Source organism: Myxococcus sp. MISCRS1, from assembly GCF_026626605.1.
GTDB lineage: Bacteria > Myxococcota > Myxococcia > Myxococcales > Myxococcaceae > Myxococcus > Myxococcus fulvus.
Window position 1 is genome coordinate 575,899 of sequence record NZ_JAPNKB010000001.1, and the last position, 57,671, is coordinate 633,569.

Annotated in this window: 36 protein-coding genes (2 of these 36 only partly in view); 18 read left to right on the forward strand and 18 right to left on the reverse strand. The window is 70.7% G+C overall.

Translation table 11 applies throughout. The features are described from left to right. Window positions 1–9,880, forward strand: partial view of a non-ribosomal peptide synthase/polyketide synthase gene (locus OWM54_RS01995; RefSeq protein ID WP_267696488.1) — the 3' end only. 35,570 nt of this gene lie to the left of the window's left edge; 9,880 of the gene's 45,450 nt are visible here — the last part of the coding sequence; its start codon lies beyond the left edge, outside the window; the stop codon is at window positions 9,878–9,880. Window positions 9,881–10,063: 183 nt separating this feature from the next. Further along, window positions 10,064–10,285 carry an MbtH family protein gene (locus OWM54_RS02000; RefSeq protein WP_046713356.1) on the forward strand — a complete coding sequence of 74 codons (222 nt, stop codon included), beginning with the start codon at window positions 10,064–10,066 and terminating at the stop codon, window positions 10,283–10,285. 66 nt (window positions 10,286–10,351) lie between these two features. Here OWM54_RS02000 and fruA read toward each other — a convergent pair whose 3' ends face one another. After that, a complete protein-coding gene (fruA, locus tag OWM54_RS02005) occupies window positions 10,352–11,041 on the reverse strand; it encodes a response regulator transcription factor FruA (protein WP_141327502.1) in 690 nt (229 codons plus the stop codon). A gap of 518 nt (window positions 11,042–11,559) precedes the next feature. Here fruA and OWM54_RS02010 point away from each other — a divergent pair. Next, window positions 11,560–12,324 carry an RDD family protein gene (locus OWM54_RS02010; protein WP_223751594.1) on the forward strand — a complete coding sequence of 255 codons (765 nt, stop codon included), beginning with the start codon at window positions 11,560–11,562 and terminating at the stop codon, window positions 12,322–12,324. 2 nt (window positions 12,325–12,326) lie between these two features. After that, window positions 12,327–13,319, forward strand: a complete 993-nt coding sequence (locus OWM54_RS02015) for a stage II sporulation protein M (protein ID WP_267696489.1) — start codon at window positions 12,327–12,329, stop codon at window positions 13,317–13,319. Here OWM54_RS02015 and OWM54_RS02020 read toward each other — a convergent pair. Then, entirely contained in the window at window positions 13,253–13,762 is a 510-nt protein-coding gene (locus OWM54_RS02020; RefSeq protein ID WP_223751592.1) for a J domain-containing protein, read from the reverse strand. The genes OWM54_RS02015 and OWM54_RS02020 overlap by 67 nt on opposite strands. Before the next feature lie 123 nt (window positions 13,763–13,885). On the opposite strand from OWM54_RS02020, the gene OWM54_RS02025 reads away from it, so the two are divergent. The 5 genes from OWM54_RS02025 to OWM54_RS02045 all read left to right on the forward strand — a co-directional run bounded on the left by OWM54_RS02025 (window position 13,886) and on the right by OWM54_RS02045 (window position 17,300). Next, window positions 13,886–14,434 carry a HEAT repeat domain-containing protein gene (locus OWM54_RS02025; RefSeq protein WP_267696490.1) on the forward strand — a complete coding sequence of 183 codons (549 nt, stop codon included), beginning with the start codon at window positions 13,886–13,888 and terminating at the stop codon, window positions 14,432–14,434. Window positions 14,435–14,509: 75 nt separating this feature from the next. Continuing rightward, complete coding sequence (locus OWM54_RS02030) at window positions 14,510–15,037, forward strand: DivIVA domain-containing protein (protein WP_046713350.1); 528 nt, start codon at window positions 14,510–14,512, stop codon at window positions 15,035–15,037. Window positions 15,038–15,041: 4 nt separating this feature from the next. After that, window positions 15,042–15,338 carry a DUF167 domain-containing protein gene (locus tag OWM54_RS02035; protein WP_083560884.1) on the forward strand — a complete coding sequence of 99 codons (297 nt, stop codon included), beginning with the start codon at window positions 15,042–15,044 and terminating at the stop codon, window positions 15,336–15,338. A gap of 12 nt (window positions 15,339–15,350) precedes the next feature. Then, entirely contained in the window at window positions 15,351–16,592 is a 1,242-nt protein-coding gene (locus OWM54_RS02040) for a peptidase MA family metallohydrolase (RefSeq protein ID WP_223751589.1), read from the forward strand. Between the two features lie 165 nt (window positions 16,593–16,757). Next, window positions 16,758–17,300: a hypothetical protein gene (locus OWM54_RS02045; protein ID WP_223785763.1), complete on the forward strand. Its 543-nt coding sequence runs from the start codon at window positions 16,758–16,760 to the stop codon at window positions 17,298–17,300. Between the two features lie 312 nt (window positions 17,301–17,612). On the opposite strand, the gene polA is transcribed toward OWM54_RS02045, so the two are convergent. The 11 genes from polA to OWM54_RS02100 form a co-directional block, all read right to left on the reverse strand. Further along, window positions 17,613–20,345 carry a DNA polymerase I gene (gene polA, locus OWM54_RS02050; protein ID WP_267696491.1) on the reverse strand — a complete coding sequence of 911 codons (2,733 nt, stop codon included), beginning with the start codon at window positions 20,343–20,345 and terminating at the stop codon, window positions 17,613–17,615. A 45-nt stretch (window positions 20,346–20,390) separates the two neighbouring features. Continuing rightward, window positions 20,391–22,616, reverse strand: a complete 2,226-nt coding sequence (locus tag OWM54_RS02055; protein ID WP_267696492.1) for an FHA domain-containing protein — start codon at window positions 22,614–22,616, stop codon at window positions 20,391–20,393. Window positions 22,617–22,622: 6 nt separating this feature from the next. After that, window positions 22,623–24,407, reverse strand: a complete 1,785-nt coding sequence (locus OWM54_RS02060) for an ATPase, T2SS/T4P/T4SS family (RefSeq protein ID WP_223751585.1) — start codon at window positions 24,405–24,407, stop codon at window positions 22,623–22,625. A gap of 174 nt (window positions 24,408–24,581) precedes the next feature. Then, complete coding sequence (locus tag OWM54_RS02065) at window positions 24,582–26,030, reverse strand: type II and III secretion system protein family protein (RefSeq protein ID WP_141332561.1); 1,449 nt, start codon at window positions 26,028–26,030, stop codon at window positions 24,582–24,584. 46 nt (window positions 26,031–26,076) lie between these two features. After that, a complete protein-coding gene (locus OWM54_RS02070; RefSeq protein ID WP_223751584.1) occupies window positions 26,077–26,613 on the reverse strand; it encodes an A24 family peptidase in 537 nt (178 codons plus the stop codon). 112 nt (window positions 26,614–26,725) lie between these two features. Next, entirely contained in the window at window positions 26,726–27,592 is an 867-nt protein-coding gene (locus OWM54_RS02075) for an FHA domain-containing protein (RefSeq protein WP_223785765.1), read from the reverse strand. A 63-nt stretch (window positions 27,593–27,655) separates the two neighbouring features. After that, window positions 27,656–29,821 carry a hypothetical protein gene (locus OWM54_RS02080; RefSeq protein ID WP_267696493.1) on the reverse strand — a complete coding sequence of 722 codons (2,166 nt, stop codon included), beginning with the start codon at window positions 29,819–29,821 and terminating at the stop codon, window positions 27,656–27,658. Further along, window positions 29,818–31,290, reverse strand: a complete 1,473-nt coding sequence (locus tag OWM54_RS02085) for a YncE family protein (protein WP_223751581.1) — start codon at window positions 31,288–31,290, stop codon at window positions 29,818–29,820. Before OWM54_RS02085 ends, OWM54_RS02080 begins: the two co-directional genes overlap by 4 nt. A 144-nt stretch (window positions 31,291–31,434) precedes the next feature. After that, a complete protein-coding gene (glyS, locus tag OWM54_RS02090; RefSeq protein WP_267696494.1) occupies window positions 31,435–33,540 on the reverse strand; it encodes a glycine--tRNA ligase subunit beta in 2,106 nt (701 codons plus the stop codon). Continuing rightward, on the reverse strand, window positions 33,530–34,522 hold the full coding sequence (glyQ, locus tag OWM54_RS02095; protein WP_046713338.1) for a glycine--tRNA ligase subunit alpha: 993 nt from the start codon (window positions 34,520–34,522) through the stop codon (window positions 33,530–33,532). Before glyQ ends, glyS begins: the two co-directional genes overlap by 11 nt. A gap of 86 nt (window positions 34,523–34,608) precedes the next feature. Further along, window positions 34,609–36,909 carry a serine/threonine-protein kinase gene (locus tag OWM54_RS02100; protein ID WP_267701080.1) on the reverse strand — a complete coding sequence of 767 codons (2,301 nt, stop codon included), beginning with the start codon at window positions 36,907–36,909 and terminating at the stop codon, window positions 34,609–34,611. A gap of 184 nt (window positions 36,910–37,093) precedes the next feature. On the opposite strand from OWM54_RS02100, the gene OWM54_RS02105 reads away from it, so the two are divergent. Next, complete coding sequence (locus OWM54_RS02105; RefSeq protein ID WP_267696495.1) at window positions 37,094–37,483, forward strand: hypothetical protein; 390 nt, start codon at window positions 37,094–37,096, stop codon at window positions 37,481–37,483. Window positions 37,484–37,492: 9 nt separating this feature from the next. On the opposite strand, the gene OWM54_RS02110 is transcribed toward OWM54_RS02105, so the two are convergent. Then, window positions 37,493–38,692 (reverse strand): cyclic nucleotide-binding domain-containing protein, encoded by a 1,200-nt coding sequence (locus tag OWM54_RS02110; protein ID WP_370640437.1) that lies wholly within the window; start codon window positions 38,690–38,692, stop codon window positions 37,493–37,495. Window positions 38,693–38,834: 142 nt separating this feature from the next. On the opposite strand from OWM54_RS02110, the gene OWM54_RS02115 reads away from it, so the two are divergent. Continuing rightward, entirely contained in the window at window positions 38,835–39,074 is a 240-nt protein-coding gene (locus OWM54_RS02115; protein ID WP_141331602.1) for a hypothetical protein, read from the forward strand. 6 nt (window positions 39,075–39,080) lie between these two features. On the opposite strand, the gene OWM54_RS02120 is transcribed toward OWM54_RS02115, so the two are convergent. Then, window positions 39,081–39,815: a TetR/AcrR family transcriptional regulator gene (locus OWM54_RS02120; RefSeq protein ID WP_267696496.1), complete on the reverse strand. Its 735-nt coding sequence runs from the start codon at window positions 39,813–39,815 to the stop codon at window positions 39,081–39,083. 139 nt (window positions 39,816–39,954) lie between these two features. Between OWM54_RS02120 and OWM54_RS02125 the strand changes: the two genes are divergently transcribed. The 4 genes from OWM54_RS02125 to OWM54_RS02140 all read left to right on the forward strand — a co-directional run bounded on the left by OWM54_RS02125 (window position 39,955) and on the right by OWM54_RS02140 (window position 48,447). Further along, entirely contained in the window at window positions 39,955–40,587 is a 633-nt protein-coding gene (locus tag OWM54_RS02125; protein ID WP_267696497.1) for a hypothetical protein, read from the forward strand. 166 nt (window positions 40,588–40,753) lie between these two features. Continuing rightward, window positions 40,754–41,881 carry an efflux RND transporter periplasmic adaptor subunit gene (locus OWM54_RS02130; RefSeq protein ID WP_267696498.1) on the forward strand — a complete coding sequence of 376 codons (1,128 nt, stop codon included), beginning with the start codon at window positions 40,754–40,756 and terminating at the stop codon, window positions 41,879–41,881. Further along, the gene (locus OWM54_RS02135; protein WP_267696499.1) at window positions 41,878–45,471 is read left to right on the forward strand and encodes an efflux RND transporter permease subunit; all 3,594 of its coding nucleotides are present in this window, start codon (window positions 41,878–41,880) and stop codon (window positions 45,469–45,471) included. Before OWM54_RS02130 ends, OWM54_RS02135 begins: the two co-directional genes overlap by 4 nt. A 96-nt stretch (window positions 45,472–45,567) precedes the next feature. Beyond that, window positions 45,568–48,447 (forward strand): PAS domain S-box protein, encoded by a 2,880-nt coding sequence (locus OWM54_RS02140; protein WP_223785772.1) that lies wholly within the window; start codon window positions 45,568–45,570, stop codon window positions 48,445–48,447. An 8-nt stretch (window positions 48,448–48,455) separates the two neighbouring features. Here OWM54_RS02140 and OWM54_RS02145 read toward each other — a convergent pair whose 3' ends face one another. After that, window positions 48,456–51,260 carry an aminotransferase class I/II-fold pyridoxal phosphate-dependent enzyme gene (locus OWM54_RS02145; RefSeq protein WP_267696500.1) on the reverse strand — a complete coding sequence of 935 codons (2,805 nt, stop codon included), beginning with the start codon at window positions 51,258–51,260 and terminating at the stop codon, window positions 48,456–48,458. A 259-nt stretch (window positions 51,261–51,519) separates the two neighbouring features. Between OWM54_RS02145 and glsA the strand changes: the two genes are divergently transcribed. The 3 genes from glsA (at window position 51,520) to OWM54_RS02160 (ending at window position 55,978) form a co-directional block, all read left to right on the forward strand. After that, complete coding sequence (gene glsA, locus OWM54_RS02150; RefSeq protein ID WP_223751570.1) at window positions 51,520–52,683, forward strand: glutaminase A; 1,164 nt, start codon at window positions 51,520–51,522, stop codon at window positions 52,681–52,683. Window positions 52,684–52,939: 256 nt separating this feature from the next. Beyond that, window positions 52,940–54,136, forward strand: coding sequence for a porin (locus OWM54_RS02155; protein ID WP_223785774.1), 1,197 nt, complete (start codon window positions 52,940–52,942; stop codon window positions 54,134–54,136). A gap of 423 nt (window positions 54,137–54,559) precedes the next feature. Then, window positions 54,560–55,978, forward strand: coding sequence for a sigma 54-interacting transcriptional regulator (locus OWM54_RS02160; protein WP_223751568.1), 1,419 nt, complete (start codon window positions 54,560–54,562; stop codon window positions 55,976–55,978). Between the two features lie 3 nt (window positions 55,979–55,981). On the opposite strand, the gene OWM54_RS02165 is transcribed toward OWM54_RS02160, so the two are convergent. After that, window positions 55,982–57,382 (reverse strand): serine/threonine-protein kinase, encoded by a 1,401-nt coding sequence (locus OWM54_RS02165; RefSeq protein WP_267696501.1) that lies wholly within the window; start codon window positions 57,380–57,382, stop codon window positions 55,982–55,984. A 3-nt stretch (window positions 57,383–57,385) separates the two neighbouring features. Beyond that, window positions 57,386–57,671: the final stretch of a hypothetical protein gene (locus OWM54_RS02170; RefSeq protein ID WP_223751566.1), read on the reverse strand. 1,205 nt of this gene lie beyond the right edge of the window; the window shows 286 of its 1,491 coding nt (coding positions 1,206–1,491); its start codon lies beyond the right edge, outside the window; its stop codon occupies window positions 57,386–57,388.

The following is a 57,671-nucleotide window of genomic DNA, read 5'->3' on the forward strand; positions in this document are numbered from 1 at the left end:
CGCGGACTACGCGGCCTGGCAGCGCGGCTGGCTGCGTGACGAGACGCTCGCCGCCCAGGTGGGCTGGTGGAGCCAGAACCTCTCGGGCGTGCCCCATGCCCTGGAGCTGCCCACGGACCGGCCTCGACCTCCCGTGCAGACCTCGCACGGCGCCAGCTTCCCCGTGAAGCTCGGGGCCGAGCTGTCCGCCGCGCTCCACGCCCTGTGCAAGCAGGAGGGCATCACGCCGTTCATGGCGCTGCTCACCGGCCTGCACGTCCTGCTCGCCCGTTACTCGGGACAGGACGACATCGTCGTCGGCTCGCCCATCGCGAACCGCCGCCAGGCGGAGCTGGAGAACATCGTCGGCTTCTTCGTCAACACGCTGGCCCTGCGCGCGCGGCTCACGTCCGGCATCACCTTCCGCGCCTTGCTGGCGCAGGTGAAGGAGACCACGCTCGGCGCCTACGCCCACCAGGACGTGCCCTTCGAGAAGCTGGTGGAGGAGCTGAAGCTGGAGCGCGACCTGAGCCGCTCGCCGCTGTTCCAGGTCATGCTCGCCCTCCAGAACACGCCTCGCGGCGAGCGTGTCACCCAGGCGCGCGGCGCCGATGCGCTCCGCTCGGTGGACGTCGACAGCGGGACGGCGAAGTACGACCTGTCGCTGCTGCTGGGTGACTCGGGCCAGGAGATCGAGGGCCTCGTCGAGTTCAACACCGACCTGTTCGACGCGAGCACCGCGCGGCGCATGGGCGCGCACTGGGTGCGGCTGCTCCAGTCCGCCGTCGAGAACCCGGACCAGTCGCCGTGGAGCCTGTCGCTCTTGAGCCGCGAGGAGGAGCGCCAGCTCCTCGTCGAGTGGAACGACACGTCGCGCGAGGCCCACACCGCCACGACGATGCACGGCCCGGTGGAGGCCCAGGTCGCGCGCACGCCGGACGCCATCGCCATCACGGATGGAGAGCGCTCGCTGACGTACGCGGCGATGGACCAGCGCGCCAACCAGCTCGCGCATCACCTGGTCCAGCACGGCGTGACGCCTGGGAGCGCCGTGGGAATCTGCGTGGACAAGAGCCTGGACATGGCCATCGCCGTGCTCGCGACGCTCAAGGTCGGCGCGTACTACGTGGCGCTGGACCCCACGTACCCCGCGGACCGGCTCGCGTTCATGCTCGAGGACACGCGCGCTCCGGTGGTCCTCACGCAGTCGCACCTGGGCGGGAGCCTGCCGTCCAAGAGCCTGGCCCGCCGCATCGCGCTCGATACCGAAGCGGTGCTCATCGCGCGGCAGCCGACGGATGCCCTCGCGCGTGACGTATCGCCCGAGGCGAACGCGTACGTCATCTACACGTCCGGAAGCACGGGCATCCCCAAGGGCATCGTCATGCCCCACCGGGCGCTCAGCTACATGCTGGCGTGGCAGATCCGCCAGTCGCCGCGTCCGCGGGCCACCACGCTCCAGTTCGCGTCGCTCAACTTCGACGTGTCCATCCAGGAGCTGTTCGCGTCCTGGTGGGTCGGCGCCCGGGTGGTGCTGCCCACGGACACGCTGCGACGGGACATCCCCGCGCTGCTCGACTTCATGGACCGCCAGGGCGTGGAGCGGCTGTTCCTGCCGTTCGTCGCCCTGCAGGCCATGGCCGACTCCGTGGCCCACGGCGCCACGCTGCCGCGCGCGCTGTGCGAGGTCATCACGGCCGGCGAGCAGCTCCAGGTGAACGCCACCCTCGCCGCGATGTTCGAGAAGCTGCCGGGCTGCACGCTCGAGAACCAGTACGGCCCGTCGGAGGCGCACGTCGTCTCCGCGTACCGGATGCGCGGCCCGCCGACCTCGTGGCCCCGGCTGCCTCCCGTCGGCAGCCCGCTGGGTCACACGCAGCTCTACATCCTCGACCCGCTCGGCCAGCCCGCGCCCATCGGCGTCGCCGGTGAGGTCTTCGTTGGCGGCAGCCACCTGGCCCACGGCTACCTGGCCCGGCCGGACATCACCGCCGCCGCCTTCGTGCCGAACCCGTTCAGCGGCATCCCCGGCGACCGGCTCTACCGCACCGGTGACTCCGCGCGGTGGACGGCGGACGGCAACCTGGAGTTCCTCGGCCGCATCGACTTCCAGGTGAAGGTGCGCGGCTTCCGCGTGGAGCTGGGCGAGGTCGAGTCCGTCCTGCGCACCGCTCCGGGTGTTCGCGACGCGGCCGCCGCCGTGCGCGAGGACGTGCCGGGCGACAAGCGACTCGTGGCCTACGTCGTCCCCGTCCCCGCGGACGAGGCCCCTGCCTCCGCGACGACGGCGGAGACGCTCCGGACGTTCCTGCTCAAGCGCCTGCCCGAGTACATGGTGCCCTCCGCGTTCGTCACGCTGGAGGCCCTGCCGCTGACGCCCAGCGGGAAGCTGGCCCGCAAGCTCCTGCCCGCGCCGGACGCGGAGAGCCTGCGCACGGACGCGTCCTTCGTCGCCCCGCGCACGCCGGTGGAGGAGAAGCTGGCGCAGCTGTTCGCGACGGTGCTGAAGCTGGCGCGTGTCAGCGTCATGGAGAACTTCTTCGAGCTGGGTGGCCACTCCCTGCTGGCCACGCAGGTCACCTCGCGCATCCGCTCCACCTTCGCGGTGGAGTTGCCCGTGCGCGAGCTGTTCGAGGCGCCCACCGTGGCCGCGCTGGCCCAGCGCGTGGACACCGCCCTGCGCACCGGCGCGACGACGGCCGCTCCGCCCATCCAGCGCGTGGCCCGCGACGGCAAGCTGCCCCTGTCCTTCTCGCAGCAGCGCGTGTGGTTCCTGGATCAGCTGGAGCCGGGCAGCCCCGCGTTCAACATCCCCGCCGCGCTGGTACTCTCCGGAGCGCTCGACGTGGAGGTGCTGCGCCGGACACTCGAGGCCGTCGTGCACCGTCACGAGGCCCTGCGCACCACGTTCCGCGCGGAGTCGGACGGCCCCGTGCAGGTCATCCACGCGCCCGCGCCGTTCGTGCTGCCGCTGACCGACCTGCGCGCCCTGGCGCCCGAGCAGCGTGAGGCCGAGGCCCGCCGCCGCGCGGGCGAGCATGCGCTCCAGTCGTTCGACCTGAGCACCGGGCCGCTGCTTCGCGCCGAGCTGTTGGTGCTCGCGGAGCGTGAGCACCTGCTGCTGCTCAATCTGCATCACATCGTGTCGGACGGCTGGTCCATCAGCGTCATCGTGCGCGAGATGTCCACGCTGTATGGCGACCTCCAGGCCGGCCGGACGCCGAGCCTCCCCGAGCTCCCGCTCCAGTACGCGGACTTCGCCGCGTGGCAGCGCGGGTGGCTGGAGGGCGCGGAGCTGGACCGCCAGCTCGCGTGGTGGCAGCGGCAGTTGGACGGCGCGCCGCAGGACCTGGAGCTGCCCACCGACAGGCCGCGCACGCACCTGTCGCGGCCTCGGGGTGGCGTGGTGTCCCTGGCCATTGCGCCCGCGAAGGCGGAGGCCATCGAGGCCTTCTGCCACCGCGAGGGCCTGACGCCGTTCATGTTCTTCCTGGGTGCGTTCCAGCTCCTGCTGTCGCGCTACTCGGGCCAGGACGACATCTCCGTCGGCTCGCCCGTGGCGGGACGCAACCGCGCGGAGCTGGAGGGCCTGGTCGGCTTCTTCCTCAACACGCTCGTCCTGCGCACGAAGCTGGACGGTGACCCGACGGTGCGCGAGCTGCTGGCCCGCGTGCGCGAGACGGCGCTCGGGGCCTATGCGCACCAGCACCTGCCCTTCGAGCAGCTCCAGCCGCTGCGCGACCTGCAGCAGTCACCGCTGTTCCGGGTGATGTTCATCCTCCAGAACACCCCGGACGCGGACGTGTCCCTGCCCGGCCTGGAGCTGCGTCCCGGTCCCGACGAGGGCCATGTCGCCAAGTTCGACATGACGCTCTCGATGGGCCGAAACAGCGCGGGCTTCACGGGTGAGCTCGACTACCAGGTGGACCTGTACGACGCGTCGACCATCGAGCGGATGACGCGGCACTTCCTCGCGCTCGTGGACGTGCTGCTCGCCTCGCCGGAGCGCCGCCTGTCCACGGTGACGCTGCTCTCCGACGAGGAGCGCTCGCGTCAGCTCGTGGCCTGGAACGACACGCGCGCGGACTTCCCGGACACGTGCGTGCACAGCCTCTTCGAGGCCCAGGTCCGCCGCGCCCCCGACGCGCTCGCGGCCAGCTTCGAGGGCTCGCGGCTCACGTACGCCCAGCTCGACGCGCGCGCCAACCAGCTCGCCCACGCGCTGCGCCGCCGCGGCGTCGGCCCCGAGGTGCGGGTCGCCCTGAGCGTGGAGCGTTCGCTGGACGTCGTCGTCGGCCTGCTCGGAATCCTCAAGGCCGGTGGCGCGTGGGTGCCGGTGGATCCGCTGCTCCCGCGTGAGCGACTGGCCTTCCTGCTGGAGGACAGCGACGCGGCGATGCTGCTCACCCAGGCGCCCCTGCTGGAGCGCTACCCCGAGGCCCACCGTGCCCGCGCGCTGTGCCTGGACACGGAGCTGGAGGCGCTATCGCGCGAGAGCACCGAGGCGCCCGTCTCCGGTGTGCACTCGGGCAACCTGGCCTACGTGCTCTACACGTCCGGAAGCACGGGCCAGCCCAAGGGCACGGCGGTGGAGCACCGCTCCGTGGCCAACCTCGTCACCCACGAGGCCCGGGCCTACGGCATCGGCCCCGGCGAGCGCGTGCTCCAGTTCGCGAACCTCTCCTTCGACCTGTCCGTCGAGGAGATCTTCACCACGCTGACCTCCGGCGCCGCCCTGGTGCTCGCGCCGCTGGAGAAGGTGATGCCGGGCGCGCCCCTGCACACGCTGCTGCGTGACGAGGCGCTCACGGTCATCAGCCTCACGCCCGCGGCCCTGGCGGCCACGCCCGCGGAGGGGCTGCCCTCGCTCAAGACGGTCATCTCCGGCGGCGAGGCGCTGCCCTCGGACGTCGTCGCGCGCTGGGCGCCGGGTCGACGGTTCCTCAACACGTATGGTCCGACGGAGGCCACGGTGGTGGCCACGCTCGCGGAGGTCGTGGCGGAGGAAGGCCGCGTGCCCTCCATCGGACGTCCGCTGGCCAACGTGCGCGTCCACGTGCTGGATGCGCGCGGAGAGCCGGTACCCGTGGGCGTCAAGGGTGAGCTGTACCTGGGAGGCGTCGGCGTGGCCCGGGGCTACGTGGGCCGTGCGTCGCTCACCGCCGAGCGGTTCATCCCGGATTCGTTCTCCGGAGTGCCGGGCGAGAGGCTGTACCGCACGGGCGACGTGGTGCGCTGGCGCGAGGATGGTTCGCTGGAGTTCGTGGGCCGCGTGGACGCGCAGGTGAAGGTGCGCGGCTTCCGCATCGAGCTGGGTGAGGTCGAGGCCGCGCTGGCCCGGCACCCCGCCGTGCGCGAGGCCGTGGTCATCGCTCGCGAGGACGGCCCCGGTGGCAAGCGACTGGTCGGCTACGCGGTGGCGCGCGAGGGCGTGCCCACCGACGGCGCGACGCTGCGTGCGGCGCTGAAGGACGTGCTGCCCGAGTACATGGTGCCCGCCGCAGTGCTGGTGTTGGACGCGCTGCCGCTGACGGCGAACGGCAAGGTGGACCGCAAGGCCCTGCCCGCGCCCGACATGAGCACGGTCAGCGGACGCCCGGACTTCGTCGGTCCCCGCACGCCCACCGAGGCGCGGCTGGGTGCCATCTGGTGCGCGGTGCTCGAGGTGGAGCGCGTGGGCATCCACGACAACTTCTTCGAGCTGGGTGGCCACTCGCTGATGGCGACGCAGGCCATCAGCCGCATGCGCGCGGTGTTCGGCGTTGAGCTGCCCCTGAGGGACCTGTTCGACACGCCGACGCTGGAGGCGCTGGCCCAGCGCGTGGACCTGGCGGTGCAGCAGGGTCAGGGCCTGGAGATTCCGGCCCTCGTCCCGGTGCCGCGCACGGGCCACCAGCCGGTGTCCTTCGCGCAGCAGCGCCTGTGGTTCCTGGACCAGCTGGAGCCGAACAGCGCCTTCTACAACATCCCCGCCACCGTGCGGCTGGAGGGCGCGCTGGACGTCGACGCGATGGGCCGGGCCATCAACGAGCTCTTGCGTCGCCACGAGTCGCTGCGCACATCCATCCAGAACAACGGCGGCCAGCCCATCCAGGTCGTCCATCCGCATGAGCCGACGCGCCTGGATGTGTTGGACCTGAGCGCGCTGGAGCCCACGGCCCGCGAGGCCGAGGCGCGCCGCGCGGCCATCGAGGAGACGCAGAAGCCGTTCAACCTGGCGGACCGCTCGCTGTTGCGCGTGCGCCTGTTGAAGCTGGGCGCCGAGGACCACGTGCTGCTGATGTCCATGCACCACATCGTCTCGGACGGCTGGTCCATGGGCCTGCTCGTCAACGAGCTGGCTTCCGCGTACGCGTCCTTCTCCAAGGGCCTGCCGCTCACGCTGCCGGAGCTGCCGCTGCAGTACGTGGACTACTCCGCGTGGCAGCGCGGCTGGCTCAAGGGCGACGTGCTCGACAAGCAGGTCGCTTGGTGGAGCAAGCACCTGGCGGGCGCGCCTCCCGCGCTGGAGCTGCCGTCGGACTTCCCCCGGCCTCCGGTGAGCACCTTCCGCGGCGACATGGTGGGCTTCACCATGCCTCGCGAGCTGCAGGACGCGGTGCAGACCCTGGCCCGACGTGAAGGCGCCACGACGTTCATGGTGCTGCTCGCCGCGTTCCAGACGATGCTCGCGCGCTACTCCGGCCAGGACGACATCAGCATCGGCTCGCCCATCGCCGGCCGCCGTCACTCGGACCTGGAGAAGCTCATCGGCTTCTTCGCGAACACGCTCGTGCTGCGCACGCAGCTGTCGGAGCACCTCACCTTCCGCGAGCTGCTCGGCCGGGTGCGCGAGACGACGCTGGACGCGTACGCGCACCAGGACGTGCCCTTCGAGAAGCTGGTGGAGGAGCTCCAGCCCGAGCGCAGCCTGAACCGCACGCCGCTGTTCCAGGTGCTGTTCGTGCTGCAGAACGTCTACAAGGAGAACTACGACACCGGTGACCTGCGCATGTCGCCGATGGAGGCCACCAGCGGCACGTCCAAGTTCGACCTGACGCTCTCCGTGTTCGAGTCGTCGCACGGCCTCACCGGCTACCTGGAGTACAGCTCCGACCTCTTCACGCGGCAGACGGCCGAGCGAATGGTGGGCGCGCTCCAGCGCCTGCTCGAGGGGGCCGTCACCCAGCCGGACCAGACGCTGGGTCGACTGCCGCTGCTCTCCGAGGCGGAGCGCCGGCAGGTGGTGGAGGACTTCAACGCCGCCGTGGATCCGACGTACGTGCCGGGGCTGATGCACCAGTGGGTGGAGGCCCAGGTCGCCCGCACGCCGGAGCGCGTGGCGGTGACGGACGGCACGCAGTCGCTCACCTATGCCCAGCTCGATGCGCGCGCCAACCAGCTCGCACACCACCTGCGGGCGCTCGGCGTGAGCGTCAACAGCACGGTGGGCCTGTGCCTGGAGCGCGCGAGCCTGGACATGCCCGTCGCGGTGCTGGCCACGCTCAAGGCGGGCGCGGCCTTCCTGCCGTTGGACCCCAGCTACCCCGCGGACCGGCTGGCGCTGATGCTCGAGGACACCAGCGCGCCCGTCGTCCTGGCGCACTCAGCCCTGGTCTCCGCGCTGCCGCCGGGGCTGACGGCGCGCATCGTCCGCATCGAGGAGGAGACGGCCGTCCAGTCGCGCCCGACACACCGGCCCGACGTGGACATGTCGCCGGAGACGAACTGCTACTTCGTCTACACCTCCGGCAGCACCGGCCGCCCCAAGGGCATCGTCATGTCCCACCGCGCGGTAGGCAACATGCTGTGGTGGCTGATGAAGCGCGCGGTGAAGCCGGACGCCACCACGCTCCAGTTCGCCTCGCTCAACTTCGACGTGTCGTTCCAGGAGCTCTTCGGCACCTGGTGCCTGGGTGGCAAGGTGCTGCTCATCAACGGCTCGCTGCGACAGGACCCGCCCGCCATGCTGCGCTACATGCGCGAGCACCGCGTGGAGCGGCTGTTCCTGCCCTTCGTCGCCCTCCAGGCGATGTGCGACGCGGCCCTCACGGAGAAGGAGCTGCCCCCGCTGGGTGAGATCGTCACCGCCGGCGAGCAGCTCCAGGTGACGCCCGCGCTGCTCGCGTTCTTCGACCGGCTGCCCGAGTGCACGCTGGAGAACCAGTACGGCCCCTCGGAGGCCCACGTCGTCACGGCGTGGCGCGCGCCGAAGGACCGCAAGCAGTGGCCCGCGCTGCCGCCGGTGGGCTCGCCGCTCACCAACATGCAGATCTACGTGTTGGACCCGCACGGCGCGCCCTGCCCCATCGGCGTCGCGGGCGAGGTCTACGTGGGCGGCGCCAACGTGGCGCACGGCTACCACGGCCGCCCGGACCTGACGGCGGACCGCTTCCTGCCGCACTTCATGGGCGGCAAGTCCGGCGCCCGGCTGTACCGCACGGGCGACAAGGCCCGGTGGCTCGCGGACGGCAACCTGGAGTTCCTGGGCCGCCTGGACAGCCAGGTGAAGCTGCGCGGCTTCCGCATCGAGCTGGGTGAGGTGGAGGTGGCCCTGCGCGCCCTGCCCCACGTGCGCGACGCGGTGGCCATCGTCCGCGAGGACGTGCCGGGAGACCGGCGCCTCGTGGGCTACGTGGTGCTGCCGCCCGACGCGCCGTGGAGCACCGAGGAGGCGCGGCAGGTGCTGCGCGAGAAGGTGCCCGAGTACATGGTGCCCTCCATCTTCATGCGGCTGGAGTCCCTGCCGCTGATGCCCACCGGCAAGGTGGCCCGCGGAGGACTGCCGCAACCGGACGAGGAGAGCCTGCGCGGCACCACGCCGTTCGCCGCGCCCCGCACGCCGCTGGAGGAGCTGCTCGCCAACGCGTTCGCGGAGGTGCTGCGCACGTCCCGCGTGAGCGTCACCGACAACTTCTTCTCGTTGGGTGGACACTCGCTGCTCGCGACCCAGGTCGTCTCCCGCGTGCGAGTGGCCCTGGGCGTGGAGCTGCCGCTGCGCGCCCTCTTCGAGGCTCCCACGGTGGAGTCGCTGGCGCTGCTGCTGCAACGGGCGCAGGCCCAGGAGGCGCGTCCCAAGGCGCGTGCCGCCACGCCCGCCTGGTCTCCGCTCGTCACGCTGCGCGCGGGCGCCGACCACCGCCGCGTGCTGCACGTCATCCACGACCTCGATGGCCGCGTGGAGCGCTACACCGAGCTGGCCCGTCACGCCCCCGAGGGCTGGAGCGTCATCGGCATCCAGGCCCGCGGCCTGGAGGAAGGCCGCGCGCCGCTCGAGTCCGTGGAGGCCATGGCCACGCTCTACGTGGAGGCGCTGCGCGGCGCGACGCCCCAGGGCCCCTACCGCCTGGCGGGCCCGGGCCTGGGTGGCCTCATCGCCTGGGAGATGGCGCAGCAGCTCCAGCGCGAGGGCCACGCCGTGGAGCTGCTCCTCGTCGAGCCGCTGCCCGCAGAGCCGGATGCGTCCACGGCCGCGACCACCGCGGGAGCCCAGGCCGCGCTCTTCGCCCGGGCCCTGGCCACGCAGGCGGGCATCGACGCGCCGGTGTTCCCCGCCGCGCTCACGTCCGGCAAGGACGCCGAGCCGCTGCTCACCCTCATGCACGAGCAGGGCGCGAAGACGGGCCTGTTGCCCGAGGACCTGTCGCTCGGGGAGCTGCGCACGCGCTTCAAGGTCTTCGCCAGCCACCTGCGCGCCGCGCGCCGCTACCTGCCCGAGCCCTACGAGGGCCCGGTGCACCTCCTGCGCGCCGCGGACGCCCCCGAGCGTGACGAGGATGAGCTCGATGGCGGCTGGGGCGAGCTGGCCGAGGGTGGCCTGACGATGTTGGAAACATCCGGTGACGCCGTCGCGCTGCTGCACGCGCCGGCCGTCACCGAGTGGGTGAAGCGGTGGGTGGACCTGGGAGGTTCCGGGGAATGATGGCCGCGTTTCACACCGGGGCCGGGCGGCCCTCGCGCACCAGCACCCACGGTGCCGCGATGAACAGCCTGTCGGAGCAGTGCGACCAGGAGAGGGGAAAGTGGGCGTCAGCCTACTTTTGGCGGTCTTGACCCATTTTCCTGGGATGTGAACAAGATACAGCCACTTTCAGGGGTGACTCACATGGCGGACGAGCGCGAAGACACGACGATCTACAAGGTCGTCGTCAACCACGAGGAGCAGTACTCCATCTGGCCGGCGGACCGGGAGAACGCGCTGGGCTGGAAGGACGCGGGCAAGCAGGGCCTGAAGGCCGAGTGCCTCGCGTACATCAAGGAAGTGTGGACGGACATGCGTCCGCTCAGCCTGCGCAAGAAGATGGAAGAGCAGGCCCTGAAGAACTGAGGCACCCCGGGTCGTGCCCGACGGACCCCGGCGACCTGGCTGGGGTCCGTGGCGGGCGGTGTCGACTCAGAGGTCCGGAGGCGGACGAACCCCCAGGTGGCACGCGCGCAACGCGAGCTGGGTGCGGTTCTCCGCCCCGAGCTTCCGGTAGAGCTGCGTGACGTGCGACTTCACGGTGCGCTCGGCGATTTGCAGGTGCGCGGCGATCTTCAGGTTGTCCGCGCCGCCGGAGACATACTGCAGCACCTCGCGCTCGCGCTGCGTGAGCGCCATGAGCACGCTCGCGGTGGGCGTCGTCACCGGTGGATGCTCGAAGTCGTTGCGCAGCAGCTGGACCGGGAACAGCCGCTCCCCGCGCACCAGGGAGTTGATGGCCGAGGAGACCGCGGAGGTGCCCAACCCCTTGCGGAAGAGATACCCCGAGGCGCCTTCGTCGAAGCACTGGGAGATGATCTCCGGCACGCTCACGGCCGACAGGAGGAGCATGCGCACCTCCAGACGCCGCTTGCGCGCCTCGCGCAGCAGGTTGATGCCCTCCGTCACGGAGCATCCCAGGGATGCCTCGCCGTCTCCTTCCACATCCAGCACCGCCACCTGCGGCGGATCGGTCCCGAGGCTGTCGAGGAACAAGCGCGCATCCCTCGTCACCGAGGTCACGCTCACGCCCTCACCACGAAGACCGTCGGCGATGTTCTCCCACATCACGAACGGCCCTTCGAGAATGGATACACGAATCGCAGCTTGATTAGTTGCCATGCGAAGGCCCCCCAGCCGCCATGGCGAAACAACTTGTACTAGCGTGTTGACTGCTTCCGACCTCGGGACTGCTCGGTCAGCGGGATGAGGCTTCCAGGTCGAGCTTGCGCGTCCGCTGAACCACTCCGGGGTCGGTCCGATGATGCACGACCTGACTCCGTGACTGCTTTTCACTCCTCACAACTGGCGACGTCCTTCCGGGCTCCACCTCCGCTGGAGCCAGCTCCAGGTCCAACGTCACCAATACCCTAACACCGGGGAAGCGCAGAGGCGAAGCCGACCCTGGACAGAGTGTCAAGTGTGCGCGAATCCGATGGGATTCGGCCACCGCGTCCGTTGGTTCGTCATCGCTGTCGTTGGAATGACAAGCCCTTCCGTCCAACAGCCGATATCCGCCGGGCCCTGGCACGCGGTCGGCTGTCCACCATGCGACAGCGGGTGATGTCCGGAATCGTCGCAGGGCCGGCCCCAGGTGACGACGGGAGATGGGCCCTCGGCGTGTATGCTGGGTAGCGGACATGAGGACCGCACCCAGCCCGCATCTCGCCGTGGCCACGCCGGAGCGCGTGGCGCTCTCCCTGCCCGTGGCCGGAATCGGCTACCGGTGCCTGGCGTGGTTGGTGGACGCCAGCCTGCTCTTCTTCTTCTGGGTGGTGGCGTACTTCGTCTTCACGCTGCTGGTGTCGGACGTGCTGGGGGTGTTCCAGGGGCTGTCGAGCCTGGGGCAGACGCTGCTGGTGGTGGGCGTGTTCGCCACCCAGTGGCTGTACTGGACGCTGGGCGAGGTCTTCTTCCACGGGCAGACGCCGGGCAAGCGCGCGCTGGGCATCCGCGTGGTGCGCCTGGACGGCTCGCCGGTGGGCCTCTACGAGAGCGCCGTGCGCAACCTGTGCCGCGCGGTGGACTTCCTGCCCGGCGTCTACGCGGTGGGCTGCATCAGCCTCCTGCTCACGCCCAGGCATCAGCGGCTGGGAGACGTGCTGGCCGGCACGGTGCTGGTGCGCGAGGAGCGCATCGACCTGGACAAGTACACGCAGCCGGCGTCCCAGGCGACGAGCGGCGCCGCGCCTTCGACGACGCGGGCGCTGAAGCCCGACGAGGTGGAGCTGGTGCTGGCGTTCCTCACGCGCGCGCCGGGCCTGGCGCCCGACGTGCGGCTCCGGATGGGCGCGCGGATGGTGGAGAAGCTGGGCGGGCTGACGGACGCGGAGCGCGACGGGGTGCTCGCGTCCTCCACGTCCATCGAGGCCCACCTGCGCGGCCTCGTGCGGACGGAGCGCTGAGGATGGCCCAGGCGCTGACGGCGTTCGTCGCCCAGAAGCGGGAGGGCTGGAAGTCGCTGGAGGGGCTGCTCGAGCGCCAGCGCGCGGGCACGCTGACGCTGGACGAGCTGCGCACGCTGGACACGCTGTACCGCCGCGCGGCCTCGGACCTGGCGCTCGCGCAGACGTTCTACCCGGACACCGACGCGCACCGCTTCCTCAACCAGCTCTGCGCGCGCGCGTATGCGGCCATCTACCAGCCTCCGCGCGAGCGCTGGGCCGCGGTGCGAGGCTTCTTCCGCCGCGACTTCCCGCGCACGCTGCGCCGCGAGCTGGGCTTCGTGGGCGCGAGCGCCGCGCTGTTCTGCCTGGGACTGCTGCTGGGCGCGCTGGTGGTGCTGTGGGAGCCACGCGGCGCGGAGCTGCTGGTGCCCTCGGGCGTGCGTCAGTACGTGGCCCAGGGGCGCATGTGGACGGACGACATCCTGTCGGTGGCGCCGCCCAACTCCGTGTCCTCCGGCATCGCCACCAACAACCTCACCGTCACCATCCTCACCTTCGCGATGGGCATCTTCGCGGGGCTGGGGACGATGTTCATCCTGGTGAACAACGGCGTGCAGATTGGCGCCATCTCCGCGCTGTGCATCCGCGAGGGCATGACGGTGGGCTTCCTGGACTTCATCGCCGCGCACGGGCCGGTGGAGCTGTCCATCATCGTCATCGCCGGAGGCGCGGGGCTGATGGTGGGCCAGGCGCTGGTGGACCCCGGGGAGCTGCCCCGGAGCCAGGCGTTGGCCCTGCGCGGACGCGAGGCGGTGAAGCTGGTGCTGGGGTGCGCGCCCTTCCTGGCCTGCATCGGCGTGGTGGAGGGCTACGTGTCCCCGGGCGACCTGTTCCCCACGTGGGCCAAGGCCGCGCTGGGCCTGTCCCTGGGGGGCCTGTTCTGGGCCTACCTGCTGCGGGCCGGCAGGACCGACGCCGACACCACGGACGCGCCCGAGGTGAGCGCCTCCTGACGCTTGCGCTGCTGGTGGCGGAGGATGCGCTCGTAGGCCACGTTCAGCTCGCGCATCTTCTCCGCGGAGCCGCCCCGGTCCGGGTGACGCTCCATGGCCAGCGCGTGGTAGCGCGCGCGCACCTTGTCCGCCGAGTCCAGCGGCGACACGCCGAGCAGCTGGTAGGGGTCCTGGTCCTCGATGGCGGACAGCCAGCGCTCCAGCCGGTCCTTCACCTCGATGAACTGCTCGTCCCGGGCTCCGGTGTCCTTCACGGGGTGGGTGCGCACCTTGGCATCCGCCCGGAACACCTCGGAGTAGGTACTGGAGACCCAGCGGTGGCAGCCGGAACACCGGAAGTAGCGAATCCGGTTCCCCATCTGAAGGGTCATCCGGATGCCGCAGTGGGTACACTCCACCTCGACGTTCTCCAGTGTCCGCCAGCTCGAAGCCACCGCGTTCATCGGCCCTTGCTCCCGTCAGCAACAGTCCTGTAGCACCGCCAAGCTCCCACGTCGGGAGATCGCGTCAAGAAAATCTCCACCGCGCCCCGCCGGACCCCCGGCCTTTCGGATAGAACCCACAGCATGAGCCCCCTGCTCGTCGCCGGACTGCTGCTCGCCGCCGCCCCGGCCCGGCCCCCGGCCGCCCAGGCCCGTCCCGCCACCGAATCGACCCGGCCCGCCCCGGAGCCGTCCGCCCCCGCCCCCCAGGCCGTGCCCGGCGACGACGCCGCCTTCCTGCGCGCCCTGCTGTGGGCCGCCCGTCCCGCGCCGGAGGAGATTCGCGCCATCGCCGTGGAGGACCTGGCCCTGCTGGGGGACCCTCGCGCCCTGGACTCGCTGGCCATCCACCTGTGGGACCCCAACCCCCGCACCCAGCAGGCCGTGCTGCGCGCGGTGGCGCTGTTCCAGCATCCCCGGGCCGAGGAGATCCTCGGCAACGTGGTGCGCCACCCCCGCATGCCGGACGCGCTGAAGATCCAGGCCCTCAACGGGCTCATCTTCCAGCGCACCGCCTCCGCCCGGCGCACCCTGCAGGACGCCACCACCGACGCTCGCCTCTCCTCCGCCGTGCAGAACGCGGCCCGCGCCGTGGCCGCCCAGTGGGAGGCCCCCTCCACCGCCGCGCCCTGACCCCGCCCGGCGGGCAGGCGGGCTCCCGGGGCCGATTCCTGGAGAAGTCGCGGTCCTGCGCTAGACTCCCGGCGCATGAAGATCACTCCGCTCGACATCCGGCAGAAGCGGTTCGACACGGCGCTGCGCGGCTTCTCCCGCCGCGAGGTCGAGGCCTACCTCGAGCTGATCGCCGGCGAGTTCGAGGAGGTGGTGAAGGAGAACATCGCGCTCAAGGAGGAGCTCAAGCGCACGCAGCTCAAGCTCGAGCAGCATCAGGAGCGTGAGCGCACCCTCCAGGAGACGATGGTCACCGCGCAGCGCATCAGCGAGGACCTCCAGTCCGCCGCCAAGAAGGAGGCGGAGATCATCATCGCGGACGCCGAGCACCAGGCGGAGAAGATCGTCCACGGCGCGCACCAGCGGCTGGTGCAGGTGGTGGAGGACATCAACGAGCTGAAGCGTCAGCGCACCCAGTTCGAGTCGCAGGTGCGCTCGGTGCTGGACGCGCACCAGAAGCTGCTGGAGACCTTCAAGGCCCCCGCCTTCGCGGACCGCGACTACGCCCGCGTCGAGGACAACGTGGCCTACCTGTCCCAGAAGAAGGCCACCGTCAGCGAGTAGCGCCGTGGCCCCGCCCTGGCTGAAGTCCCTGCCGGACGGCGTGGAGCTGGCGCTGCTCATCCAGCCCCGCGCCTCGCGCACCCGCGTCGTCGGCGAGCATGACGGGCTGTTGAAAATCCAGCTCGCCGCTCCGCCCGTGGATGGAGAGGCCAACGCCGCCCTGCTCGAGTTCCTGGGCAAGCAGCTGGGTGTCCCTCGGAGGCAGGTGACGCTCGTGGCCGGTGACGCATCGCGCCGCAAACGCGTGCACGTGGTCGGCATTGATGCGGCGCGGACCGAGGCTGTTATGTCTGGGGCCTAGCGAGGCCCCCGCATGCGCCACCTGCTCGTCCTGCTGCTGTTGCTTTGGGCCATGCCTCGGGCGTGGGCCCAGGGCCTGGTCGAAGGCTCCGTCTCCCATCCCCACGGCGCGGGCGACGCGCTCGTGGACAACGTGGTGCTCGTCCCCCATGCCCGGCCTCCCCAGGTCGTCGGCGAGGTGACGACGAAGCGCTTCCGCATCCTCCACACGGCCGCGGCCACCGGGGCGGCCCGGGAGCTGGCGGGGCAGATTGAAGCGGTGCGTGACGGCTTCGGCGGCATCCTCGGGCGGGACTGGCCGGGGGTGACGGAGGTGCGGCTGGGCGTGGGGCGCGACGAGTTCGACGCGCTGGCGCTCCCCGGCGGCAAGCCCCCGGGCTGGGCGGTGGCGCTCGCCTACCCCGCCCATCAAATCATCCTGCTGGACGCGCTGAGCCTGAACGCGCCGGACGGGCAGCAGACGCTGCGGCACGAGCTGGCGCACGTGGCGCTGGGACAGCTCGCGCGCGACTGGCCGCGCTGGTTCCAGGAGGGCGTCGCGCAGAACGTCACCGGAGAGCGCTTCTCGCTCACGCACTACTCCGCCCTCTTCCGCGCGGTGACGCAGGAGCGCGTCTTCCACTTCGAGGACCTGTCCGACGACTGGCCGGACCTGCCCGCCGACGTGGAGATTGCGTATGCCCAGAGCGCCGCCTTCGTCGCGCACCTGGGCACCCGCTACGGCGCCCACGCCATGGGGCAGCTCGTGGACGGGGTGCGCGCGGGGGAGCCCTTCGAGACGGCCTTCGGCAAGGCCTTCCACACCTCGCTGGACGTGGAGGAGGCCGGCTGGCGCGACGGGCTCGCGGCCCGCTACGGCTGGCTGCCGCTCACCACCAGCTCCGCGCTCCTGTGGCTGACGGCCTCCGTGCTGTGCGTGGCCGCGTACGCGCGCCGCCGCCGGCAGAAGAACCTGCGCCTGGCCGAGATGGCCGCCCAGGAGGCCGCGGACGAGGCCGCCCTGCGGCTGATGCTCGTCGCCCAGCAGCAGGCGGCCGAGGCCAATGCCACGCCCCTGCCCGCCCCCGAGGACGGCGCGCCCCCCGGCGAGGTGTACTGGACGGGTGCCCCACCGGCTCCGGAGCCCGAGCACGCCGACAGCGCGCCCCACGCGGAGTCGCCCTCGGGCGAGTTCGGGATGGGACCGGAGGGTGAGGCTCCGGACACGGACGGCGAGGACCCGCGCGCCCGCACGCTCAAGCCCACCCTGCATTGAAGCGCCCGGGGCATCTGGACCTTCGGACACCTCTACAAGCCGAACCCGGAAGTTTTTACCGTCCCAGGCACCTCCACGCCACACCCCACCCGGCCAAGTGGCTGGAATTGCTGGAGGGCGCGGGTCTCAGGCGCTGGCAACCGCCTTGCTATAGCTCCCGATGCGATGCGGAAGGCACCGGACATGAGCGAGCGGGGACGCAAGGCAGCGGGGTTGGCGAGGTTCTTCCGCCAGCAGCCGGACCGAATCGCTGCGCTGTGGCGGCGGATGCGGATGACGGCACACGACTCGGATGGCTCGCAGGCGCCGCTGAGCCAGCTGGACGGACTGGTGGAGCCCTTCGTCCGGGAGCTGGGCGTGATGCTGGAGGGGGACGACACGAGCCCCTGGAGCCGCACGAAGGCGGTGCTGCGGCTGTCGCCGGAGCGTGGCGCGCGCGCCCTGCACGAGGAGTTCTCGGCGCTGCGGCGCTGTCTGGTGGATGCCGCGGAGGTGCTGGGCGGCGGGGATGGGGAGAAGGAGCGCATCAACCGCGCCGTGGACGAGGCGGTGGACTCGGCGGTGGCGCTGCTCCAGCGGCTCAGGGATTCGAGGGTGGAGGGGCCCAGGGTGCCCTTCGGGGGATTGGTGGTGGAGTACTTCGAGCGGCCGTCGCGCGTCAGGCACGTGCCGCCCGGCTCGAGGGATGGACGCACCGCGATGCATTGAGTGAGGGGTGGTCGGGTTTGCCGACCCGTTCGGCTTGACGCTCCAGACTGGGAGGGTCCGAGGCCGGCGGGAGGGAGCGTGCCAGGGGTGGGGACCCCGTGGCGCGCCTTATGGGGACGCGTGCTCCCGCTGGGGAGTGGTGAGCGCGCATCGCGAGCCGCTGGCAAGACGCGTGGATGGGGGTCCGCGCGACTCGCCGGTCGGACGGGTCGGCATTGTTGTCGTGGGGGCTGTTTCGTGGGGGCAGTGAGATAGCGCGTGGGACCGCGGGGGGAGCGTCTACGGGGGTGGGCGCTCCTCCCGCGTTGCTTTTCAGTGGGCGTCCGCCCAGCTCTTCCCCGCGCCGACGTCCACCTTCAGCGGCACCTTGAGCGAGGCGACGCCCGCCATGCCGCGCGCCACCAGCGCCTTCACCTGCTCCACCTCGGCGTCCGGCGCCTCCAGCAGGAGCTCGTCGTGCACCTGCAGGAGCAGCACGGTGGAGAGCTTCTGGGCGCGCAGCTCCTCGTCCACCACCAGCATGGCCTTCTTGATGAGGTCCGCGGCGGTGCCCTGGATGGGCATGTTGATGGCGGCCCGCTCGGCGGCCTGCGCCACGCCCCGGTTCTTGGAGTTCAGGTCCGCCATGTAGCGGCGCCGGCCGTACAGCGTCTCCACGTAGCCCGTCTTGCGGGCCGTGTTGACGGTCTCCTCCAGGTAGCGGCGGATGCCCGCGTAGCGGATGAAGTAGCGCTCGATGATGTCGCGCGCCGTCTCCTGGGGGATGCCCAGGCGCGTGGACAGGCCGTGCGGTGACAGGCCGTAGGCGATGCCGAAGTTCACCATCTTCGCCACGCGGCGCTGCTCGCGGTCCACCTGGTCCGGCGCCACGCCGAAGACCTCGGCGGCGGTGCGGCTGTGCACGTCCTCGTCGTTGCGGAACGCCTCCACCAGCACGGCGTCGTCGGCGATGTGCGCCAACAGCCGCAGCTCCACCTGGCTGTAGTCCGCGCTCACCAGTTGGTGGCCCGGGGCCGCCACGAAGGCGCGGCGGATCTCCCGCCCCAGCTCCGTGCGCACGGGGATGTTCTGGAGGTTGGGGTCGGTGGAGGACAGGCGGCCCGTGGCGGTGGCGGCCTGGTGGTACGTGGTGTGGATGCGGCCGTCCGCGGCCACCAGCGTGGGCAGCGTGTCCAGGTAGGTGCTCTTGAGCTTGGACAGGCTGCGGTACTCGATGATGGCGTTGGGCAGCGGGTGCTCCTCGGCCAGCTTCTCCAGCACCTCCTGGTCCGCGGATGGCCCCGTCTTGCCGCGCTTGATGATGGGCAGCTTCAGGTCGGTGAAGAGCACCTGCACCAGCTGCGGATTGGAGCCGATGTTGAACTCGCGTCCGGCGTGCTTGTAGACCTCCTTCACCTGCGACTCGACGGCCGCGTCCACCTTCACGGAGATGCGCGCGAGCTCCTGGGTGTCCAGGCTCACGCCCCGCCGCTCCATGCGCGCGAGGATGGGCAGCAGCGGCAGCTCCAGCTTCTGGGCCAGCTCCGACAGCTTCGCCTCGTCCAGCTCCTTCCACAGCTCGGGGGCGAGCCTGCGCGCGGCCTCGGCGCGCACCGCGAAGCCCAGCGCCAGCTCCTCCGGTGAGTGGTCCGCCAGCGCGCGGTCCTTCTTGCCGCGCCGCCCTTCGGCCGCGGGGGGCAGCGCGGGCAGCTCGGTGACGAGCCGCTCGCGCGCCAGGTCCGCCAGCGCGTGCTCGCGCCGCGAGGGGTTGAGCAGGTAGCTCAAGAGCTCCACGTCGTCGTGCGCGCCCGTGAGGTCGATGCCCTCGTTGGCGAGCACCAGGGTGAGCGCCTTGAGGTCATGGCCGCCCTTCTTCACCGCGGCGTCCTCGAGCACGGCCTTGAAGGCGGCGGCGAAGGCGTCCGGGCGCACCTGGGTGGCGCCCAGGACATCGTGGCGCAGCGGCACGTAGCGGGTGCTCGCGTCCGGCAGGGCCACGCCCAGGCCCACCAGCTTCGCGGCGAAGGGCAGGCCCTCGTAGGCCGGCACCAGGCTCACCGAGCCCGCCGCGCGCACGGCCTGGGCCAGCGCCTGGAGCTCCTCGTCCGTGGTGACGAGCGTGGTGGTGGTGGGCAAGGGCGCGGGCTTCTCCTTCACGGGCTCGGAGGCGCCCGGCGCTCCGCCCTGCCCCGCCTGCGGCAGCTCCTTGAGCAGCGCGTAGAACTCCAGCTCGGTGAACAGCTCCCGGGCGCGCGTGGCGTCCAGTTCCTTGCGGGTCAGCTCCGCCACGCGGACCTCCAACGGCAGGTCCGTCTTGAAGCTGACCAGCTGCCGGGCGCGCAGCAGGCTCTCGCGGTGCGAGGCGAGGTTCTCGCGAATCTTCGGCTTCTTCACCTCGTCCAGCCGCGACAGCAGCGTGTCCACGTCGCCGAACTGCTGGATGAGCTCCGTGGCCGTCTTCGGGCCGATGCCCGGCACCTTGGCCACGTTGTCCACCGCGTCGCCGATGAGCGCCAGGTAGTCGCGCATCTGCCTCGGTTCGATGCCCAGCCGCTCCTTCACGTCCTCGGGCCGGGTGTGCACGTCCTTCATCGGGTCGAACAGGCGCACGTCCTCGTCGACAATCTGGATGAAGTCCTTGTCCCCGGTGACGACCTGGACGCAGAAGCCCTCCGCCTTGGCCTTCTGCGCGAGCGTGCCGATGACGTCGTCCGCCTCCCAGCCCGGCATCTCCAGGATGGGCAGGTTGAGCGCCTCCACCACGCGGCGGATGAGCGCGAACTGGGGCACCAGGTCCTCGGGAGGCCCCTCGCGGTTCGCCTTGTACGTGGGGTCGATCTTCTGGCGCTCCACGCGGCTCTCCTTGTCGAAGGCGAGCGCGACGTGGGTGGGCTTCAAGTCCCTCAGGGACTTGAGCACCATGCGCGTGAAGCCGAGCACGGCGTTGGTGGGCACGCCCTTGCTCGTCGTGAGCGGCGGAATCGCGTGGTAGGCGCGGAAGATGAAGCCGGACGCGTCGATGAGGACCAGGGTGGGCGCGGAGCGCGAGGGGCTGGTGTCGGCCATGCCCCCGTGCCTAGCGCGCCCGTCCCTCCCTGTCCATGTCGCGCGCTAGTTGCACTTCCACTCGCGCTTCTTCGCCTCGACCATCTCCTCCACGCCATCGCCCTTGACGGCCAGGTCCAGCACCGCCGCCAGGTCCGGACAGCCGCCGGCGCCACGGAAGGTGTTGAGCGCCAGCGTCGAGCAGAAGCCCGCCGCCTTGTTGAGGTCCGCGTTGCCCGCATAGAAGCTGAAGCCCAGCTTCCACACCCGGCACGCGCGGCGGTTGTCCTCGCGGTCCGCCCAGTGCCGGCCGCGCTGATAGGCCTTGTCCGCCATGTCCTGGAGGATGCTGCGCCGGTAGAACGACGGCTTGGACTCGGCCAGGTCGAGCATCAGCGACTTGTCCACCTCCAGCGCCTCGCGCAGCGGCTCCGACGCCTTCTCCGGGTCATCCGCGGCCAGGTAGCTCTGGCCACCCTTGAAGAGCTGATCCACCGTGGACATGGTCTTCATCATCTCGTCCGCGGCCCCGTGCAGCGCCGAGGACTCGTAGTTGGCGCGCAGCTTCTGCAGCGTGGCCAGCGCCTCGCTGCCGCGGCCGGACCAGTAGTCCATCATCGCCGCCTGCATCAGCTTGTTGGGGTAGCGCTGCTTCACCGCCTCCAGCACCACCATCTTCGGGTCCGTGGGCAGGTTCTCCTGGTTGAGCACCTCGGCCACCGGGCACGTCCACGGGACGGAGTTCGGATCCAGCTTCTGGCGCGAGATGAGGAACTTCACGAACAGGGGGTCCTTCGGCCGCCACTCGTTGCGGCGCAGGCGCCCGTCCAGCTTCAGCGTGTAGCCCAGGGGCGGCTGCAGGTCCTCGCGCGGCTGGTTCTGGCACCACACCGCCATGTACGTCTGGCAGCGCGGCACCGCGGCGCTCCACTGCGAGTTGTTCAGGTAGCGCTTGCAGTCATCCAGCGCGCGCTTCGTCACCTGCTCGGCCGCCTCGCTCGCCTTCGAGCGCGCGCGGCGGAAGTACTCGCTCTCACGCGGAATCTTGCGGAACGACGCCAGGGCCTCCTCGGGCTTGAGGCGCTGCACCAGCTTCTCGCCCGTGGAGAAGTTCTCGTACGCCTCCTTCTCCAGCTTGATGCGGCGGATGAGGGTGTTGGCGTCCGTGTTGATGGGGTCCAGGTCCAGCACCTGCGAGCAGATCTGCTCGGCCTTGGCCCAGTTGGGCGCGCCCAGCTCGCTGGACGCGAAGGAACGACACTCGCTGAGCAGGTCGGCGATCTGCTGAGCGGGGTCCACCTGCACGCCCGGGCCCATGGGACCGTCCGTCTGCGCGGGCGTGGAGGGCAGCATCACCTTCACCACGCCGGCCACGAGCAGCACCGCCACCAGGCCGCCGCCGGCCACCATCAGCTTCTTGCGCCGCGCGGCCTCCGGGTCTCCACCGCCGTTGCCGGCGTCTCGCCGCCGGGAGGGCGGAGGCGCGCCCGCGCCACGCCGCGAGGGCACCGCGGCGTCCTCCTGAGGCGCCTCGAAGGTCAGCTCGATGACGCCGAACTGGAGCTGGTCCCCGGGCTGGAGCTCCACCGGCTCCGGGCCCAGCGGGTCTCCGTTGAGCAGCGTGCCGTTGGCGCTGCCCAGGTCGCGCACCAGGACGCCCCGGCCCGTGGCCTCGAGCTCCGCGTGCTTCCGGCTGACGGAGTCGTCCTCCAGGATGATGGCCGCCGGAGGCAGCCGCCCCACCAGCACCTTGCCCTTGAGCGGGTACGTCTTGCCGGCCCACGGCCCCACGGTGCCCCGCAGCAGCGGACCGCTCGCGCCCCCCCCTCCCGCGGGCTTCGGACGCTTCGCCAGCGCCCCACCCTGAGGAGGAGCCCCGGCGGGCTTCGACTTCACGCTGGGCAGGGCCCGCGTCGCGCGCGCCCCACCGCCCTCGCCGCCGACGGGCATGGGCGGCTCGGAGCCGGCGGACTTCGCGGCGCGCCGCGCACCGGACGCGCGGGAGGGCGCGGCCTTGAGCGTCAGCGTGTAGTCGCCGAGCACCACCTCGGTCTGGGGCGTGAGCGCGGTGGGCTCCGCGATGGCCTCGCCATTCACGAAGGTGCCGTTGGCGCTCCCCAGGTCCTCGATGAAGACGGTGCCCGCCTCCGTGAAGACGCGCGCGTGCGTGCGCGACACGCCGCCCTCGGTGAGCAGGATGTCACAGCCCTGCTGGCGGCCCAGCTTCAGCTCGCCGACGACTTCGTGCTCGTTCTCCGTGCCGTCGGGCAGACGGACGACCAGTGTGGCCATGGCGCGTCAGTCCTCGCGGAAGATGCTCATGTTGACGGGGATGCCCTTGCGCTGAAGCTCGTCGTAGAACTTCGGCACGAAGCCCGACGCCACGAAGCGGCCACGCACCTTGTGGTCCTCCGTGAAGCCGTCCTGCTTGTAATAGAAGATGTCCTGGAGCGTGACGATGTCGACCTCCATGCCGGACACCTCCGTGACGTAGCAGATCTTCCGCGTTCCGTCGGAGAAGCGCGTCTGCTGGACGATCATGTGCACGGCGCTGGAGATCTGTTCGCGGATGGCCTTCACCGGCAGGTCCATGCCGGACATGAGCACCATCGTCTCCAGCCGGGCGATGGCGTCGCGCGGCGTGTTGGCGTGCAGCGTGGTGAGCGAGCCGTCGTGGCCCGTGTTCATCGCCTGGAGCATGTCCAGCGTCTCGCCCGAGCGGCACTCGCCCACGACGATGCGGTCCGGACGCATGCGCAGGCAGTTCTTCACCAGGTCGCGGATGGTGATGGCGCCCTTGCCTTCCAGGTTGGGCGGCCGGCTCTCCAGCTGCACCCAGTGGTCCTGGGGCAGCTGCAGCTCCGCGGCGTCCTCCACCGTGACGATGCGCTCGTCGTCGGGGATGAAGGCGCTGATGATGTTGAGCGTCGTCGTCTTGCCGGAGCCGGTGCCGCCGGAGATGACGATGTTGCGCCGGGCCTTGACGCACATCTCCAGGAACTCGGCCATCTGCGCCGTCAGCGTCTTGTACTTGATGAGGTCCTGGATCTTCAGCGAGTCCTTCTTGAACTTGCGGATGGTGATGCAGGGCCCCTTCAGCGCCAGCGGCGGGATGATGGCGTTGACGCGGCTGCCGTCCTTGAGGCGCGCGTCCACCAGCGGGCTGGACTCGTCGATGCGCCGGCCGATGGGCGCGACGATTCGCTCGATGACGCCGAGCACCGCCTGGTTCGAGGAGAACGTCTTCTCCGACAGCGTCAGCTTGCCCTTGCGCTCGATGTAGATCTGGTTGGCGTGGTTCACCATGATCTCGCTGATCTCATCCGACGCGAGGAACGCCTCCAGGGGCCCCAGGCCCAGCGCCTCGTTGATGACGTCGGTGAGCAGCTCCTCCCGGTCCACGTCCTCCGGGAGCTCACCATCGGCCTCCATCTGGTCGATGATGTCGCGGATGGCCTTCTCGGTGCGACGCCACAGCTCGTCGTCACCCAGTCGGTCCATGTCCATGCGACGCAGGTCGAGGTACTCGATGAGCCGGTCGTGGATCTCCTTCTGGAGCCGCGTGTAGCGCTCCACCCGGGGGTCCACCTTCTTCTTGTTCTTCGCCAGCGCGGACGCCATGGACGCGGGCATGCGGCCCGCGGCGGGCTGGGGGGGCGGCGGAGGCGGCGGCTCCTCCTCGTAGGGCTCCTCGTCCTCGTACTGCTCCTCCTCGGGGTAGCCCTCCTCCTCACCCTGGTCGTCGTAGGCCTCTTCCTCCTGGCCCGCGCGCGTCATCGCCGGACCCGCGTCCTCCAGCGGCTCCACGTTGATGATGTAGTCGCCGATGTAGATCTGGTCCGTCGGCTTGAGCACCTGCGGCGCGGCGATCTTCTTGCCGTTCACGAAGGTGCCGTTCGTGGACTTCATGTCCACGATGATGCACTTGCCATCCTTGGCGACGATGCGGGAGTGGTACTTCGAGACATTGCCCTTCGCGAGCATGATGTCATTGCCGGGCAGCCGACCGATGGTGATCTCCGGCTTGTGGTACTCACGCTGCTCGGTCCCGCCGCCCTTTTCCGCGAGGGTGATCAAAAACATGGGGCTGATGCTACCAAGCGCCCCTTCCACCTCAAAGCGTCGGTCGCAGCCGAATGCCCGCCCGCAAAGCCGACGGGCCGGCTCCCGCCCCCGGAAGGGAAGGAAACCGGCCCGTGACGGGGCCCCAGTTGGGCCCCGGTGCCCCTGGGCGCCGACGGAGCGGCGCCCGCGGCGTCAGTCGAAGATGTTGAAGTTCACCTCGGACCGGGCCTGCTTGTAGCGGCTCTTCACGTCCTCGATGATGGTGCGGACCTTGTCGGAGTCCGGGTTGACGATGCGCGGCGTGACGAAGATGACCAGCTCGCGCTTGGTCGAGTCGAAGCCGCGGCTCTTGAAGAGCTCGCCGACGATGGGGATGTGACCCAGGCCGGGAATCTTCGACACGGACTTCTGCTCGTCGTGGCTGAACACGCCGGACAGGACGATGGTCTCGCCGTGGCGCACGGTGACGTTCGTCTTCACCTTGCGGGTGCGGAAGCCCGGAATCGTGGACGAGCCACCGAAGGACACCGCGACGGACGTGTCGATTTCGGAGGCCTCGGCCTCGATCTCCGTCTGGATGTTGCCGTTGCGGTCCGCCGTGGGGCGCAGGTTCAGGATGACGCCGTACTTCTTGTACTCGACGGAGAACTGGTTGTTGGTGATGAGCGGAATCGGGACCTCGCCGCCCGCCAGGAACTCCGCCTTCTCACCGCTGGCGCACACCAGCTTGGGCTGCGCGAGCAGACGGCCGTAACCGTCGTTGCCCTGGAAGCCGATGGAGAAGTCCGCGCCCGCCGTCAGGCCCAGGTTGGAACCACCCTGACCGAAGGTGCCCGGGAACAGCTCCTGCGTCACCGTGGCCGCCGCGGACGCCGTGCCCGTGATGTCCAGGGGGTAGCGGATGCCGTAGCGGTCGCGGCTGTTGCGGCGGATCTCGACGAACTGGACCTCCGAGAGGATCATCCGCTTGATGCCGACCACGAGCAGGTTCTCCACCTTCTCGCCGATGGCCTTGGTGATGAGCTCCGCCTTCTGGAGGTCCTGCTGGCTCTCCACCGAGCCCTCCAGGAAGATGGTCGCGCCGACCACGTTGGCCTGCACGTTCTTCAGGCCGCCCTTCTGGAACGCCGCGTTGAGGTTCTGCGCCACCAGCTTCTTGGCGTTGGGGGCGATCTTCACGAACGACTTCACGTTCGGATACAGGCTCACCACCTGCTCGATGCGGTCCGCGTCCTGCGTGGTGTAGGCCTGACCGTCCAGGTAGATGCGGTCGCCCACCATGCGGACGGAGACGCCTTCGATCTCACCCAAGAGGCGCTTGATCTCCGCGATGACGTCGTTGGGGTCCTGCTTGCGCACGTTGATGAGGTAGCTGGTGCGCTGACCGGTGGACTTCCAGATGAGGAGGGTCGTCTTGCCTTCGGCCTGGCCGGTGACGAGCAGCTGGCCGGAGCCGAGCGTCTTCACGTCGGCGATGGACGGATCGCCGAGGGCCACCTTGCTGAGGCCCGGGATGTTGAGAACCTTCTGGGCGCCCACCCCGAGGCTGAACGTGGTGCCTTCCTGGGCCAGGGCGGAGCCACCGGCAACCAGGGCAACGAGCGCGCCCAGGGCGGCGGCATGCGTGAAGCGTGTGAACATCGTGCGTGTCCCCTCTTCCAAAGTCTCTGCGCCTACAGTCTCTGCGCTAACCCAAGCTTTGTTGCTGCCACCACACCGCCCAGAAGGTCCCGAGCGCGATGGCCACCCCGTAGGGGATGTGTCGCTGCGTGGAGGGAGCTGTCTCCGCGCGTGCCAGGCGAAGACGGACCGCCCAGCGTCGCAGCGCCGCCGCCACCGTGTCCCAGGCCGCCCCCTGCCACAGGAGCGAGACCACCGCCTGGGCCGCGCCCACCAGGGAGATGAACGCGGCGGCCGCCATCGACGCTGGGAACCCCAGCACGGCGCCCACCCCGGCCATCAACTTCACGTCGCCCCACCCCATCCGCCCCCGGACCGCCGCGGGCACCAGCAGCAGTGCCAGGCCCACGCCCGACACCAGCCCGCTGACGAGCCCCTGGTCCAGCCCCCCCACCCCCTCGGTGGCGAGGCGCACTCCCAGCCCCACCGCCATCAGCGGGTAGGTGACCACGTCGAGGATCTCCCGGCGCATGACGTCCGTCACCACCGAGATCACCAGGGCCACTCCAAGGGCCGTCCACAGCGCGAGTTGTCCAGGCGTCATCCGTCGCCTGTCCCATTCGCGTCCAGGCGTCCGGTATCAAACCAGGGACGCCTGGAGCCCGTCAATTGGCGAACAGCGAGAGACCCCCTGGAACGAGGGCCATCTCATTGTCTCAGCGGACGACGAGCCGGATTTTCTCGCTGCAGATGAAGTACTCGTCCCCGTCTTCGATCTTGCGGCGCTTGATCCGCTGCTTGTTGAACCAGGTCCCGTTGGACGAGCCCAGGTCCTCGATGATCCAGTCATGCCCTTCCTGGGCGATGACGGCGTGCTCGCGCGAGACCTTGCCGGAGTTGATGACGAAGTCGCAGTGCTTGCCGCGGCCGATGACGTAGCGCTCCTTGATGATGCGCTCCTCGCCGCCGTCCTCGGTGACCAGGTACAGCGCGGAGCCCTCCTCCTCGGCGAGCTCGTCGGCGGGCTCCTCCTCGGGCTCGGCCTGCTCCTCGTCCTCGAGGGGCGGCTCGTCCTGGTCGGGCAGCGGCTCCTCCTCCTCGACCATCTCGTCGTTGGGAGGGGGCGGCTCGTTCTTGCCCTTGATGAGGCGCTCGAGCTCCGCGGCGGTCTCCAGCACGCGCTCGGCCACCTCGCGGCGGACGGGGTCGTTGTCCAGGCCGTTGGAAGAGGAGCGCTCCTCGGGAGGCGGCGGCGCGCCACGGCCTCCCGCCCGGACGGGCGCGGGTGGCTCGGCCTTGGGAGCCGGCGCGGGCGCCAGCACCGGAGGCGCGGAGGGACGGGCGGCGGGGGCCGCCGCGACGGGGGACGGACGCGAGGGCGCGGCCACGGCGGCGGGCGCGACGTGCGCCTCCCCCCGGGACTTCGCCTCGATGAACCCGTTGAGGCGCGCGAACATGAAGAGCGCCTGGTTGATCAGGGCGTCGCGGTCCGAGCCCATCTGCTGGGCCATGTCTTCGTACGTCTCCCACAGGTGGTCGGCGATACCGACCTTGCGGGCGGGGCGTGAGTTCTGATCGATCATCGGTCTTGACTCGGACGGTACAGGATGACCCGGACTCTAACAGACACCTCTGGCCACGCCCAATTACTCGAACGCGGACAGGCCGAACGCGTTGACGGCGTTGTCGATAATCACGCTCAGGTTCAGCTGTAGAATTCCATCCGCGGAGGGGTAGGCGATGTAGGCCAGGGAGGCCCCGCCACTCTGGGCGGCCACCACGGGCCCCGGCAGCGTGTAGAACGCCAGGCCCGCGCCCGAGGACGAGGACGTGTCCACGCCGGAGATGTGGTTGCGCACGCCGGAGCCCACCGACACCACGAACCGGTCACCCCGACTCAGCGCGCTGGTCGCGGTCGCACGAAGCGTGAGGGGCGGCGGCGTGGGCGGGAAGAGCGGCACCGTGATGTCGCCAGGCGCGCCACAGGCGATGGCGGAGTCGGGCACCGTCGTCGTCTGGGTGAAGTCCGCCGGGTGGAAGTAGTAGCTCGTCGGAATCTGGTAGCCCGGACCCGAGTCCTCCACGTCGCGGGACAGGAACTCGCCCAGGTCGTTCACCAGCACGAAGCGCTGGTCACCGCCGACGCGCACCGTGAAGAGCGGCAGCTCCGCGCAGTCCTCGGGGATGGGCGTCGTCGTCTCGAGCACCACCTTGCCGGCCTCGCTCGCGGGCCGGATGCTCGTCACCTTGAGGTCCGTCGTGCAGCGGATGTCCTGGTTCGCCAGGACGATGGTGTCGTCGAGCCGCACCTGCCGGGAGACCTCGGTGGCCTGGGGGACCACGAAGCTCGTGGGCGTGGTCAGGTCACGCGGCAGGTCCACCATGCTCGGAAACGCGCCCTGGTAGATGAAGCGGAACACCCCGCCCACCACCGAGCCCTCGAGCAGCGTGCGCCGGGTGACGCTCGGCCCCGCAGGATTCGACGGATCACATAGGTGCTCCACCGCCTGGCTCACGTCGACGAGCGTGGAGGCGCCGCCCACCGTGATGACCTGCTCCTGCTCGTTGCGCGCCTCGACCACCACGTTGGCGCGGCGCAGGTCCAGGTCGAACTGACGCCGGTCGCTCGCGGAGAACGTGGTGATGCTGCCGTTGGACGACGGCATCAACCCCAGCAGGGGCACCGTCGCGGACGCGTCCGTGGTGATGGTGCCCTCCGGGCCCACCAGCCGCAGCCGCAGGGTCGCCGTCGGGACGAGCGCCAGCCCCGTGGGCAGACCGTCCGGCGGGCGGATGGGCAGCATCTTCGCGCCGCTCAGGTCCGTGGCCGTCAGGCCCGTCAGCGTGTCCACGGCGAGCACCCCCGTGCACTCCGTGGCGCCACCACAGGACAGCTCGTCCTTGATGCCGAAGACGAACTGCCCCGCCTCCATCACCTGGGCCTCGTTCTGCGGCGTCTCCGTGTTGTCGGGGATGGACACGCGCGGGTGCGTCACCAGGTGGCGCACCGGGAAGTTGTCGAAGCCGCCGGACAGGTCCCGCACCGCCGCGGAGGGCGTGGTGCAGTCGACGCTCGTCTCCGGGTTCGTGTCCTGCACCAGCAGCGTGCGGCCCGTCAGGCCGGTGGCCTGGCGCGTGGCCACGACGAGCTGGTCGTTCGGGAGCACCGCCATCGCCTGCACGGACTCCCCCGGCTGCAGGCAGAACAGCGTCACCGCCGCGGGGACGGCCTCCCCTGCCCCGAGCGCGTCGGGACCGGGCACCCACTGACGCTCGATGCGCGAGCCGCCGGTGTCGGCCTCGAAGGGCGCGTCCGGGTCCTGGATGCCGTAGTAGAGCACGCCGGGTCCGGGCGTCTGGCCCTCCGGCACGGGCGCGGGAGAGCGCGCCGCGAACGCGGTGATGAGGCTGCGGCCCTCCAGCCGGAGCACCTGCACCAGCCGGTCCGGGCCCGCGGCCACCACGGAGATCTGCGAGGCGCCGGCGCTGCGCGCGTAGACATACGGGCCCGCATGGTCGGAGCCGTCGGCCTTGTAGCCCACGTCCCGCGTGAGCGAGTCCGGCCGGTCCAGCACCGGGATGGCCAGCGTCTGCAGCGGGTTGGGTGCGGGGATGAACTGCTTGGGGTCCTTCGACAGGTCCAGGACCTGGAGCTCGTCGCGGTCCGAGGACGTGACGAAGACCAGGTCGCCGACCATGGTCAGGTCATAGGTGCCGGACAGGCCGGCGAAGCCCGTGGTGGCCTGGGTATCCGAGCAGCCGGCGCCCAGCCCGGCGCACGCGAGGAGGACGGTGAGGGTGCCGCGCTTCACGGGGAGGACTCCTGACACACGCTGGTGCCCTGACGCGTGTCACGGAGCTGCTGCACGCCGAGCAGGGCGACCCGCCGCGCATCCTGCGGCCGGTCGAGGTTGGGGATGTCGATGACGGCGACGCGTCCGTCGCCGAAGGTGGTCGTGAACAGGCGCGCCGAGTTGCCCCGCACGTCCGCCGTCAACCCGTAGGGCTGGCTGGGCTGGGCCGGGTCCTGGTCTCCCACGAGCACCTGGGCCACCAGCTGGCCCACCTCCTCGTCGTAGATGGAGACCGCCTCGTCGCCGCTGCCCGTCACCGCCACCAGGTTGCCGCGACCGGCGGCCCGGGGGATGACCTCCAGCTCGCTGGCGCCCTCGGGCAGCGACTGCGCGGACACCACGCGCAGCGTCGGCAGGTCCGCGCGCGCGTTCTCGATGTCGATGATGAGCAGCGTGTCCGGACCTCGCGCCAGCAGGTAGACGCGCTCGCGGTCCAGGTCCACCTGCGTCGGGTCGTCGCGCCGGGGACGGGACACCACCGCCACGCCGCGCGCCTCGCGGATGGAGTAGATGCTCCGCACGTCGGACTCCAGCACGCGGTCCGTCGCGGTGCGGTCCACCAGGCGCAGCACGTACGCCGCCGACAGCGTGCCCAGTTGCTGCGTCGCGGAGCTGCGGCCGGACGCGTACAGGTACCGGCTGCCGATGGCCACCGAGTGCGCCGCGCCCGGCAACAGCCCGTTGACGCCCAGCGGGACGAAGCTCGACGTGGTCAGCGTCTCGCGCGTGGGCGCCGCGGCGGGCAGGTTCACCAGGTACCCCTGGAGGTCGGACTGCTGGACGTCCGTTGACTGCGGGCCGACGAGCTCCGTGTGCGTCACCCACACCCGGCCGTCCGGGTTGAAGCGGTCCACCGTGACGCCCAGCGGCGCCGGCGCGCCCGGGACGCCATCCTTGTTCGCGCCCGGGACCCCCACCAGCGACAGCGCGTTGACGCGGCAGTCGCGGTTGGACGTGGACTGGGCGCACGTCAGGCCCAGCCCGTCATCCGCCACGTCGATGACCTGGAGGTAGCTGCCCTCGGCGCGCGTCGGGACGAACAGGCGGGGTGAGCGCCCAGGCGGGGTCCACAGCGTCATCTCGCCGGCGAAGCTGTCGATGCGCACGTAGCTGCGGTTGGCGTCGACCTTCAGGTCGGTCAAGAGCGCGGGGAAGCTTGCGAGCTCCTCCGCGTCGGCGAAGTCCTTGCCGAAGGGCCGCAGGCCCAGGGCGTCCAGGTCCAGCGCCGTCACCGCGCCGGATTCGTAGCACTTGTCGAAGTTGGCTCCCGCCACGTACAGGAAGCCGTTCGTGGACGAGGTGACCTCGGGGCGCCAGAAGGCGACACCGCTCGGATAGACGAGGCGAGAGGACGGCGGAGGCTTCTGCGTGGTGTCGACACAAGACGACAGCAGCAGCAGCGCGGAGGTGACGAGGTAGGGGCGCATCAGAGGGGGCGGGAGTGTAGGAAGGGGCCTCCCCCCGGGCAACCGGAAAGGGGCCGCGTCATTCCCGGGCGCACGGCAGCCGACGAACCGGCGCCCCCGGGGACGTGCTCCATCCCCCGGGGGGCAGGCGGCCTCGTGAGGGCCTCAGGCCGCGACTTCGGCCTGGATCTTCGAGAAGTCGGCCACCTGGTTGAACAGGGCGCCAATCTCCGTGAGCAGCCGGATGCGGTTCTCCCGCAGCTCCTTGTCCTCGGCCATCACCATCACCTTGTCGAAGAAGGTGTCCACCACGGGCTTCAACCCGGTGATTTCCTTGAGGGCGCCGGAGAAATCATCCCCCTGCAGCAGGCCCGTCACGGACGTGCGCGCCTGGGAGAAGGCCGCGTGGAGCTGCTTCTCGGCGTCGTCCACCAGCTTCTGGGCCTGCGTCTGCCCCCCCGCCACGTCGCGGCCCTGCTTCTCCACGATGTTGACCACGCGCTTGAAGGCCGCGGCCAGGGGCTGGAAGTCGGCCCGCCCGACGATGAGGCTCAGCGCCTCCAGGCGCTTCTGCGCGGCGACCAGGTCATCGAAACCCGCCGCGAGCACCGCCTCCACCACGTCCGTGCGGTGCTGCTCGCCCCACAGCGCCTTGAGGCGGCCGCGGAAGAACTCCAGCACCTGCTCGCGCGGCGCGGGCTCGCCCGCCTTGCGCTTGACGTTGGCCAGCCGGGGCGCGAGCAGCCGCAGCGACTCGTCCACCGCCGCCGACAGGCTGAAGCGGTAGCCCCGCCCCAGCACCAGCCGGATGATGGCCAGACACGCGCGGCGCAGACCGAACGGGTCCGCCGCGCCGCTGGGCACCTTGCCGATGGCGAAGATGCCGCACAGCGAGTCGAGCCGGTCCGCGATGCCGATGAGCGCGCCCGCGTCCTGCGTGGGCAGCGCGTCCTCGGCGCCTCGCGGCAGGTAGTGCTCGAAGATGGCCAGGGCCACCGCGTCCGGCTCGCCGCTGGCGCGCGCGTACTCGCGGCCCATGACGCCCTGGAGCTCCGGGAACTCGCCCACCATGCCCGTGACGAGGTCCGCCTTGGCCAGCGTGGCCGCGCGCTCGATGGTGGCGCTCTCCCCTGCCCGCTTCGTCTGCCCGGCCAGCCACACCGCCAGCGAGCGGAAGCGCTCCACCTTCTCCAGATACGTGCCCAGTTGCCCCTGCCACACCACGCGGCCCAGCTTCTCCACGCGGTCGGCGAGCGGCGTCTTGCGGTCCTCGTCGAAGAAGAAGCGGCCATCCGCCAGACGCGCGCGCAGCACGCGCTGGTAGCCGCGCAGGCTCAGCTGCTCGTCGCGCACCGGCGTGTTCGACACGGCGATGAACTTGGGCAACAGCTTCCCCGCCCCGTCCACCAGCGAGAAGTAGCGCTGGTGGCTCTTCATCTCCTGCACCAGCACCTCCGGTGGCAGGTCCAGGTGGCGCTCCTCGAACGTGCCCACCACGGGGCTGGGCAGCTCCACCAGGTTCGTCACCTGGTCCACCAGGCCCTCGTCCTCGAGCAGCGCGCCGCCGGCCGCCTTCGCCGCCGCCGTCACCTTCTCCACGAGCATGGCGCGGCGCCTGGCGATGTCCGCCACCACGTTCGCCTTCGCCAGCGCGGCCTCGTAGTCCGCGGGCGCCTTCAGCTCGACGGCGCCGGGCGACAGGAAGCGGTGGCCGTACGTCACGCGGCCGCTCTTCACGTCGCCGAACACCACGGGCACCACGTCGCCGCCCAAGAGCGCCACCAGCCACTGCACGGGCCGGGCGAAGGAGGACTCCACGTCACCCCAGCGCATGGACTTGCGGAAGTTGATGGAGTGCACCGCCGCGTGCAGCGCGTCCGGGACGATGTCCGCCGCCGCGCGGCCCTTCTCCTCCACGCGCGCGGACACGTACTCGCCCTTGGCCGTCTGCGCGCGGCCCAGCTGGTCCACCGAGAGCTTCAGCCCCTCGGCGAACTTCTCCGCCGCCTTGGTGGGCTTGCCCTGCGCGTCGAACGCGGCCTTGGCGCTGGGCCCCAGCACCTCCTTCACCACGTCCTTGCCCGCGTCCGCCACGTCGCGCACCCAGACCGCCAGGCGCCGGGGCGTGCCGTAGACCTTCACCTCACCGTGCTCCAGGCGCGCGTCCGCCAGGCGCTCCGTCACCACCCGGCGCAGGTCCTCCAGCGCGGGGGCGATGAACGAGGCGGGAATCTCCTCCGCGCCCACTTCCAGGAGCAGATCACGCGCCACGGGTCACCTCCGCCTTCTCCTTCTTCTCCACCGGCTTGTTGAGCTGCACCGTCTTCCAGTAGTCGCTGGCCGCCTTGCCCTCGAGGATGGCGGGCTGCTCCCCCACCGTCCACGGCGTCTTGAGCAGCGGATAGCCCAGCCGCTCGCGCATCTGGAGATACCCCTCCGCGCACAGCCGCGCGTTGTCGCGCACGCGCTTGATGAAGGCCGCGCGCTCCGTGACGGAGATGGCGCCGCGCGCGTCCAGCAGGTTGAACGTGTGCGAGCACTTCAGCGCGAAGTCGTACGCGGGCAGCGGCAACTGCCGCTCGATGAGCCGCTTGCACTCCTTCTCGTACGCATCGAACAGCGAGAAGAGCATGGCCGCGTCCGACTCCTGCAGCGCGTACCGGCTCATCTCCACCTCGTTCGGGTGGAACACCTCGCGGTACTTCACGCCCTTGACCCACTCGATGTCGAAGACGTTCTCCACGTTCTGCAGGTACATGCAGATGCGCTCGAGCCCGTACGTGAGCTCCGCGGAGACGGGCTTGCAGTCGAAGCCGCCGCACTGCTGGAAGTAGGTGAACTGCGTCACCTCCATCCCGTCACACCACACCTCCCAGCCCAGGCCCCACGCGCCGAGCGTGGGCGACTCCCAGTCGTCCTCGACGAAGCGGATGTCGTGCTCGAGCGGGTCGATGCGGATCTTCCGCAGCGACTCCAGATACAGCTCCTGCACGTTCTTGGGCGCGGGCTTGAGGATGACCTGGAACTGGTGGTGCTGGAACAGCCGGTTCGGGTTCTCACCGAAGCGGCCATCCGCGGGGCGACGCGAGGGCTGCACGTACGCCACATTCCAGGGCTCCGGCCCCAGCGCGCGGAGGAACGTCGTCGGGGCCATGGTGCCGGCGCCGACCTCGAGGTCGTACGGCTGCGTGGAGAGGCAGCCCTGGTCGGCCCAGTGCTTCTGGAGCGTGAAGATGAGGTCCTGGAAATACATAGCGATGGGTGTCCTTCTCGCAGTGCGTCGAAGGAAAAGAGCCCGCGGACCCTATTGAGGGGGTCCGAGGGCGTCAAGGACGGCGCTCACTCCTTGTACAGAGGGAGGTCCGCCAGTCGAATCTGCAGCTTGGTCACCTCGCCGGGCTTCACCGGCGCGGACAGGCGCCGGCTCACCCCGTCGGGGCTCGTGGGGTCGACCAGCCGCAGCGTGTAGGTCCCCACCGGCAGCGGGAACTTCAACAGCGGCGTGGTGCCCAGCTGGGTGGCGCCGTCGAACACCGCCGCCCGGGGAACCGTGTAGAGGGAGATCCACCCCAGCCCCGCCTTCGCCGCGCCCTGGGGCGTGCTGGTGTCCATCACCTCCGCCAGCGCGTCCGGGTCCTTCGTCACCGTGGTGACGGGCTCGTCCTCCGGCTTCTCCTTGCCCGCGTACACCCGCGGCTTGCGGGTGACGGGCTTGGAGGCCTCGGCGGTCCGGGCCGGGTCCTCCTTCGGCGTCTCCTTCCCCTTGCGCGCCGTGGAGGTGGACGCGGGGCGCACGTCGGGCACGGCCGGGGACGGCTCGGGCGGAGTCGCCACCTGGGCGGTGGGCTCCGGCGCGGAGGGCGCCTCCGCCTGGGCGCCCGGACGCGGGTCCGGCGCGGGCGTGGTGCCGGGGAAGCCCGGCGGCGGTCCCGGCTTCTGCTGGGGCGGCCACGCGGCGTTGAGCGTGGGGTCCGCGGGCGGCTGCGGATCCAGCTCCGCCTTCACCCAGGCCTTCGCGGACTCGAAGGCGGGGACGAACTGGGCGCGGACCATGGGCTGCGTCGAGGCCCAGCCCACGGCCCCCAGCAGCACGAGCAGGAACAGCCGCCCCATCCAGCGGGACTTCGGCTTCGCGGCCGGCGTCTGCACCGGCGTGTCCGAGCGCGACACGCCCCGGCCACGGCCCGAGGAGCCGGCGCCCGGGCGCGGAGGACGGGTGCGGAACTGCTGCGTCGACAGGTCGCTCGGCTCATCGAGCGAGTCCACGTCCTCCAGCGGCTCCTCGCGCGCGGCGGGACGCGGGCGCGGCGTGCGGGACGTGCCGCCCGCCTCCAGCAGCGCGCGCGGGGCACGCGGCGTCGTCGAGGCCGCCTCGGCCCCCGTGCGCCGCTGCGGCACCGGCTTGGGTCCGCTGCCCGCGCGGGTGGGGACCTCCGGGTCCGTGGGCGTGGCCGGACGCCGCTGGGGCACCGGCTTGGGCGCGCTGCTCCCATCCGTGCGCCGCTGCGGCGTCGGCTTGGGCGCGCTGCTCCCATCCGCGCGCGCCACCGTGCGGGCCGCCGTCGGGGTCGGCAGCTGCGCGGTGGCGCCCATCTCGCCGACGTCGTCCTGTTGCAGCTCGCCGGCCGCCTCGCTCACCCGGGCGTCCTCGGCGCGGCTGGCCAGCTCCAGGAGCGTGCGCGTCTTCTGACGCTTCTCCTCGAACAGCTCGCCCATCACCGCGGTGACGCCGTCCTCGTCGAACAGCTCCGGGCCGAGCGCCGCCTCGATGGCGCGCGCCATCTCACGGCCGCTGGTGAAGCGCTGCGCCGCGTCCCGGGCCAGCGAGCGCATCACCACCGCGTCCAGCGCCTCCGGGATGTCCGGGTTGGCGGCGCGGGGCGACGTGACGTCCGCCTCCACGATCTGCAACATCACCGCGGCCTCGTGCGGACCGTTGAACAGCCGCTGGCCGGTGAGCATCTCGTGGAGCATCACGCCCACGGAGAACAGGTCGCTGCGGCCGTCCATCGCGTGGCCACGCACCTGCTCCGGGGACATGTACCCGCTGGTCCCCTTCACCGTGCCCACCTGCGTGCGCCCCAGCCGCCCCCTCGCCTTCGCGATGCCGAAGTCGATCACCTTGACGACGCCGTCGTAGGTGAGCATCACGTTCTTCGGCGACACGTCCCGGTGCACCACCGCCACCGAGCGCCCCGACGGGTCCGTGAAGTGGTGCGCGTAGTGCAGCCCCAGGCACGTGTCGCGGATCACCCGACCGATGAACCCCAGCGGCAGCCCGTACTGGCGCCGCGAGGCGGCCTTGATGACCTGCTCCAGGTTCTGCCCGGGCAGGAACTCCATCGCCAGGAACAGCTCGCCGCCGTCCTCGCCCAGGTCGAAGACCTGTCCGATGTTCGCGTGCGAGAACGCCGCGGTGATCCGCGCCTCATCCAGGAACATCTGGACGAATTGCTCGTCCTTCTTGATGTCCGGGAGGATCTGTTTGACGGCGACGAACTTGCGAAATCCGCCCGGCCCCGAGGTGAAGGCGAGGAACAGCTCCGCCATTCCTCCCATCGAGAGGCGGGTGAGGATCTCGTATTTTCCAATGCGCCGCCCCCGGTCGGGATCTTCGCTGGCGCCATCCTGCCTGGCCATGAAGCCGGACATGTTAGCCGCGCGCTGCGTCCACGTCGATGACAGTCGCGCGAAAAGGACCCACCTCCTGGGTGAGCCGAGCCACCCGCCGTGCCCTCTTCCCCACGCCCGGAAGGAGTCCTCTACAGTGCGCTGTTCTCATCACGCCGGGGCGAAAGCCGAGCCCCTCGCCGAAAGGACGCCCATGTCTCGCCACGCAGCGCAGCCCCGACTCCTCGTGGGAATGCTCGCCTCCCTGGTGCTGCTCGCCTGTGCTCCCGCTCACGCGGACGAACAGGCCGCGGCCCCCAAGGACACGAAAACCCAGTCCTCCCCGAAGAAGGACGGCGCGAAGCAGGAAACACCCGTGAAGGAGGACACGGAGCAGGCCGCGGAGGACGCGGCGCCGAGCAAGGGCGGCCAGTGCACCGGCAAGGCGACCTTCTGCGGCGTGTACTCGAGCGTCTTCTGCAACAGCCAGCCCGGCTGTTCCTACTCGTACTCCACCAACCGGTGCATGGGGCTGGCCATGGAGTGCACGAAGGCCACGAACGCGGCCTTCTGCGAGAAGATCAAGGGCTGCTCCTGGAAGTGAGCCGCCTTTTCAAGCGCTGAGGGCGCGCACCCGGGCCGCGAGGTTCTGCGTGAAGAGGCGGTAGATGCGCAGCGCCGCGGCCTCGTGGGTGTCCAGGTAGTGCTCGAAGGCCGTGCGGCTGATGCGCAGCGCGCGCACGGCCGTGCGCGCCCGCACGTGCGCGGACACCGGCGCGTCCTGCACCAGGGAGATCTCCCCGAGGTACTCCCCCGGCCCCAGCGAGTTGAGCAGCCGCGCGTCCGACTCCGGGCCGCTGAAGACGTCCACCGTCCCCTCCATCAGGACGAGCAGCGCCACGCCCGGCTCTCCCTTCTCCAGCACCACGGAGTCCTGCGCGAGCACCACCTGCCGGGCCTGCCGGTAGAGGTCCTTCATGTCCTCCAGCGACAGCTCGCTGAAGATGGGGATGGCCTTGAGGAAGCGATAGCCGTTGGCCACGGGCGTGGTGGAGGGCGTGTTGCGACGGCCGAGCACCGCCTCCGCCTCCGCGTTCATGCCCATGCGACGCAACAGGCGCGCGCGCTCGGTGACCATCGCCGGCTCGGCCCGCGCCACGTCGGAGCTGGTCAGCGCGTCCACCAGCACCGCGAGCGCGCGGTGCGTGAAGCCCTCGACGTCCAGCAGCCGGCACATGCGCAGCACGGCCTCGATGTAGCGCGGGTCCTCGGGCGTCACGCCGCCCAGGGTCTCCACCTCCGCGTGGGGCTGACCGAGCTCACGGTAGAGGTCCGCCGCGTCGAAGGGACGCTTGAGGCGCACCAGGCACTGCGCCATGGACTCACGCGCGCCCAGGCCGCGGTACACCTCCAGCGCGCGCTCCAGGGCCCCCGCGCGCTCGAAGGCCGACGCGGCGCGCTCGGACTCACCCGCGCGCAGCCAGGCCTCCGCCGCCTCCAGGTACTGGCCGCTCTGGACGTAGAGGTCGGCGGCCACGGCGTCGTCACCGCTGCCATCCATCAGCCGCGCGGCGCCCAGGAAGTCCCGGGCGCGTCGCAGCACCTCCACCAACCCGCGTCGCTCCTTCACCGGCCCCTGCGCGGCCTGCTTGCGCAGCCGCTCGCGCTGGGAGGCCCCCAGCTCCTCGTAGAGCTGCGCTGCCTGCTCCGTGTCCTCCAGCTCCACCAAAGACCGCACGGCGCGCAACGCCCCTTCTGCATCCGTCCCCATGCGTGCTCCCCCCACGCGAAGCCCCACTGTGGCTCCTGGCATGTCTCATCCTCCGGCCCGGTTGGCCGCCAGAAAAGGCCCGGTTCGACGCGTTGTATCGCGACGCCACCGACTGACACGACGCCCCCATACCTCGTACAGGCCTTAAACGTGAGATAGAAAGCATCCAGCCGGACAACATCCCATGCCCCGCGCGCGGCCCATCACCGTCTCGACCTGGACGCCCGCCGGAGCCCCCGGGGTCCAGGTCCTCCGAGTAGAGGATGACACCCGGCTGTGGACAGGCCACGCCACCGCCCACGGACTCACCGTGACGTACGCGGGTGCCTTCGAGCCCCTCTCCACCGAGGCCCAGGTCCGCGCCGCGCTCCAGGGAGACCGCCGCGTGCGGTTCCTCACGCCCGGCGAGCAGACCGCCCTCTGACGACGCTCAGCGGCGGGACCGCGTGCTCGGGCGACGTCGAGGCCTCGGTGTGCCTCGACGCGCCTGGCTCCGACTTCCCCGACGCGCTGGCGCCTTGCCGCTCCCGGGTCCGTCGACACTCGACAGCACCAGATGCTTCAGCAGCGCGTACACCGGCCCCGGGTCGAACTTCGGATCCAACAGCGCCTGGAGCGCCAGTCCGTCGAAGCACGACTTGATGATGACGGCGTAGTGGTGGTCCAGGGGCTCGGGGCGCGAGGCCTCCCCGCCCCGATAGCGCGCCACCGTGCGGGCCACCTCCAGGTCACCCTCCGCCTGGAGCTCGGAGACCGCCGAGGTGAGCTCCGCGTTGCGCAGCCCCAACGCGAACAGCTCGTAGCGCAGCCGGAACTGCTCGGGTGACGCGCGCAGGTGGCGCTCGCCCCACGCGAAGCTGGTGTCCGCCAGGTCCTCCAGCGGCGTCTCGTCCCGCAGCTTCTTGAGCTCCGCCACGTACTGCGCGCTGTGCGCGCGCGTGACGGCGAGCAGCAACGCGTCCTTGCTGCCGAAGTAGTAGTGCACCAGCCCCTGGTTCACCCCGGCCACGCGCGCCACCTCCTTCACCGTCGTCGCGTCGTAGCCCCGCTCCGCCAGCACGCGCGAGCTGGCGGCGATGAGCCGCTCCCGGGCATCCGGCTCTCCCGTGAGCGCCGGCTCCGGCGGAGGGGACGAAGGCTTCTTCGGGCTGCGTGGACGGGCCATCTGTCTCCCATAGGACGCCACACACCTACCCGCAAGCACCCCGAGGCCGGCCGCCCGGTCGCCTTGACATCACCCGGGCGCAGTCTTAGTTAGTCGTGTAACTAAATTAGTCGAACGACTAAAAACACGGGAGCGCGAGATGAAGGTCCAGTCCAAGGGAGTCCTGACGGGAGTGCTGGCGGCGGCGGTGTTGATGGGCGCACCGGCGTGGGCGGACGACGCGGGCGAGCTGATTCCCTCGCGGGAGCGGGAGCGCCGGGGCTCGGTGCTGCTGGAGCTGCAGCCGCCCGCGCTGGACGCGTCGATGTACGGCGTGCGACTGGACATCTCGCCCCGGTTCGAGGGGCCGTTCTCCTTCGGACTGATGGCGCGCGCGGGCCAGTGGGGCAACGCGGTGGGCGTGCGCACGCGCTTCGAGGGGGCGGAGCTGGGCGAGGTGAAGCTCAACTACGCGGTGGGCGCGGACGCGCGCTACACGGTGACGACGTTCGCGAACGGCACGCTGCGGCCCTTCGTCGGGCTGACGGCGGGCTTCGAGGAGTTCGTGGCGCGCACGGGCAAGGGCCCTTCGCAGAGCGCGAGCACGGCGGCGTTCGTGGAGCCCGCGGTGGGACTCATGTGGCGGCCGGGCGCGGGGCGGCTGGGCCTGACGGCGCGCGGAGGCCCGGGCTTCACCTTCACGGACGTGCGCACGCTGCGCATCTCGAATGGTGAGCTGAAGCTGCGGCAGGTCTACCCGACAGCGTCGCTCGGCCTGCTCGTCGTCCTCTGAGCATCCGGCGGCGCACCGTGTCGGGCGCGCGACAGGCAAGGCCCACCCCGTCGTGCCCACCCCCTGAGTCCCTTCTTCATCGTGGTGAGCTTCCCCCCGGACGGCCCCGAATCCCGGGCGCCGTCCTTCACGTCGTCGCTTCCGACGCGTCGCTGGAGTCCGTCTCATGAGGACGTCGTTGCTGGCCCTCACGCTCGTCCTGGGCGCCCCGCTCGGGCTCGCCTGCGGGCGCTCCCCTCCCCCGCCCGCGCCTGCCACCGCCGTGCGCATCGCCACCGTGGGCCGCGCCGGGACGACGGCGGATGCGCGCTTCTCCGCGGAGATCCAGCCCGCCACGCGCGTGGACCTGGCCTTCAAGGTCGGCGGCTACGTGGAGTCCATCGCGAAGGTGAAGGACGTGGACGGACGCCCCCGCCTCATCCAGGAGGGCGACGCCGTGCGCGAGGGCATGGAGCTGGCCGCGCTGCGCAAGACGGACTACTCGCAGAAACTCACCGAGGCCCGCGCGGCGCTCTCCCAGGCCCGCGCCGCCGAGGAGCAGGCGCGCATCAACTTCGAGCGCACGACGAAGCTCGTCGCCGCGGAGGTGTCCACGCCCGCGCAGCTCGACGCCGCCCGCACGCAGAAGGACAGCGCCGTCGGCGCCTCGGCCGTCGCCCAGGCCCGCGTGGAGGAAGCGCGCACGGCGCTCGAGGACACCCAGCTGCGCTCGCCGCTCTCCGGCGTGGTGCTCAAGCGCACCGTGGAGGTGGGCGTCCTGGCCGCGCCGGGCACCGTCGCCTTCTCGGTGGCGGAGACGCGCAGCGTCCGCGTGGTGTTCGGCGTCCCGGACACGCTCCTGCCCAGCGTCCGGCTCGGCGCGCCCCAGGCCGTCATCACCCAGGCCTTCCCCGGACAGCGCTTCGAGGGGCGCATCTCCCGCATCGCGCCCTCCGCGGACCCCAAGAGCCGCGTGTTCGCGGTGGAGGTCTCCATCCCCAACGAGGACCAGCGACTCAAGCCCGGCATGGTGGCCGCGCTGTCGCTGCGAGACGGCGGCTCCGCCCGACTCCAGCCGGAGCTGCTCGTGCCGCTGTCCTCCATCGTCCGCGCGCCCGGCAAGCCGGACGGGTTCGCCGTCTTCGTGTTCCAGCAGCAGGACGGCAAGTCGCTCGTGCGTGCCCGCGAGGTGGAGCTGGGCGAGTACCTGGGCAACGTCATCCCGGTGCGCAAGGGATTGGAGGCCGGTGAGCGCATCGTCGTCACCGGCGCCAGCCTCCTGTCCGACGGCGAGGCGGTGGAGGTGATTCCGTGACGCCCGAGCAGGCGGAGCAGGCGGAGCGGGAGCGCGACGAAGCGCTGGTGCGCCACAAACACAACACCGCGCGCTACTTCACCGAGAAGCGGCAGGTGGCCTGGGTGTTCCTGGCCTTCACGCTGGTGTGGGGCGTCTACGGCTACTTCAAGATGCCCAAGGCGAAGGACCCGGTCATCGCAGTGCGCGTCGCGGTGGCCACGTGCCTGTGGCCCGGCGCGGAGGCGGAGAAGATTGAACAGCTGGTCACCCGCCGCATCGAGCAGAAGATCTCCGAGAACGCCAGCGTCGAGAAGATCGAGTCCATCAGTCGCACCAGCCTGTCCGTCGTCTACGTCACGCTGAAGGAGGACGTCGCGGACCGCGCCAAGGAGTTCGACGACATCCAGGGGCGGCTCGACACGATTCGCGACCTGCCGAGCGGCGCGGGGCCGGTGCAGTTCCTCAAGGACTTCGGCGACACCGCGACGCTGATGCTCACGGTGGCCAGCCCTCCGGCGAACGACGTGGAGTTGGAGCTGCGCTCGCGCGCCGTCGCCCGCGCCATCGAGGACGTGCGCGCGTCCGCGTCGTCCTCCGCTCCACGGGCCACGCTGGTGGTGAGCTTCCCGCCCTCCATCAACGCGACGTCCATGCAGCGCCTGGGAGACCAGGCCCTGCGCTTCTTCGACGCCCTGCCCGAGACGGATGACGCGCGCTTCATCCAGAGCCCCGGCTTCATCGGCGTGGACATGGCCACGTCCCTGGACGACGACACGCTGCTGCGACACCTGCGCGCCTTCGCCCAGGACCACCTGAGCCTGTCGGAGCTCCACCCCGACGTGTGGCGCCCCATCATCGTCCGCGACCCGAAGGACGTCCGGGCCCGACTGACGGCGAACGCGGGAGACCGCTACAGCCACCGGCAGCTCGACGACTTCACCGACACGATTCAGCGACACCTCCAGCGGCTGCCCGTCGTCTCCAAGGTCACCCGCGCGGGCGTGCTGCCGGAGAAGATCTTCCTGGAGTACTCGCAGGAGCGCCTCGCCTCCTACGGCGTCCAGGCCTCGGGGCTCGCGAACCTCATCTCCGCGCGCAACATCACCGCGCCCGGCGGCATCCTGGAGATGGGCGGCAAGAGCATCACCATCGACCCGTCGGGCGAGCTGTCCAGCGAGCGTGAGCTGGGAGACATCGTCGCCACCACGAGCACCAACGGCACGCCGGTGTACCTGCGCGACATGGTGGACGTGCGCCGCGACTACCAGAGCCCGCCGCGCTTCCTGAACTACCTGGACGCGCGCAACGCCCAGGGCGAGTTCGTCCGCAACCGCGCCATCACCCTCGCCGTCAACATGCGCCCGGGCGAGCAGATCGACACCTTCGGCCACGCCGTGAGCGAGGAGCTGGCGCACGTCCAACGCCTGCTGCCCGAAGACCTGGTCATCCGCCGCACCTCGGACCAGCCGCTCCAGGTGAAGGAGAACGTGGACCTGTTCATGTCCTCGCTCTACGAGGCCATCATCCTGGTGGTGCTCGTCGCGCTCATCGGCTTCTGGGAGTGGAGGACGGCGCTGCTGTTGGCCCTGTCCATCCCCATCACCCTGGCGATGACCTTCGGGCTGATGCACCTGTTCGGCGTGGACCTGCAGCAGATCTCCATCGCGTCGCTCATCATCGCGCTGGGCCTGCTGGTGGATGACCCCGTCGTGGCCAGCGACGCCATCAAGCGCTCGATGTCCATGGGGTGGAAGCCGCGCATCGCCGCGTGGCTCGGTCCCACGAAGCTGGCCACCGCCATCCTCTTCGCCACCCTCACCAACATCGCCGCCTACCTGCCCTTCCTCTCGCTGCCTGGAGACACGGGCAGGTTCATCCGCACCCTGCCCATCGTCCTCACGCTGTCCCTGGTCGCCTCGCGCGTGGTCTCCATGACGTTCATCCCGCTGCTGGGCTCCGCCATCCTCCGCGCGCCCGAGACTGAGACTCCCGCATCGGAACAGAAGACCTCGCGCTTCGCCCGGAGATACCAGCAGGTCGTCGGCTGGGCCATCGACCACCGGCTGCTCGTCGTCGGCGTGGCGCTGCTCGTCCTCATCGCGGGCGCGCTCGTGGGCACCCGCGTCCGCTCCGCCTTCTTCCCCAAGGACCTGTCCTATCTGTCCTACGTGGACGTCTGGCTGCCCGAGGACGCCACCCTCACCGCGACGCGCGACACCGCGAGGGACGCCACCCGCATCCTCCAGGAGGTGGCCGAGGAGTACGGCAAGGCCCACCCGAGCGACGGCAAGCCGCGCCAGGTGCTCGAGTCGGTGACGGAGTTCATCGGCGGCGGAGGTCCCCGCTTCTGGTTCTCCGTCGCACCGGAGCTCCAGCAGCTCAACTACGCGCAGCTGGTCATCCAGGTCCGCGACAAGGAGGACACCCGCATGCTGGTGCCCTTGTTCCAGGACGCGCTGTCACGCCGCATCGCCGGGGCGCGCGTCGACGTGCGCGAGCTGGAGACGGGCAAGCCCGTGGGCATCCCCGTGTCCATCCGGGTCTCCGGCGAGGACATCTCCGTGCTGCGCGACATCGCCGAGCAGGCCAAGGCCATCTTCCGCTCCGTCCCCGGCACCGCGCGCACGCGCGACGACTGGGGCAGCGACACGTTCTCCGTGAAGCTGGAGGTGGACCCGGACCGGGCCAACCTCGCGGGCGTCACCAACCTGGACGTGGCCACGTCCTCCGCCTCGGCGATGAACGGCATGACGGTGGGTCAGCTGCGCGAGGGCATCCATCAAATCGACATCGTCGCCCGGCTCCGCGCCGAGGAGCGCGCCCAGCTGGGTGACATCGAGAACCTGTACATCAGCTCGCGCAGCGGGCCCCAGAAGGTGCCCCTGCGGCAGGTCTCCCGCGTCGCCTACTCGCTCCAGACGGAGAAGATCCGCCGCCGCAACCAGTTCCGCACCATCACCATCTCCACGTTCCCGCAACAGGGCGTGCTCGCGTCGGAGGTCCTGAAGGAGGCCCGTCCAAAGCTCGATGAGCTCCAGCAGCACCTGCCCATCGGCTACACGTTGGAGATCGGCGGCGAGGCGGAGGAGCAGAAGAAGAGCTTCGCGAGCATGGTCGTCGTGCTCGGCATGCTCATCGTCGCCATCTACGTGGCGCTGGTCATCCAGTTCAAGAACGCCGTCAAGCCGCTGGTCGTGTTCGCCGCCCTGCCCTTCGGCGCGGCGGCGGCGCTGGTGTCGCTGGTCCTCATGGGCGCGCCCTTCAGCTTCATGGCCTTCCTGGGCATCATCAGCCTGATGGGCGTCATCGTCAGCCACATCATCGTGCTCTTCGACTACATCGAGGAGGCCCACGAGCGCGGAGAGTCCCTGCGCGAGTCCCTGCTCGACGCCGGGGTCCACCGCCTGCGGCCCGTGCTGGTGACGGTGGGAGCCACCGTGCTGGGGCTCATCCCCCTGGCGCTGCACGGCGGCCCGCTGTGGCAGCCGCTCTGCTACGCGCAGATCGGCGGACTCACCGTGGCCACGGTGCTCACCCTGCTGCTCGTCCCCGTCCTCTACACGCTCTTCGTGAGGGACCTGCGCTGGATTCATTGGGAGGAGCGCTGAAGCAGGCGGCGGAGCGGTCGCCGCCGCGACATTGGTCAACGACAGGACGTGACTCCAGTTTCGTGGATGGAGGTTTCGTCGCGCCCTCTGGAAAGGGTGCTCGACTGGCTGGTCCCGCTCGTGTGCACGTTCACCGTCCTGGTGACGGCCACCGTGCTGGCGGGCTGGGCGATGGCCAGCGAGCGGCTCACCCGTGTGGTCTTCCTCCCGGGAGCCGGGGTGATGATGCCCCTCACCGCCGTGGGGCAGTTCTCCATCGGCTGCGCGCTGTGGCTGCTGAGGAGGAAGTCGGCGGAGCGCCTGGCAAGGGGACTGGGGCTGGCACTGGCGCTGCTCGCCATGGTGCTGGGCGGACTGGTGCTGCTCGAGTACCTGACGCGGCGGGATTTCGGGATCGCCCCCCTCTTCTTCGCGGACACCCTCACCCGGCTGTCGCCGCACATGCCGGGCCGGCCGTCTCCCCTGACAGCGGCGAGCCTGGTGCTGCTCGGGTCCGCGCTGCTGCTGCTGCACGTCAGGACCCGCTCGGGGTGGCATCCGGCCCGTCCGCTCGCCCTGCTCGTCGCGCTCGTCTCCGCCCAGGCCCTCATCGGCTATGCGTATCTGGAGGAGGCTCCGCTGACCGCGTTCATCGGGCAGCGGGCCTTCGGGCCCTACACGCCCATGGCGCTGCACTCGGCGCTGTTGTTCCTGCTGCTCTCGGTGGGAATCCTCTCCGTGCATCCCCGATATGGACTGATGGGGGTGCTGCTGCGGGACGATGCCGGCGGCCTCATGGCGCGCAGGCTGTTGCCCGCCGTCATCACCCTGCCGCTGCTCGTGTGGGGGCTGCGGCTGGTCAGCGAGGAGCTCGGCTTTCGCAGCGGCCCGTTCGGCACGTCGGTCTTCGCGCTCGTCACGGTGCTCGCCTTCGTGCTCCTGCTGGCTCGCAACGCGAACGCCCTCTCCCGACTGGATGCGCGCCAGCGCGAAGTGGCGCAGTCGCTGCGCATCTCCGAGGCCCGCTTCGCCGGCATCGTCAACAACGCCGCGGACGCCATCATCGCCGTCGACGAGCAGCGGAACATCACCCTGTTCAACACCGGCGCCGAGCGCATCTTCGGCTACGCCGCGGGCGAGGTGCTGGGCAGGTCGATGGACCTGTTGCTGAGCGGCCCCCTGGACCTCCCGGCGCGGGAGGCCGCCGGAACAGGCCCGGGCGACGAGGAGGGAAGACCCCTGTCCGGCCGTCGCAGGAGTGGGGAGGTGTTTCCCGCGGAGGCCACGCTCGCCGACGTGCGGGTGGATGATGTCGCGTTCAGGGCCGTCATCCTGCGCGACCTGAGCGCGCGGGTGCGAGCGGAGGAGGCCCGGCGCAACCGGGAGGAGCTGTTCCGCACCGCCTTCGACCATGCCCCCATCGGCATGTCCCTGGTTGGCCTGGACGGACACTTCCTGAACGTGAACGAGGCGCTGAGCCAGATGCTCGGGTACACGCGCGAGGAGCTGTGCGCGATGACATTCCAGGACCTCACCCACCCGGAGGACCTGGAGGGGGACCTGCTCCAGGTGGGGCGGCTGCTGGATGGGGAGCTGGGCACGTATCAGCTCGAGAAACGCTACCGTCACAAGCTGGGCCACTTGGTGTACGTCCTGCTCACCGCGTCCCTCGTCCACGATTCGAAGGGCAGACCGCTGCACTTCATCTCCCAGGTGCAGGACATCTCCGAGCGCAAGCAGCAGGAGCGGGAGCAGCGCCTGCTGGCGGAGGCCGGGCCCAGGCTCGCCAGCTCGCTGGACCCGGGGACGACGGTCACCACGGTGTCGCGGCTGCTCGTCCCAGCGCTCGCGGACTTCTGCGTCGTGACGATGATCGACGAGCACGGGAAGGTCCAACGCCGCGAGTGCCTCGCCTCCACGCACGAGAGGACGCTGTTGATGGAGGAGCTGTTCGGCGCGTATCCGCAGGCCCACCTGCGGCGGGGACATGCGTTGGCGGAGGTCTTCACCAGCGGCCAGTCGCTGCTGCTGGAAGAGGTCCCCGCGTCGCTCCTGGAGAGCACCGCGGAGGATGCCCGGCACCTGGACCTGCTTCGACGGCTCGCGCCCCGCTCCATCATCGTGGTGCCGCTGAGCGCGCGCGGGCACACGGTGGGCGTCGTCGCGCTGGGCACCTCCGAGTCCGGGCGGAGCTACGGGCGTCGGGACCTGGCGCTCGTCGAGGAGCTGGCGCGGCGCGCGGCGCTGGCCATCGACAACGCGAGCCTGCATGCGCGCTCCGAGCAGGCCACGCACCTTCGCGACGAGGTGCTGCGCATCGTCGCCCATGACCTGCGCGCGCCCCTGAATGTCATCTCGCTGAGCGCGGGGACGATGATGAAGCGCTCGCCGGCGGAGCGCGCCGCGGACTCGCGTCCACTGACCTCCATCCAGAAGGCGGTCACCCGGGCGACCGCGCTCATCGCGGACCTGCTGGATGTCGCGCGGATGCAGGGCGGCAGCCTCACCGTGGACCGTCGGCCGGAGTCGACGATGGCGCTGCTCACGGAGGCATTGGAGCTGCACCGGGCGCTGGCCGAGGCCCAGTCCGTCCATCTCCAGTTGGACGTCAGCCGCGACACGCCGGACCTCTTCGTGGACCGGGACCGGGTGCTGCAGCTCTTCTCCAACCTGATTGGCAACGCGCTGAAGTTCACCCCGATGGGCGGCTGCATCGTCCTGCGCGCGCGCCCGTGGGGGGAGATGGTGCGCTGCTCGGTGAGCGACACGGGCTCGGGGATTCCCCCCGAGGACCAGCACCACCTGTTCGAGCCCTTCTGGCAGGCCCGGAGCCGCGCCAAGGAAGGCGCGGGCCTTGGGCTCACCATCGTCAAGGGCATCACCGAGGCCCATGGCGGCCGGGTCTGGGTGGACAGCCAGCCCGGACTCGGCACCACCTTCTACTGCTCACTGCCCGCCATCCACTCGGCGGACAGCTCCCTCACCTGGCACGTCTGAGGCCGCGCTCAGTGCGTCGCGGGCGTGGACCCGTTGTGGCCCGGCGCGTGGCGTGGGCCGCGCGTCCGGGGCTCGGGGACCTCCGGTGCCGGGGTGCTCGCGGCGCGCTCCAGCGCGTCCTCCGTGAAGACACTCAACCCGAGCTCCGGCCGGTAGCCGTGGACCTCCTTCACGTCCAGCTTCCGCATGAACTCCACGATGCCCGGGCTCACCTCCTGCCCCGGCACCAGGATGGGGAAGCCCGGCGGATACGGCACCACGAAGCGCGTGGACACCAGCCGCCGCCCCGAGTCCAGCGCCTGCGCGGCCTCCGGCAACGTCACGAACTCCGCGTTCTCCTCGCGGTACGCCAGGAAGAAGGCGCTGCGCAAGTCGCCCTCCCCCACTCCGCCCGACGGCTGGAACGCCGGATGGAACCCGCTGAAGTCCGGCAGCGGCGGCAGCTCCTCGGTGATGGCGCGCACCTTCGCGTCGAACAGCCTGCGCTCCGCGCCCGTCGCCTGCGCCAGCGTCGCCTCCAGTCGCTCCGCCTCGTGCCGGAGCCCGTCCAGGAGGAACGACAGCGAGCCCCACGTCACGCCAATCGTCGCGTTCATCAGCACCGTGTTGATGGACGTGTGGTTCACCTGGATGCCCAGCCGCTCCATCAACACCTTGCTCCGGAACTCGAACCCGTTGCGCCCGGTGAGCGCGGTGAAGAGCGTCAGGCGCGTCGGGTCCAGCACGAACTCGTCCTGCGCCCACGCCCGCGTCATCTCGTCCACGCCCGCCGAGCCCGGCCCCACGTAGCGGTTCAACCCCGAGCCGCGGAACACCTCCGGCACCATCTGCTCCGCGTCCAGCAGCCGCATGTAGCGATGCAGCAGCGGGTCCTCGCGCAGCCGCTCGCGCATCCGCATCGCCAGCTGGTAGGCCTCCTTCACCATCGCGAAGCCCTCCAGGTCCATCTGTCGGCGCGCCAGGTCCAGCGACGCCACGAGCTGGTGGTTCGGCGACGTGGTGATGTGCGTGAAGTACGCCTCCGTCAGCGGCGCGGCCGCGCGGCGCTCGAAGTCCTCGTCCCAGACGTGCAGCATCGAGGCCTGACGGAACGCCGACAGCGACTTGTGCGTGGACTGTGTCGCGTACACGCGCACGCGCACCTTGTCCGGGTCCGGCAGCAGTCGCTCCTCCAGCGCGCGGGCCCCCGCCACCGCGTCGCCGTCTCCGCGCCGTGCACGCCACGCCCGGTACTCCTCGCGGTACGCGCGGCTGCGCAGCCGCTCCGCCAGCTTCTGCGCGGCCCGCATCGCCGTGCGCTGACGCGCCAGCGGCATGAACGTGGCGTAGGCGAACCACGCCTCATCCCACAGGAACGCCAGGTCCGGCTTGATGGCCAGCAGTTCCTCCATCACCCGCTCCGGGTGGTAGACGAGCCCGTCGAAGGTGCAGTTGGTCAACACCACCAGCTTCACCCGGTCCAACCGCCCCGCGGACTTCAGCTCCAGGAGCTTCGCCTTCAGCGTGCTCAGCGCCACGCCGCCGTACATCGCGAACTCCCGCACCGGATACGCATCCAGGTACACCGTGTGCGCGCCCGCCAGCACCAGCCCGTAGTGGTGCGACTTGTGGCAGTTGCGGTCGATGAGCACCACGTCACCGGGCTGGAGCAGCGTCTGGTGGACGATCTTGTTCGCCGTCGACGTGCCGTTGGTGACGAAGAACGTCTGCTGCGCGCCGAACGTCTTGGCCGCCTTCTCCTGCGCCTGCTTGATGGAGCCCGTCGGCTCCAACAGGGAGTCCAGTCCACCCGCGGTGGAGGAGGACTCCGCCATGAACAGGTTGGGCCCGTAGAACTCCCCCATGTCCCGCAGCCAGCGCGAGTTGTACACCGAGTGGCCTCGGGCAATCGGCAGCGCGTGGAAGTTGCCGATGGGCCGCGAGGCGTAGTGCTTGAGCGCGTCGAAGAACGGCGTCCGGTAGCGCTCGCGCACGCCGTCCACCACCGTGACGTTCAGCTCGTGCGCGGACTCGTACCGGTAGAAGACGCGGTCGAACAGGCGCTCGGTGTGCATCTCCCGCCCCACCAGGGACTCGTCGGTGATGAGGTAGACGTTGAGGTGTGGACGCAGCCGCCGCACCCAACGCGCCACCACGAGCCCCGCCTCGTCGCCGTTGCGCTCCGCCTCCGCGAGGATGGGCTCCAGCGTGGAGCGAAGCTGCTTCACGGGCGAGCGCGAGCGCAGCGGCAGGTCCTGCCGCACCACGCACACCTGCACGTCGTCGTTGACGAGCACCGCCACCAGCGCGTCCTCCACCGAGCGCACCTGGAGCAGCTCGTAGAGGAACTGGTGCTCCCCGCGCTGCGCCTCGAGCATCCCGCGGTGGACCCGCTCGAAGTCCGCCGCCGCCATGTCATCCACCACCAGCGTGGTGAAGTAGTGCGAGCCCTCCGGCGCCGCCGCGCGCGTCCCATCCAGGTCCGTGAGCAGACAGGCGCGGTCGCGATGCAGGCTCAACAGGCCCACCAGCCGACGCACCTCCTCGGCCAGCTCCTCCACGTCGTGCCGACGCGCCATCTCCGCCAGCCTCTGCAGCCGGGCCTCGCCCGGGAACACGAAGAGCCGCTCGATGGGGTGCACCTCCGCGAAGAGCGAGAGCACCTGCTCCATGTGCTCGGGCGACACCTGCCCCTCGGCGTGCCGCGCCTCCAGCCGCGTCACCTCCTCCCGCAGCCGGTTCCACACGTCCAGTCGGACCTGCTCGGGATTGAAGACCGCGGACAACAGGTGTGCCTGGACACCGGACTCCAGCGAGCTCAGGGGCTCCGCCATGGCGGCACGCCCTCCTTTCGTCGACGGGCACGGGCGGAGCGCCGTGCGACTCGACGTCGGACAAGGTAGGCGCCACGTCATCGACGCGAAGCCCGGACGGCGGGGAGGGTTCCTGGGCCCACGCATGGACGCGAGGGCCTCTTCGCTCGTGCGCTCCCGGCGTTGCCGCGCGGCCGGGCGGCCCCCACTCCTCAACCACCGAAGCCGACGCGCCAGCAGCCTGCGCTCGCGGGCGCCCACGTCGCTGGGAGGAGATGACATGAAGCTCGCAAGTCGCGGTCGCAGAAGCTGGTTGCTCTCCACATGTCTGCTGGCCCTCACGGGCCCCGGTGTCGCGCTCGGCGCGGCGCCCAGGTCCAAGCCCGCCGCGTCCCAGACGACCGCCCGCCCCTCCCCGGGAGACGAGGCGATGCCGTCCGAGACGGACATCCAGCAGGCCCTCCAGAAGGCCCACACGCAGTTCAAGGGGAACAAGGAAGGCAAGAACGCGGACTACATCCCGTACCTGGCCACGGTGAACCCCAACCTCTTCGGCCTCGCGCTCGTCACCGTCGACGGGAAGATCTACACCGCCGGCGACGCCGCCTCGCCCTTCCCCATCGAGTCGCTCTCCAAGCCCTTCACGCTGGCGCGGCTGATGGAGGAGGTGGGCGCCAAGAAGGTCGAGGACAAGATTGGCGTGGACGCCACCGGGCAGCCGTTCAACTCCATCGTCGCCATCGAGATGAACGAGGACCACCGCGCCGGCAATCCGCTGGTCAACGCGGGCGCCATCACCTCCGTGAGCCTGATTCCCGCGAAGACGCCCGACGAGCGCTGGAGGAAGATCAGCGGCAACTTCAACGCCTTCGCGGGCGAGCCGCTCTCCGTGAACGAGGAGGTCTACAAGTCGGAGACGGCCACCAACACGCGCAACCAGTCCATCTCCGCGCTGCTGGAGTCCTATGACGTCCTCGGCTCTCCGCGCGAGCAGGCGCTCGACCTCTACACGCGGCAGTGCTCGGTCAACGTCACGGCCCGGCAGCTGGCCACCATGGGCGCCACGCTCGCCAACGGCGGCATCAACCCCGTCACGGGTGAGCGGGTCATCAGCCCGGACACCGCGCGGCGCACCCTGGCGCTGATGGCCACCAATGGTCTGTATGAGAACACCGGCGAGTGGCTCTATCAGGCCGGCGTCCCCGCGAAGAGCGGCGTGGGCGGTGGCATCGTCGCCGTGGTGCCGGGCCGCTACGCCATCGCGGCCTTCTCCCCGCCGCTCGACAAGGCGGGCAACAGCGTGCGAGCCCAGCGCGCCATCACCCATGTCGTGAACTCGCTGGGTGACAACCTGTACGCCGCCACGCCTGGCGGCGCGGGCACGATGGGGACCGGTGGCGCGGGCCGCGACGGCGCGGAGCAGAAGACGCCTCCGTCGCCATAGACCCTCGCCGCCGTGGTTCGCGGGCGCCTCTTCCCATCACGAGGGAGGGGCGCCCTCTCACGTTGCGTGTTCGATGAGCCCCGTCCACGAGGACGAGGCCGCTGTCCGTCAGCCATCGTCGCGCCGCGCCCGCCGTCCGCTCGCGGATAGCGCACGACGCCCCCGACTGGCGCCCTCCAGCCGCATGCCCACCGTGCCGCTCGGCCCCTGGCGAGTCGCCTCGCTTTGGGACCGCGCTCATTCGAGGGAACAGGGCATGCGCTGGATACGAGTGGCGGCGGTGGTGGCGGGCGTGAGCGGACTGCTCGCCCCGACGGAGAGTCACGCGCAGGACGAGAAGAAGGACGACGACAAGCCCACCATCACCGGAGGCTATGATGAGAAGAACGGCTTCCACGTCCAGTCCGAGGACGGGAACTACCTGCTCGGCATCGGGCTGCAGGCTGGCTACAAGCTCGAGCCCGTCTTCCTGGATGGCAAGGCCGAGTCCCGCACGGCCTTCTCGTTCCTGCGCCCCATCATGCGCGGCAACGTCTTCCGCCCCTGGATTCGCTTCTGGACGTCGCTGGAGCTGGCGGACCCGCCGCTGTACCTGCTCGACTCGCTGGTGGAGATCCAACCCTGGGACGAGCTGGGCGTGCGCGCGGGCCAGCAGTACACCCCGCTGAGCCGTCACGAGTCCTGGGGCCCGCAGCAGATCCTCTTCCCCGAGTTCTCCACCATCGCCAACTACTACTGGACCGGTCGCGACAAGGGCGTGACGTTCTTCGGGACCATGGACCGGCTGGAGTACTACGTCGGCGTCTACGGCGGCTCTCCGCTGCGCAGCGTCCGCTCCGAGTCCGACAAGTATCAGCTCAACGCGCGCGCCACCTTCTCCCCCATGGGCAAGCCCGGCTACGGCGAACTGCCGTACATCATGTCCGGCGACAAGGAGCCGCCTCCGCTCAACGTGTCCTTCACGCTGCAGGGGGCCGCCGGCGACGTCTCCCAGGTGAAGGAGAACTTCAACCCGGAGTCCGGCGTCTTCGAAATCCTGCGCGAGGGTGAGCGCCGCTTCGTCACCGGCGGCGTGGACCTGTTCATCCAGGCGCGGCGCTTCAGCCTCTTCGGCGAGGCGTACATCAGCCGCGTCGACCCGATGAACAACGCGCGCAACTTCTCCAGCTTCGGCGCGTGGGTGCAGGCGGACTACGTCGTCTACAAGAAGACCGTGGATGTGGGCGTGCGCCTGAGCTACCTCAACCCGAGCTTCGACCTGGACGACGACCTGCTCTACATCGGCGAGGCCCAGCTCGCCTGGTTCGTCAACGCGCCGCACCTGGCGTTCAAGCTGCGCTACCAGATTGCCCACCAGGAAGCCGCCAACGGCGCGGAGGACGCCTCCGTCGTCATTCCGAAGGACCCCGGCACCTCGCAGCTCATCACCCTGCAGCTCAACCTGGCGTTCTAGCGCCCCCGTCTTGCGGGCATCCAGGCGGCGCATACCGTGCGCCTGTCGATGGCCAGGAGACGCCGCCGCCAGGCGCCCCATCGACGTCGGGGCCCGCAGCTGTAGCGCCCCACGCAACAGGCGGGCTGGATTTGTAACCCTCCAGGCTACGCCCCTGTCTCGAGGGCGGGAGTGACCCCAGGGTGAGGGTGGAACGGCACACCCGCTGCATTGTCGTGGAGTGCCACACGGTCGGGCGCAACCCACCACGACCGTGCGCTCCGTGCAGCAGGGGGGCCGGGGGGCGGAGAGGGGGGACGCGGGGCCCGGCCGGGAGACAGACCGAGCCGGGCCTCCGCGGGGGCTTTCACGGAGCAACCTGACGGATGGGACAGGATGGACGACCGGAACTTCGCGTCACGTGGCCATGGTATCTTGAAGCTCATGTCTGCTTCCGACCGGGCCCGCACACCACCTCCGATTCCCGACGTGAAGAGTGATCCGGTCTGGAAGGTCGAGGCACGGGACTCCGGCGACGAGGCGCTCCACGTCACGCTCCCCTACGAGCAGGGCCGCCGCGCGTATGACGCCTCCACCGTGCGCCGCTTCCGGCTGACGGTGGTGGAAGGCCCCCAGTCCGGCAGCACGTGGGAGTCCACGGCGGACACGTGCTCGGTGGGCTCGCATCCGCTCAACGACTTCGCGGTGGATGACTCCACCGTGTCGCGCTTCCACTGCGAGATTCGCATCGGGCCCAAGGGGCCGCAGGTGCGCGACCTGGACAGCCTCAACGGCGTCATCCTGGACGGCGTCCTGGTGATGGAGGGCGTGCTGCGCAGCGGCTCGCTGCTGCGGCTGGGCCGGGTGGTGCTGCGCTTCGACTTCAGCGCCGAGAACAACCGGCTGCCGGTGTCGGAGAGCACGCGCTTCGGGACGCTGGTGGGCGCGTCGGTGGCCATGCGCGTGTGCTTCGCGATGATGGAGCGCGCCGCGTCGCGCGACGTCACCGTGCTGCTGGAGGGCGAGACGGGCACGGGCAAGAGCCAGGCGGCCCAGGCCATCCACGAGGCGGGCCGGCGCAAGGACGGCCCCTTCCTGGTGGTGGACTGCGGCGCCATCCCCGCGCACCTCCTGGAGAGCGAGCTGTTCGGGCACGAGAAGGGCGCCTTCACCGGCGCGCTCCAGCGCCGGGCGGGCGTCTTCGAGGAGGCCATCGGCGGCACCGTCTTCCTCGACGAGATCGGCGAATTGCCCGCGGAGCTGCAGCCCAAGCTGCTGCGCGTGCTGGAGAACCGGGAGATCCGCCGCGTCGGCAGCAACACGTACCAGCCGGTGGACGTGCGACTGATGGCGGCCACGCACCGAGACCTGCGCGCGGAGGTGAACGCGGGGCGCTTCCGCTCCGACCTCTTCTTCCGCCTCGCGGTGCTGAGGATCGCCCTGCCCCCCCTGCGTCAGCGGCCCGAGGACCTGCCGCTGCTGGTGGAGGGCATCCTGGGCACGCTGGGCGCGGACAAGGAGCGCACCGCGTCCCTGCGCACGCCGGACTTCCTGGCCCGGCTGCGCTACGCGGCGTGGCCCGGCAACGTGCGCGAGCTGCGCAACTACCTGGAGCGCTGCCTCGTCTTCGAGGAGGCGGTGGAGCTGACCGAGGACGAGTCGCGCTCGGGCAACCCCATGGAGGTGGACCCCACCCTGCCCTACGCCGACCAGCGCCGCCGCGCCGTCGACGACTTCGAGCGCCGCTACCTTCGCGCGCTCCTGGAGAAGCACCAGGGCAAGGTGGCCCAGGCCGCCGTCACCGCGGGCATGGACCGGGTGCACCTCTACCGGCTGCTGCGCCGGCACGGCATCAAGCCGTGAGCCTCACCGCCGTCCGGTGACGCGGGACCAGAGGGCCCCGCCACCGGGCAACGGCGCCGCGAGGAAGCCGGACTCCAGCCCTCTCAGCGCCGACTCGGTGGCCACCAGCCCTCCGTCCGTCGCGTCCGCCACCCAGCCCGGCAGGTGCAACAGGCTCGCGCCCACGCGGCCCTCCGCGCCCGGCAGCTGGTCCACGTGGACGGTGATGGCCAGGCGGACCGGGGACGCGGTCTCGCGAGCGTCCTGGTCTCGCGCCCCCTCCTGTTCCAGGAGGGACAGCGCCGCCGCCAGCACGCGCTCGCGCACGGCGCGCTCGGAGGCCGCGTCATCGGGCAGCGGCGCCAGCGCCATCAAACAGCCGCTCCCCTCCAGCCGCACCTCCAGCCCCACCTCGCGGGCAACCAGGCCCGCGCGCTCCAGCAGGGAGTCCATGCGCTCCAGGCTCGTCGAGTCGGGCGCGTGGGACATGCGGGCCTCCGCGTAGAGCGCCACCGCGTGGCCCGGGTTCGCGCGAGGCCCCACGCCCCCCACCGCTCGACGCAGCTCCTCCAGGAACAGGGCCACATCCGGGTAGCGCTCCTCGCGAGTCTTGGCCAGGCAGCGCGACACCACGTCATCCAGCCCCGAGGGCACGGGCGCGCGCTCGGTGGGCCTGGGGGGTGGCGCGTGCAGGTGCTGCTCCTCCACCTCGTGCCGCGTGGCGCCCTGGAACGGCGGCTGCCCGGTGACGAGCTGGAACAGGAGCACGCCCAGCGCATACAGGTCCGTGCGCGCGTCGGGCACCTCACCGCGGATCTGCTCGGGCGCCATGGACAGCGGCGTGCCCAGGGCGACGCCCGTGTGCGTGAGCGACGAGGCCCCGGGAACCCCTGGCGTCAGCGCCTTCGCCACGCCGAAGTCCACCAGCTTCACCCACGGGGCCTCGCCCCCGCCGGACAGGCGCATCACGTTCTGCGCCTTGAGGTCCCGGTGCACCACGCCCGCCGCGTGCGCGACGCCCAGCGCGGCGCCCACCTGCTCCAGCACCTCCAGCGCCTCACGTGAGGACAGGGGCCCTCGCGCGGACAGCTCCGCGGCCAGGTCGCGGCCCTCCAGCCACTCCATGGCGATGAAGGGCCGGCCCTCCGGGAGCTCGCCATGGTCGAGCACCTGGACGATGTGCGGATGACTCAGCCGCTGGAGCGTCGCCGCCTCCCGTCGGAAGCGGCGCAGCGCGGTGTCCGTGGACAAGGCCGACGACTGCAGGACCTTGAGCGCGGCGAGCGTCCCGCTCGTCGCATCCCGCGCCCGATAGAGGGTGGAGACCGGCCCCCGGTAATGGACACGCTCCACGACCCAGCGCCCCACCAGCGCGCCGGGCCGCAGCTCCTCACCGTAGAGGGCCTCCACGCCTCCGCTCGTCATCGACTAGCGCTCCTTGCTCGTGCGAATCGTCCGCGAGCACAGCTTGAGCGCGCGCTCGCCCTTCACCGGGCCGCAGGCGTCATGCAGGAACGTCGTCACCGGCTCCCTCCACAGACCGCCGAACGGATCCCTGCACCGCTCGTAGTCGCCATCCCCCGGCACCTCCGGGCCATCGTCGATCTCGCACCGGCCCTCGCCCTTCGTGGCGCTCCCCCAGCAGGGGCCCGCCACCGTGGACGCGCAGTTGGCGCCGGTGCCGGGCAGCGCGCAGACGCGGTACGAGGAGTAC

Bases quoted from the DNA above. Each gene is read 5' to 3' on its own strand.
- glyQ (WP_046713338.1), bottom strand. From the start codon at position 34,522: ATGTATTTCCAGGACCTCATCTTCACGCTCCAGAAGCACTGGGCCGAC.
- OWM54_RS02115 (WP_141331602.1), top strand. From the start codon at position 38,835: ATGCCCCGCGCGCGGCCCATCACCGTCTCGACCTGGACGCCCGCCGGA.
- OWM54_RS02055 (WP_267696492.1), bottom strand. From the start codon at position 22,616: ATGGCCACACTGGTCGTCCGTCTGCCCGACGGCACGGAGAACGAGCAC.
- OWM54_RS02130 (WP_267696498.1), top strand. From the start codon at position 40,754: ATGAGGACGTCGTTGCTGGCCCTCACGCTCGTCCTGGGCGCCCCGCTC.
- OWM54_RS02165 (WP_267696501.1), bottom strand. From the start codon at position 57,382: ATGACGAGCGGAGGCGTGGAGGCCCTCTACGGTGAGGAGCTGCGGCCC.
- OWM54_RS02015 (WP_267696489.1), top strand. From the start codon at position 12,327: ATGGCCCAGGCGCTGACGGCGTTCGTCGCCCAGAAGCGGGAGGGCTGG.
- fruA (WP_141327502.1), bottom strand. From the start codon at position 11,041: ATGGCAACTAATCAAGCTGCGATTCGTGTATCCATTCTCGAAGGGCCG.
- glsA (WP_223751570.1), top strand. From the start codon at position 51,520: ATGAAGCTCGCAAGTCGCGGTCGCAGAAGCTGGTTGCTCTCCACATGT.
- OWM54_RS02105 (WP_267696495.1), top strand. From the start codon at position 37,094: ATGTCTCGCCACGCAGCGCAGCCCCGACTCCTCGTGGGAATGCTCGCC.
- OWM54_RS02085 (WP_223751581.1), bottom strand. From the start codon at position 31,290: ATGCGCCCCTACCTCGTCACCTCCGCGCTGCTGCTGCTGTCGTCTTGT.
- OWM54_RS02010 (WP_223751594.1), top strand. From the start codon at position 11,560: ATGAGGACCGCACCCAGCCCGCATCTCGCCGTGGCCACGCCGGAGCGC.
- OWM54_RS02075 (WP_223785765.1), bottom strand. From the start codon at position 27,592: ATGATCGATCAGAACTCACGCCCCGCCCGCAAGGTCGGTATCGCCGAC.
- OWM54_RS02040 (WP_223751589.1), top strand. From the start codon at position 15,351: ATGCGCCACCTGCTCGTCCTGCTGCTGTTGCTTTGGGCCATGCCTCGG.
- OWM54_RS02160 (WP_223751568.1), top strand. From the start codon at position 54,560: ATGTCTGCTTCCGACCGGGCCCGCACACCACCTCCGATTCCCGACGTG.
- OWM54_RS02120 (WP_267696496.1), bottom strand. From the start codon at position 39,815: ATGGCCCGTCCACGCAGCCCGAAGAAGCCTTCGTCCCCTCCGCCGGAG.
- OWM54_RS02065 (WP_141332561.1), bottom strand. From the start codon at position 26,030: ATGTTCACACGCTTCACGCATGCCGCCGCCCTGGGCGCGCTCGTTGCC.
- OWM54_RS02125 (WP_267696497.1), top strand. From the start codon at position 39,955: ATGAAGGTCCAGTCCAAGGGAGTCCTGACGGGAGTGCTGGCGGCGGCG.
- OWM54_RS02060 (WP_223751585.1), bottom strand. From the start codon at position 24,407: ATGTTTTTGATCACCCTCGCGGAAAAGGGCGGCGGGACCGAGCAGCGT.
- polA (WP_267696491.1), bottom strand. From the start codon at position 20,345: ATGGCCGACACCAGCCCCTCGCGCTCCGCGCCCACCCTGGTCCTCATC.
- OWM54_RS02045 (WP_223785763.1), top strand. From the start codon at position 16,758: ATGCGGAAGGCACCGGACATGAGCGAGCGGGGACGCAAGGCAGCGGGG.
- OWM54_RS02030 (WP_046713350.1), top strand. From the start codon at position 14,510: ATGAAGATCACTCCGCTCGACATCCGGCAGAAGCGGTTCGACACGGCG.
- OWM54_RS02100 (WP_267701080.1), bottom strand. From the start codon at position 36,909: ATGGCCAGGCAGGATGGCGCCAGCGAAGATCCCGACCGGGGGCGGCGC.
- OWM54_RS02155 (WP_223785774.1), top strand. From the start codon at position 52,940: ATGCGCTGGATACGAGTGGCGGCGGTGGTGGCGGGCGTGAGCGGACTG.
- OWM54_RS02070 (WP_223751584.1), bottom strand. From the start codon at position 26,613: ATGACGCCTGGACAACTCGCGCTGTGGACGGCCCTTGGAGTGGCCCTG.
- OWM54_RS02020 (WP_223751592.1), bottom strand. From the start codon at position 13,762: ATGAACGCGGTGGCTTCGAGCTGGCGGACACTGGAGAACGTCGAGGTG.
- OWM54_RS02000 (WP_046713356.1), top strand. From the start codon at position 10,064: ATGGCGGACGAGCGCGAAGACACGACGATCTACAAGGTCGTCGTCAAC.
- OWM54_RS02025 (WP_267696490.1), top strand. From the start codon at position 13,886: ATGAGCCCCCTGCTCGTCGCCGGACTGCTGCTCGCCGCCGCCCCGGCC.
- OWM54_RS02145 (WP_267696500.1), bottom strand. From the start codon at position 51,260: ATGGCGGAGCCCCTGAGCTCGCTGGAGTCCGGTGTCCAGGCACACCTG.
- OWM54_RS02110 (WP_370640437.1), bottom strand. From the start codon at position 38,692: ATGCCAGGAGCCACAGTGGGGCTTCGCGTGGGGGGAGCACGCATGGGG.